Source organism: Roseivivax sediminis (assembly GCF_900112685.1).
Classification (GTDB): Bacteria; Pseudomonadota; Alphaproteobacteria; order Rhodobacterales; family Rhodobacteraceae; genus Roseivivax; species Roseivivax sediminis.
Genome location: NZ_FOMS01000006.1, coordinates 169,755 through 225,119, shown reverse-complemented (window position 1 = coordinate 225,119; position 55,365 = coordinate 169,755). Strand labels below are relative to the sequence as shown.

The following is a 55,365-nucleotide window of genomic DNA, read 5'->3' as shown; positions in this document are numbered from 1 at the left end:
TCCAGGAGACCCTGGAAGGTGCGATGGCCGGGCGCTACGCGCTCTGGCTGACCTATCCGTCGGGCGCGCTGGCCTACGTGATCCTGCTCGACCAGTTTTCGCGCAACATGTTCCGCGACAGCCGCCGCGCCTTCGCGTCGGACCGTATCGCGCTCGCGGCGGCGAAGCAGGCGGTGCATCGCGGCTGGGACCTGAAGATCGACCCGCCGGCGCGGCAGTTCTTCTACCTGCCGCTGATGCATTCGGAGAACCTGTGCGATCAGGACCGTTGCGTGCGCCTGATGAAGGAGCGGATGCCCCGGGAGGCGGCGGACAACATGCTGCACGCCAAGGCGCATCGCGAGGTCGTGCGCCGCTATGGCCGGTTCCCGCACCGCAACGCCGCGCTCGGCCGGTCGACGACCGGGGAAGAGGCGCGTTTTCTCGACGAGGGCGGCTATGGCCGCGTGGTGCGGGAGATGAAGCAGCCGGCCTGACGCCGGCCGGGACCGCAGGGCGGGCGCCGGTCCGGCGCCGCGCCCGCTTTCAGGCCGTCCTGTCGTCCCCGGCGGGCGGCGGATCGGCCTTGCGCACCCGGTCGACGAGATAGTCACGGGCGCGGCGTTCGGCGAGGCGGACACGGCAGGCGGTCAGGAACGCCTCTTCCAGGGTCGTCGAGGCCGCCGCGATGACCCCGCCGATCTCGATGTAGAGCCGATCTTCCCCGAGCTTGTCCTGTGCGTCCAGCACGTCCTGCGCCAGCTTGTCGGCGAGATCGTCGAGATAGCTCATGCCTTGCCTCAGCGCGTGCTTTCGGTCAGGCGGCGCTTCACGTAATCGGAGACGGTCCCGATCATCGTGTCCATGTGCGGCCCTTCGAAGAAGTGACCGGAGCCCTCGATTTCCTCGTGGGTGATGGTGATGCCCTTCTGCTCCTTCAGCTTGCCGACGAGCGCGCCGGTATCGGCCGGTGGCGCCACGCGGTCGGCGGTGCCGTTGATGATCAGGCCCGAGGACGGGCAGGGCGCGAGGAAGGAGAAATCGTACATGTTGGCCGGCGGCGAGGCCGAGATGAAGCCGGTGATCTCGGGCCGGCGCATCAGGAGCTGCATGCCGATCCAGGCCCCGAAGGAGAACCCGGCGACCCAGCAATGCTTGGAATTGGCGTTCATCGACTGCAGGTAGTCGAGCGCCGAGGCGGCGTCGCTGAGCTCGCCCACGCCCTGGTCGTATTCGCCCTGGGACCGGCCGACTCCGCGGAAATTGAACCGCATCACCGTGAAGCCCATGTTGTAGAAGGCGTAATGCAGGTTGTAGACCACCTTGTTGTTCATCGTGCCGCCGAATTGCGGATGCGGGTGCAGCACGATGGCGATGGGCGCGTCGCGGTCCTTCTGCGGGTGATAACGGCCTTCGAGGCGGCCTTCGGGGCCGGGAAAAATCACCTCGGGCATGGGGCGGCGGCTCCTTCGCGTGGGCTTCGCGGGTCAGCGGATTGTTGACGCAATCCGTCAAACATTTTAGAACTCTTCTAAACGCAGGCGCGGGGGTTCGGCCAGCGTCCGTGGCAGATACGCATTTGCCTATCGAACGTCAATTGCCGCGCGCTGCGCGGTCTGTGGAACGGTGCACGCGCAGGGCGGCGGCAAGGGAGACGGCGGAATGAAGCTCAGCACCAAGGGGCGCTACGCGATGGTCGCGCTGGTGGATATCGCGTTGCAGCCGGCGGATGCGTTGGTGACGCTGGGCGACATCTCGCGACGGCAGGACGTGTCCTTGCCCTATCTCGAACAGCTTTTCGTGAAGCTGCGACGCGCGGACCTGGTCAAATCGGTGCGCGGGCCGGGGGGCGGCTACCGCCTGGCGCGGCCGGCGACGGAGATCCGGGTGGCCGACGTGCTGGCCGCGGTCGACGAGACGGTGGACGCGATGCACAAGGGCGCGGGCGCCTCGGGCGGTCTGTCCGGGTCGAAGGCGCAATCGCTGTCGAACCGGCTGTGGCAGGGGCTCTCGGCGCATGTCTACGTCTTCCTGCACCAGACGCGGCTGTCGGACGTGGCGGGCAACGCGCTGGTGCCGTGCCCGGCGGTGCCGTCGCTGTTCGACGTGGTGGACGAGCCGTGAGGGCGCGCTCCTCCAGCCCTTGCGGGCTGTCCTCGCCTGGGCCGCGCGTTGCCCGGCCGGTGGCGCGGGTGGGCGGCGGCGGACTGGGGCTCCGCCCCAGACCCCGGAGTATTTATCGGCCCAAAGAAGCAGGGTACGCGGTGTGAAGCGGGTCTATCTCGACTGGAATGCGACGGCGCCGCTGCGGCCGGAGGCGCGGGCGGCGATGATCTCGGCGATGGACGGGATCGGCAATCCGTCCTCGGTGCACGAGGAGGGGCGCGCGGCCAAGCGGATCGTGGAGACGGCTCGCGGCGAGGTGGCGCGGGCCTTCGGCGCCGAGGGGGCGGACGTGGTGTTCGTCTCGGGCGCGACGGAGGCGGCGGCGCTGGCCTGCGCCGAGCGCGGGCTTGTCGGCGCGGATATCGAGCATGACGCGGTGGCGGCCTGGATCGACCTGGCGCTCGGCGTGGACGAAGATGGGCGCGTGGCCGTGGACGAGCCGGGGCGCACCGCGCTGCAGGCGGCCAATTCCGAGACCGGCGTGGTGCAGGAGTTGCCCGAGGGGCTGGCCGTGGTCGACGCCACGCAGGCCTTCGGCAAGCTGCCGGTGGCGTTCAACTGGATGGGCTGCGGCATGGCGCTGATCTCGGCCCACAAGATCGGCGGGCCGAAGGGTGTCGGCGCGCTGGTGATGAAGCGCGGCACCGACCTTGCCGCGCGCATCCGCGGCGGCGGGCAGGAGATGGGCCGCCGCTCGGGCACCGAGAACGTGATCGGCATTGCCGGCTTCGGCGCCGCGGCGGCGGCGGCGGCGCGCGATCTGGACGACGGGGTGTGGACCCGTGTCGAAAAACTTAGAAGGATTCTAGAATCCTCCATTGCAGAGCTCGGCAATGAGATTATTTTTGTCGGGAATGGTGCCCGGCGGTTGCCGAACACCAGCTGTTTCGCGGTGCCCGGATGGAAGGGCGAGACGCAGGTCATGCAGATGGACCTTGCCGGTTTCGCCATCAGCGCCGGCAGCGCCTGTTCCAGCGGCAAGGTCCGCGAGAGCCGGGTGCTGCGGGCGATGGGGTTCGATGCGGCGACGGCGTCGGGGGCGATCCGGGTGAGCCTCGGGCCCGAGACCGAAGAAGAGGACGTGCAGCGCTTCGTCGAGGCTTGGGCACGACAATACCGGAAGTTTCGCGCAAAGGCCGCCTGAGGCGGCGCATGCGGTCAGGAGAGGACGACATGGCAGCTTTGGACCAGACCGAGGTGAAGGAAGGCGTCGACCAGGAGACGGTGGACAAGGTCCGCAACCTGGGCGGCAAGTACAAGTACGGCTGGGAAACCGACGTGGAGATGGACTACGCGCCGAAGGGCCTGACGCCCGACATCGTGCGCCTCATTTCCGAGAAGAACGGCGAGCCGGAGTGGATGACCGAATGGCGCATGGGCGCCTACGAGCGCTGGCTCAAGATGACCGAGCCGGACTGGGCGATGGTCGAGTATCCCCAGATCGACTTCCAGGAACAATATTACTACGCCCGGCCGAAGAGCATGGCCGAGAAGCCGAAATCGCTCGACGAGGTCGATCCCAAGCTTCTGGAGACCTACGAGAAGCTCGGCATTCCGCTCAAGGAGCAGATGATCCTCGCCGGGGTCGAGGGCGCCGATGAAGTGCCGGCCGAGGGCCGCGAGAGCGAGCGCAAGGTTGCCGTCGATGCGGTGTTCGATTCCGTCTCCGTCGGCACGACCTTCCAGAAGGAGCTGGCCGAGGCCGGCGTGATCTTCTGCTCGATCTCCGAGGCGATCGAGAAGCATCCCGAGCTGGTGAAGAAGTACCTCGGATCGGTTGTGCCGGTGCAGGACAACTTCTACGCCACGCTGAACTCCGCGGTGTTCTCCGACGGGTCCTTCGTCTACGTGCCTCCGGGCGTGCGCTGCCCGATGGAGCTGTCGACGTATTTCCGCATCAACGCCGAGAACACCGGCCAGTTCGAGCGCACGCTGATCATCGCCGACAAGGGCTCTTTCGTGTCCTACCTCGAGGGATGCACCGCGCCGCAGCGCGACCAGGCGCAGCTTCACGCCGCGGTGGTGGAGATCATCGCCGAGGAAGACGCCGAGGTAAAATATTCCACGGTGCAGAACTGGTTCCCCGGCGACGAGGAAGGCCGCGGCGGCATCTACAACTTCGTCACCAAGCGCGCCGATTGCCGCGGAGACCGCTCGAAGGTGATGTGGACGCAGGTCGAGACCGGCTCGGCCGTGACCTGGAAGTATCCGTCCTGCATCCTGCGCGGCAACGAGAGCCAGGGCGAGTTCTACTCCATCGCCATCACCAACAACCACCAGCAGGCCGATACCGGCACGAAGATGATCCACCTGGGCAAGAACACGCGCTCGCGCATCGTGTCCAAGGGCATCTCGGCGGGGCAGGCGCAGAACACCTATCGCGGCCTCGTGTCGATGCACCCCAAGGCGAAGAACTCGCGGAATTACACCCAGTGCGACAGCTTGCTGATCGGCGACAGGTGCGGGGCGCACACGGTCCCGTATATCGAGGTGAAGAACAACTCGAGCCGGGTGGAGCACGAGGCGACGACCTCCAAGGTCGACGACGACCAGATGTTCTACTGCCGCCAGCGCGGGCTCGACGAAGAGGAGGCCGTGGCGCTGATCGTGAACGGTTTCGCCAAGGAGGTGCTGCAGGCGCTGCCGATGGAATTCGCGATGGAAGCGCAGCAGCTCGTGGCGATCTCTCTCGAGGGGTCGGTCGGCTGAGGCAGGGGCGCGCTGTGCGATCCGCCGGGTCGCGCCGCCGGGCACGTGCCGCCGGTCTCGCCTTTCAGAGGCGGGATCGCGGCGACGCCGACAATGTCTGTGGCGCAAGGAGAGACGGACATGATCGTGACCACCACGCCCAGTGTCGAGGGCTACCAGATCGCCGACTACAAGGACATCGTCGTCGGCGAGGCGATCATGGGGACCAATGTCTTCCGCGATTTCTTCTCGCAGGTGCGGGACGTGATCGGCGGGCGCTCGGGCGCCTATGAATCGGCGCTGCGCGAAGCGCGCACCGAGGCGTTCAAGGATCTGCGCGAGCAGGCCGCGCAGCTCGGGGCCAATGCGGTGGTCGGCGTCGACATCGACTACGAGGTTGTCGGAGATTCGATGCTCATGGTGTCGGTCTCGGGCACGGCGGTGGTGCTGGGCTGATGCATGGTGCGGTGCTCACGCGGCCGGAGCTGACGCTGCCGGAGCCCGAGGCGGCGCTCCTGCGCAGCGAGTACGCGCAGGCGGAGGTGATCCTCGAATACGGCTCGGGCGGCTCCACGGTGATGGCGGGCGAGATGGCGGGCAAGCACGTCACCGCGATCGAGTCCGATCCCGAGTGGGCGGCGATGATGCGCGGCTGGTTCGCGGAGAACCCGCCGGCCGCCGGCACCGACGTGGAAATCGTCTGGTCCGACATCGGCCCGACGAAGGATTGGGGGCACCCGAAGGGTGACGAGGCGTGGCGGAACTTTGCCCGCTATCCCCTTGCCATCTGGTCGGAAAAGCGGTTCCGGCACCCCGACGTGGTGCTGGTGGACGGCCGCTTCCGGCTCGGCTGTGCGCTGGCCGCCGCCTACCTTGCGGAGCGATCCCTGACGCTTCTCTTCGACGACTATGCGCACCGGACGCATTACCACCGGATCGAGACATTCATCGGCGCGCCGTCGCTTACCGGGCGGATGGCGCGCTTCGACATCACCCCGCAGCCGATCCCGCCCACGCGGCTGCTGCGGATCATCCAGATGATGCAGCGGCCGTAAGCGCCGCGCAGGATGGGAAGAAAGAGGAAAACATGCTCGAGATCAAGAACCTGCACGTCAAGCTTGAAGACGAGGACAAGGCGATCCTGAAAGGCGTCGACCTGACGGTCGAGGCCGGCAAGGTGCACGCGATCATGGGGCCGAACGGGTCTGGCAAGTCGACGCTGAGCTACGTTCTGTCGGGCCGCGACGGCTACGAGGTCACCGATGGCTCCGCGACTCTGCTGGGCGAGGACATCCTCGACATGGAGCCCGAGGAGCGCGCCGCCGCCGGCATGTTCCTGGCGTTCCAGTACCCGGTTGAGATCCCCGGCGTCGGCAACATGACCTTTCTACGCTCGGCGGTGAACGCGCAGCGCAAGGCGCGTGGTGAAGAGGAAATGTCCTCGACCGAATTCCTGAAGGTTATCAGGGAGAAGGCGAAAGATCTTCAGATCGATCAGGACATGCTCAAGCGGCCCGTGAACGTCGGTTTCTCGGGCGGCGAGAAGAAACGCAACGAGATCCTGCAGATGGCGATGCTGGAGCCCAAGCTCTGTATCCTCGACGAGACCGATTCCGGCCTCGACGTGGATGCGATGAAACTGGTCTCCGAAGGCGTGAACGCGCTGCGCTCGCCCGACCGCGGGTTCCTCGTGATCACGCACTACCAGCGGCTTCTGGACCACATCAAACCGGACGTCGTGCACATCATGTCGGACGGCAAGATCGTGAAGACCGGCGGGCCGGAACTGGCTATGGAAGTCGAAACGCACGGCTACCAGGACCTCAAGGAGGGCGCGTAAATGGCGATGCTGAAACCGAAAGCGCCCGAGCCTCGGGCGCTCGATCTCGCCGAGACGCGCATCGCGGCGCTGACGCTGCCCGAGGGCGGCTGGGCGGAGCCCGCGCGCCGCGACGCGCTGAGCCGTGTGCGCGACATGGGGCTGCCCATCGCGCGCGACGAGTACTGGAAATACACCAAGCCCGACACGCTGACCGCGGTGGAGCCGACGCCCGCCGCGCTCTTCGAGGATGACGACGCGCCGGTCTTCGGCGCCTTCGACCGTCTGAAGATCGTCTTCGTGGACGGCGTGTTCGACGCCGATGCCTCGGACGATCTGGCGCTCGAGGGGATCGAGATCGAGCGCCTCGCCGAGAGCCGCGCGGACATCCACTGGGCCAAGGACATCTACGGCACGCTCGAGGCGCGGGGCCAGACGCCCGTGAAACGCCCGCTCGCGGCGCTCAATACCGCGTTCGCAACCGACGGCGTGCTGATCCGCGTCACGGGCAAGCCGTCCAAGCCCGTCAGCCTGATTTATCACCACAAGTCAGAGGCTTCGGACGCGATCCTGCACCATGTCGTGAAGGTCGAGGAAGGCGCGGAACTGACCTTGCTGGAGAACGGCCCGGCCGCTGCGCGGGTCAACATGGGCCTCGAGGTGGACGTTGCCGATACCGGCGTGTTCCGCCACATCCGTGCGCAGGGCCGCGACCACGAACGGCGCGCCGCCACGCACATCTTCGGTCGGCTGGGCCGCGAGTCCGCGTTCAAGTCCTTCACGCTGACCGCCAATGGCGTGCTGACGCGCAACGAGGTGGTGCTGGAGCTGACCGGCGACGACGCCATCGCGCATGTCGCGGGCGCCTGCATGGGCGACGGCGATTTCCACCACGACGACACGGTTTTCGTCACCCACGACGCGGTGAACTGCGAAAGCCGGCAGGTCTACAAGAAGGTACTGCGCAACGGTGCCGTGGGCGTCTTCCAGGGCAAGATCCTGGTGGAGGCCGGCGCGCAGAAGACCGACGGTTACCAGATCTCGCAATCGCTGCTTCTGGACGACGACTCGACCTTCCAGGCCAAGCCGGAGCTGGAGATCTACGCCGACGATGTCGCCTGTTCGCACGGGTCGACCTCGGGCGCGATCGACGAGGAGGCGTTGTTCTACCTGCGCTCGCGCGGGTTGCAGAAGGCCGAGGCGACCGATTACCTGACGCTCGCCTTCCTCGCCGAAGCGGTGCAGGAGATCGACGACGAGGACCTGCAGGCGGAGATCGTGGAGCGCATCTCGGCCTGGCTCTTCCGCCGCCGGGCCAAGTGAGGGCACCTTGGCGGTCACGACCGACATCGTTGCCACCTATCGCGGGCCGGGCGCCGTCATGCGGCACCTGCTCGCCATGGGGCGGCGGGAGGACCGCGCGCTCGCCATGGCGATGGGCGCCTGCGCGCTGACATTCCTGTCGTCGTGGCCGCGCCTCGCGCGGGAGGCGCATCTGCAGGAGCTGCCGCTCGACGCGCAGCTTGGCGGGGCGCTGATGGCATGGATTTTCATCGCGCCGCTTGGGCTTTATGCCGTCGCCGCGCTGAGCCACCTCGTCGCGAAGGTGCTGGGCGGCAAGGGCGACTGGTACGGCGCGCGGCTCGCGCTGTTCTGGAGCTTCCTTGCGTCCACCCCGCTGATCCTGTTGAACGGTCTTGTCGCGGGCCTGATCGGCCCCGGGCCGGCGCTGAGCCTCGTGGGGCTCGTCTGGTGCGCCGTCTTCGCGTGGTTCTGGCTGCGCAGCCTGATGGTCGCCGAGGAGGGCGCATGACCTTGAACGGATTTTTCGCGCTCGCCTGGCAGAGCGTCACGGCGCCGCGCGAGGTCGCGCGGCTGCTTTTGTCGCTGCGCCTCAACACCGAGGCGCTGATCCTGTCGTTCTCGCTGGTGGTCGTCCTTCAGACGGTGCTGGTGACGATGTCGGCGCAGATCAGGCCGCCCGATCCGGCGCTGGCCCCGTTGCTGGGCCAGCCGCTCGTGTTCCTGGTCGGCCTCGCCACGGTGCTGATCGTGTTGGTCCTGGCGCTGACCTGGGCCGGGCGCGGTCTGGGCGGCGCGGGGCGGGTGCAGGATGTCGCGCTGCTGGTGGCCTGGCTGCAGGGGCTCGACGTGCTGGTCCAACTGGTTCTGCTGCTGATGTTGCCCGTGGCGCCCGTCCTGGCCGGGCTCGTATCGCTGCTGGCGACCGGGGCGGGCCTCTGGATCCTCTTGAATTTTCTTGCCGAGGCGCAGGGCTTCGAGGGCGTGGGCAAGTCCGCGCTGGCATTGCTGCTGGCGGTCACCGGGCTGGCGCTCGGGCTCGCGCTCTTCGTGACGCTCTCCGGCGCAACTGTGGAGGCTGTCCCCCATGTATGACGTGGACGCGATCCGCCGCGACTTCCCGATCCTGTCGCGCGAGGTGAACGGCAAGCCCTTGGTCTACCTCGACAACGGCGCATCGGCGCAGAAGCCGCAGGTGGTCATTGATGCGGTCACGAAGGCCTATTCCGAGGAATACGCAAACGTTCACAGGGGGTTGCACTACCTTTCCAATGTCGCGACCGAGAAATACGAAGCGGTACGCGGCACAGTGGCGCGCTTTCTCGGTGCACCTTCGGAAGAAGAGGTCGTGCTCAACACCGGCACCACGGAGGGCATCAACCTCGTGGCCTATGGCTGGGCCATGCCGCGCATGGAGCCCGGCGACGAAATCGTCCTGTCGGTGATGGAGCACCACGCCAACATCGTGCCGTGGCATTTCCTGCGTGAGCGTCAAGGGGTGAAGTTGCGCTGGGTCGATACCGAGCTGGACGGCTCGCTCGATCCGCAGAAGGTCATCGACGCCATCGGGCCAAAGACCAAGCTGGTGGCGATCACGCATCTTTCCAATGTGTTGGGAACCGTCGTCGATGTGAAGGTCATCGCGGGCGCGGCGCGCGAGAAGGGTGTGCCGGTGCTTGTCGACGGCTCGCAGAGCGCGGTGCACATGCCGGTCGACGTGGCAGATCTCGATGTCGATTTCTACGCCATCACGGGCCACAAGCTTTACGGTCCGAGCGGATCGGGCGCGATCTACATCCGTCGTGAGCGGCTGGACGAGATGCGCCCCTTCATGGGCGGCGGCGACATGATCCGCGAGGTCCACAAGGACGACATCACCTGGGCCGATCCGCCGATGAAGTTCGAGGCGGGAACGCCGGGGATCGTTCAGACCATCGGGCTCGGCGTCGCGCTCGACTACATGTCGGGCCTCGGCATGCAGAACATCGCCGACCACGAGGCGCGGGTGGCCGAGTACGCGCGGCAGAAGCTGGAAGGGCTGAACTGGCTACAGGTGCAAGGCACGGCGCCGGGCAAGGCGGCGATCTTCTCGTTCACGCTCGACGGAGCGGCGCATGCGCACGACATCTCCACCATTCTGGACAAGAAGGGCGTGGCGGTCCGTGCGGGCCATCACTGTGCCGGGCCCCTGATGGATCATCTCGGGATTTCAGCGACATGCCGGGCGTCCTTCGGTCTCTACAACACCGAGGCCGAGGTCGACGTGCTGGTCGAGGCGCTGGAGCTCGCACACGAGCTCTTCGCCTGAAGCTGGCGCTTCGCCCGGCCTCCTGCTAGCTAGGCTGCACGCGCAGAAAGACAGACGGGAGACGGGCATGGCGGCGATCACTGAAGCGGATCAGATTTCGGATATCGCCTTCGGCTTCATGGGGTCCAAGGCGCTGTTCGTGGCGCTCGATCACCAGATCTTCACGCATCTGTCGAAGGGTGCCGCGGATGTCGATGAAATCTCGGAAAAAACCGGGCTGCACCCCGATCGGGCGGAAACCCTTCTGACAGCGCTCGCCGGCCTCGGCCTGCTGACCGTGTCGGACGGGCGCTTTGCCAATGCGCCGGGGGCGGAGGTGTTCCTCGTCCAGGGCGCCAAATACGATTTCGGCGATTACCTGCGGCTGCAGGTGGGCCGGCAGATGTACGGGCTGATCAGCCAGCTCGGTGCCGCGATCTCGGGCAACATGCCGCCCGACGCGACTGTCTCCTACGAGGACTGGTTCGAGGACGCCGAGGAGGCGCGGCTCTATTCGGAAAGCCAGCATGCAGGATCGCTCGGCCCGGCGCGGCAGGTCACGAAGAAGGTCGATTTGTCGGGCGCGCGCACTCTGCTGGATGTCGGCGGCGGCACCGGGGCCTTCGCGATCACGCTCTGCCAAGCCTTCCCGGAGCTGACGGCGACGGTGGTCGATTTCGCCAACGTCTCCAAGCTCGGCCGCCGCTACGTGGACGAGGCGGGGCTTTCGGATCGCATCCGCTATGTCGACGGCAACGCGCTCAGGACCGACTGGCCGGACGGGCAGGACATCGTGATGATGTCCTACCTGCTCTCCGGCGTGCCGGGGAGCGAGCATGACGGCCTCGTGGCGCGCGCCTACCACCACCTCGTGCCGGGCGGGCGTCTTCTGATCCACGATTTCGTGGTGGAGGCGGACCGCTCCGGACCCAAGCTCGCCGCGCTCTGGCAGCTGCAGCACACCGCCTTCACGCCCGAGGCCCGGTCTGTGGATGCGGCGGGTCTGTCGAACCTGTTGTCCGGCGCCGGCTTCGCCGAGACCGAGGTGATCGAGATGATCCCGGCCATGACCAAGCTGGCCGTCGGCCGCCGCCCTACCTGATCGATCCGCCGCAGCGCCGCCGCGTGTTCCGGGTTGCGTCCGCCGACGAACGCGGCTACGCAACGCGAAGTACGCACCCGTAGCTCAGCTGGATAGAGCGCTGCCCTCCGAAGGCAAGGCTAAGTCAAGTGGGTAATGGGTGTACGACGAAAAAATAAAGGAAAACCAATTAATTGGCGGAACTCGAAGGAGCGAAGAAACCGCTTCCGTGGTCACGGAAGCACCACGGAAGCACGTTGAAGGAGCTTGTAGAGTACGAACGGCGATAATCGGTAGAACTTTCTGTTCGCTCGGTTTGAGTCGTTACGAAGTTGGATTCGTGATTGACCCTGCTCGGTCTCCATTATTATCTGAACACCGAATGCACCCGTAGCTCAGCTGGATAGAGTGTCGGCCTCCGAAGCCGAAGGTCACAGGTTCGAATCCTGTCGGGTGCGCCATTTCTCACAGAATTCTGAACGCCGAACGCCGCCGTTTCTACGCTCGAAGCGGCGACCAGTGTTCGCAGCAATTCCGACTTCGATCCCATGATGCGAACCTCGTCGTCCGCGACCTCGACGCGCTGCACCAGGGCGCGCAGATGATCGCGCCGGTAACCGCCATCGTCGAGCCGTATGCGCTCACGGGCCTTACGGGCGAACGCCTTGAGCATGTCAGGGCTGACGCCCTGGTTGCCTGAACTATCGAGTGCGATCTGATCGCTCCCGTACTGCCTTGGCCAGTGCGAAGCGTCATCGCTCCCCCGCATTTGGCGCAAAAGCAAATGCCGGTAAGCAGCGTCGGGCCGCTGGAGACGCGCGCCGGCGTCACCATGGGATTGCGGGATTTGAGGCGGGCTTGCACCACATCGTAAATCTCGCGCTCGATCAAGGGCGGCACCGCCATGATGGCGACCTCGCTCTCCGGCTTTTTCTCCCGGTTCTTGTGCGAGCGGGTGTTGAACCTGTGCTCGCCGATATAGGTGGTGCAGGTCAGGATGGCGTGGATTTGCGCCAGCCCAGCGCCCACCGTCGCGAGTGAAGAAACGGCGCTCTTTGAGATAGGCGGCGATAGCCTTGACGCCCATCGCGCCGGACGTGCCGTCACCTTCAAGGAACAGGCGATAGATCAGGCGCACGGTGTCGGCGTGCAACGGATCGATCTCCAGCTTCTTCTTGATCTTTGATCCGCGCTGCTCGGCTGCGACGATGCGGTAGCCGATGGGCGGCCGTGCGCCGTTCCAAAAACCTTGCCGGGCATTCTCGTTCATGGCGCGCAGGACGTGCTTGGCGTTCTCCTTTGACTGGTATTCGTCGAACAGCGCCATGATGTCAATCGGCTCGGAATGGGGACCCTGGATCGGCGTGCAAACGGGACCCCTTCGTAGGGTGCGACGGTGAGCGCCCGACCGGGTGGAGCTGGTCTGGGTTGCGCAGCCCGGTCGGGCGCGTTGATTGGGCGCTTTGGCTTTAGCTTTGAGAGCGGTTCTTGAAGCGCCAGGATTCGTTTCCGGTCTCGATGATCTCGCAGTGATGGGTGAGCCGATCGAGCAGCGCCGTTGTCATCTTTGCATCGCCGAAGACGGCGGGCCATTCGCCGAAGGCAAGGTTGGTGGTGACGATGATCGAGGTCCGCTCGTAGAGCCGGCTGATCAGATGGAAGAGGAGTTGTCCGCCAGCCTGGGCGAAGGGCAGATAGCCGAGTTCGTCGAGCACGGCGAAGTCGAGCCGCGTCAGGTAATCGGCGATGCGTCCCTGCTTGCCGGCACGGTGCTCGGTCTCGAGCCGGTTGACCAGATCGACGACGTTGAAGAAGCGGCCGCGAGCGCCACTGCGGATGAGTGCGCGGGCAATCGCGATGGCCAGATGCGACTTGCCCGTGCCGGTGCCGCCGATGAGCACGGCGTTGCGCTGGTCGGCGACGAAGGCGCCGGTGGCGAGGTCGCGCACGAGCGTCTCGTTGACGGGCGTGCCTGCGAAGTCGAAGTCGTCGATGTCCTTGGCCAGCGGCAGCTTGGCGACGGTGAGCTGGTATTTGATGGAGCGGGCCTGCTTCTCGGCGATCTCGGCCGACAGCAGGTCACCGACGACCCTTGGCGACTCGTGCTGACGCTTGATCGCGGTGGCCATGATCTCGTCGTAGGCGCCGCGCATGCCGTAAAGCTTCAGCGTTCCCATCAGATCCAGAACCTGCGTGCGTTCCATCAGCTTGCTCTCCTGAGGCTATCGTAGCGGGCGCAGTCGGCCTGCGGTTCATGACGCAGACGCAGCGCGTCGGGTGTGAGGATGGTGACGGCCGGCGCCGGATCGCGGCGGCGGGCCAGGATGTTGAGGATGACGGCCGACGAGCAGACATTCTCGGCGAGCGCCTGCTGGCAGGCGATCTCGACGGCATCGAGTCCGTCCGACAGCACCGCCGTCAGGATCGACACCATCTGCCGATCGCCGTCATCGGCGACCTTCAGCCTGCGCCGCACACGTTCCATAGCCGGCGGCAGTTCCCATCCCTGGAACGGCGCGCCATTGCGCAGGGCACCCGGCTTGCGCGCCAGAACCGGGACGTAGTGCCACGGATCGTAGACCGTTTGGTTGCGGCCGAACGAGCGGGCATGCTCGCCCACGATCGTGCCGTCCTGCCGGATGACGAGGCGATCGGCATAGGCCTGGATCTCGACCGGGCGGCCGACCGACGTCGACAGCACCGAGTATTTGTTGTTGTCGAAGCGCACCGTGCAGGTCTTCGAGACCGAAGCAGGGACCGTATGGAATCCGTCGAAGGGACCGCGATACTCGACCAGCTTGCCGCGCTCCTCCTCGAACACCTCCCAGATGGTGCGCTCCGGCTGGTCGACGTGGCGATGAGCCTTCGCATAGGCCACGCACTTGTCGAGCAGCCAGGCATTCAGCTCCTCGTAGCTCTTGAAGCGCAGCCGCGGCGTGAAGAAGCGCTCGCGCACCAGTCCGACCTGGTTCTCGACCTGCCCCTTCTCCCAGCCCGAGGCTGGCGTGCAGGCGACCGGCTGGACCAGATAGTGACTGCACATCTGCAGGAAGCGGCGGTTGTATTGCCGCTCCTTGCCGACGAAGACCGTCGCCACCGCCGTCTTCATGTTGTCGTAGATGCCGCGAGTGCAAGCGCCGCCGAAGAAGGCGAAGGCCCGGTCATGGGCGTCGAACACCATCTCCTGCGTCTCGCGCGGATAGGCCCGCACAAACATCATGCGGCTGTGGCAGAGCCGGACATGGGCGACCTTCACCGTCACCGTGACGCCGCTGATCAGCACGATCTCGTGGCTCCAGTCGAACTGGTAGGCATCGCCCGGCGCAAAGAACAGCGGCACATAGGCTTCGGCCATCGCCGCGCCACGCACGCTGTCCCGGCTCTTCGCGTAGCGCCGGACCGCATCGTAGCTTCCGTCATAGCCCAGCCCCCGGAGCTCCTCGTAGATGCGCACCAGCGTCAGGCGCTCTCGCTTCGGTTTGGCATCATTGCCGACCAGCAAGGCGTCGAGCTGCGCCTGCCACGGACCGATCTTCGGTTTTGGCTGGTGCTGACGCTCATATCGGAATTCGGTGGCACCGGAACGAAGCACCTTGCGGACAACCTTCCGGGAAATCCGCAACTCGCGGCAGATCTCCTTGATCGACTTTCCGTGGACCAGCGAAAGCCGGCGTATCTTCGCAATCGTCTCCACAACCAACATCCAAATCAAATGCCTCCGATGAAACCGGAAGCAGTCTGAAGACCAACCGTTACAGGGGTCCTTTTTGGATGCCGATCACCCCTGAAACGGGGTCCTTATTCCACGCCGAACCACACGGACGGAAGGGAGAAGATCGATCGTTGACATCGCGACCTGGCTGGCGTGCTGCGCGCCCTGATTGACGCGGACAATCCTCGATATAGCCCTGGGGCAGTACCTTACGACGCCCGATTTGGAGCCGGAGGAAGGTCCACGACGGAAAATGGTCGCGCGGTAGCCAATCCGCGGATGAGAGTTTGATCAATCGTCGTCAGAACAGACGCGCGCAGCACACCCGCCGGGTCGTTTACTCCCCATCTTGCATCGGATTTTGTTCCGGTGTCAGAATAGTCGTGCGCTCATCCAGACGTGACCATCATGAGAGGGCTATAGCGTAGACGTAGTTCTCATCATCACCCGGCGCGCCACCTCCACGTCAATTGAGTCATTCCAAAGCGAGCTCCCGCTCGGCGGCCACATTGCGTGCCATGCCGAGAAGGCGCAGGACGGCGCGCTTGGGATTGGAGTCGAGCCAGACGGCCTTAATGACACCGATGGAATGCGGGCCTGTAACCGGCCGCCAGACTGTTCCCTCGACGCTGAGTCCCTTGGCGAAGCTCTCACCCGTGATCGTGAATCCCTTGCCGATCTGCACCTTGAGGATCACGGTCGCCTGGCAGGCCCGGCATTGCTCGATGATCGGCGTTTGTTCGCAGGCTGTGATCTGGCGAGCCAGGCAAGGATCGAGAAGCGGGCCGTCCGCGCCCTGAGGTACGAGCAGGCGTTCGCCGGCAAGGTCACGCCAGATCAGACTGGATTTTTTTGCAAGGTGGTGATCCGCGGAAAGCAGGGCGGCGATACGCTCCTGCCAGATCGTTTCGCTCTGGCAGGCCCGCATATCACAACTACCGCACATGAAGGCCAAGTCGAGGCTGCGGCGCCGGATGGCGTTCGCCTGCTTGCGGCAGGAACCATCCTGAATGGTGACTTCGATGTCCGGGCAAGCCTTCTCGAAGCGGTCGACAAGACGGATCAAGAACTCGCGGCCGAAAGGCGCGCTGAGACCGATATGGAGCCGGTTGCTCTCGGCGTTTCGGCGAGCGGTATTGCTCAGAGCCTCTTCGAGACCGAGATAGTGACCGCGAACACTTTCGACCCAATCGCGCCCCTGATCGGTTAGTTGGACACCACTGTGTCCACGCTGGAAAATCTGCATATCCAGTTGTCGCTCAATGGCGCCGATACTCCGGCTGATCGTCGATTCGCGCACCCCAAAGGTCTGCGCTACACGACGCATGCTGCCGATTTCGGCGGCAGCCAGAACGTACTTCAGGCAGCGCAACGCCTCGACGCTCATCGGCTACGACGCTTGTTGTGCAATCGGAACATCAGGGAACGCGATGCGCTCTCAGGCCAAACCATTGGCTATCTTCGTACCCGAAGTATACTGATGCGAATGATGTAGAATGGCGACACACGGGTTGCTTTGGCACGAGCCAAGACGGAACGGCGGTTCCCTCTCCGACGGTCCGTTTTCTCCTGCCCCTCACAACAAAAGCGGACAAACCCTGCCGCACTCATCAACACCCCTCACCGAAGGATACCTATTCAGCCTAAAATAACAGTGCTCACCGACAACGGCATCCAACTCCGCTATCCGCCGGCCTTCTGTTGACGGCGTCAAAGAGAGCAAGCAAGTATCGTGCCAGTTACAGAGAAAGCAATTATTTCTTTGGAGTATCAGTGACTTATAATACTCCCAGTATTATTTTGGCGCAATAATCATAGTTTATCCGATGTATACTTTATTAGCAGGTGCAAAGAAGCTTTTTGGTGGAAGAAGACTGGTGCTGAAAGATCTGGTTTTAGAGTCAGACTCAAAATTAATACTCATTGATTTCAAGCTCTTGCGATGAGCCTTGTCGTGCGGCGGATGGAGGCGATGAGAAGCCATGCGTCGGCGGACGCGATGGTTGTCTCCCAGTCCTTTGCGAGACGGCGGCAGCGGCCAAACCATGCGAAGCTGCGTTCGACGACCCAGCGCCGCGCGATGACGACGAAGCCTTTTACGCCATCGGGCCGTTTGACGATCTCAATGGTCGGCCCGTCCATATTCTGCATGGCGGTTTCCAGCTTTTCCCCGGCATAGCCGCCATCGGCGAACAGATGGGCAAGTGTCGGGAAACTCTCTTTCGTGTCGGCAATGACATTTGGCGCGCCGTCCCTGTCCTGAACGTCGGCGGTGTGAGTGACCGCGCCCAGCATGTTGCCCTCGGTGTCGGTAAGGATATGACGCTTGCGCCCCTTGGTCTTCTTGCCGGCGTCGAAACCACGCGGCCCGCCGCTTTCCGTGGTCTTGACGCTCTGGCTATCAATTACCCCCGCCGTCGGCTCCGCTGCCCGGCCAGCCAAAAGCCGAGCCCACATGACCAGCGTTTCGTTGATAAGGTCGAGCATGCCGCTGTCGCGCAGCCGGTAAAAATAGTGCTGGACCGTCGTGAAGGGTGGAAAGTCCTTCGGCAGCATCGCCCACTGGCAGCCCGCCGCCGCGATATACTGGATCGCGTCCCATATCTCTCGCATCCGCCACTTGCGCGGCCGCCCAACCTTATTGGGCGCAGGCATGAACGGTTCGATCAACGCCCATTCATCATCAGTGCTATCGCTTGCGTAGCGCAGGTGCCGTCGGTCATATTGCTCCCGGGTGATTTCGGTCCAGGCCATTCGATCCTCCGTAGTTTCGCAAACCACTGAGAATCATAACCTGCTGAAATCACCCAACATAATTTTCGGTTGGGCTCTTAAGTGCGGCGGTTGCCGCAGGTTGGGCGCGCGACCTCCAGCCGATAACCGCGCCATATGCCCTGGCAGCGGCGGCATCAATGACCGGTAGCCTGGCTTCGGGGGGACTCCCCACCGTTTAACAAGAGGTTTTCTGGGTAGCCAGGGAAGGGTTGAAGGTGGCTCGGGCTTTCAGCATGGCACAAGCGACGTTGAGGAGGCGGTCGGCGACGGATCGCAGTGCACGACCGTGGCTGTGACCTCGGCTTCGAAGGGCGGCGTACTTCAAACGGCTGCTAAGGTCGTGCTGAATGGCGACGCGCGCCCAATGGTACATGGCGTTGGCGAGCCGGTCGTGGCAGGCCTGTCTTCTGACGACGATGCAACTCTTGCCCGACCGCTTGGTGACCGGCGCGACTCCTGTCAAACTGCGCAAGGCGGCGTAGTCACGTCGCTGCAGGGCATCGAAAGCTTCTGCAAGCAGCCTGGCGAGGACGATCCTTCCCACTCCCGGCAAGGATGCGAGAATCTCCACGTCATGCTGCTTTGTCTGTCCCGGCTCGGCCTCCTCGGTGGGGATGAGGCGGGCGGTCAAGGCATCGAGCTGATGGTGGGCTTGCTTGAGCTGCCGGTTCACCAGGCGGATGCGCGCAATGAGCATGTCGATGTGGGCGCTGGCGACTCGGTCGTCCCAGCGGCGACCTCAACGGGCGGTTTGCGCAGCACGGCGAGCACATGGGCGGCATCGAAGCGGCGGATTCGATGGCGCTTGAGCAGCTTGGCGATTGTAGCCTCGCGGATACGCGCGGCTTTGGCCGGCGTCGGCACGGTCTCCCACAGATCGAGCAGCTATTCGGCCCCGAGATCATTTTCGAGCTCGAGCAGCGCCGGAAAGTAGCGCCAGAGCTGCTCGCGCATGCGGTTCGTCAACCGGTTGCGCTCGGCCCCGAGACCCTCGGCAATGCGTGACCACTCGCGCAATTCGATGACGACGGGATCGGCGGCCGCGAGCGGCCGGAAGCACCGCGGATCGGTGCGCATGGCCGAGGCCATCACTCCGGCGTCGCGGCTGTCGTCCTTGGCGCCGGCAAGGGTGAAGCGGTCGCGGAAGCGATCCATTTGTTTCGGATTGATGGCGTGCACCGTGAAGCCACGCTCGATCAGCGTTTCGACCACGGGGGCCATGCGGCACCTCGATCGCGACCTGGATCTGGCCCGCCTCGAGCGCACCGCTGGTCGCCGTCACAGGCCGCCATCTCGGCGAGGCCCTCGCCGCCGTGCCTGAAGACCCTTTCGCCGATTTTTCGGCCATCACCGTCCGTGAGGAACACATGATGGCTCTGCGACGCCCAGTCGACGCCGGCATACCATTGTTTCTGATAGGTCATTCCCTCTCTCGTTCGAGCATGCGAGCCACCGCGATCTTCGCCGATCCCTGTACTGGCGCTCGGATAATGCTCTACAGATCCGGCGCGGACTCACCACGAGGCATCGATCACGGCCAATCCGACGGGGCACGCGTCCCCCCAGGTGGTCGGGCCACAGGGGGCGATTGGTCGCTCCCGACGAATCGGCTCGGTTCGGGAAAGCTACGCCGTTTCGGGCCGTCGCCCGTGGGTCACGCTACGTTCCGCTACGCTTCACTTCGCGCGACCCACGGCGTGCATCCAGAAGCCGCCGGAAAAAGGTACACGGGGCGTAATGAGGGTGGTGCACCATTCTGTAGAAAACGCGAACATCTATGTGATTGAAATGCCAAAGTAACGCTCAGCGATGTTTGAACAGAAAGTGGGTCGCCTTATGGACGATCTAAGATGAAGTTACATCGATGGGGTCTTCGACGAAGTCCACGGAGAAGGACGCTCTTGAGGATATTCACGAGGAGCGGGTGGTTACGGAACTGGCGGCGAAACACCCTTACCGGATCACGCGGTGGAAACGGCAGGCTATCGAGACTCTGGCCTAGGCCGATCGCTGAGCTTTGATCAGACGAGGATGATGATGCCGTAACTGCTTCTGACACCGTTTCTGGTGTCCAAAAACGCTATCTGACGCGAAGGTGGGAGTGCCGCCGTTCAGCGCCACCATGATGGCTATGGCTTTGCGTCTCGACCTCGACCGGTATGATTATCAGCCGGCCGTGTCGCACGCCACGCTCGGCGATCACGTGCTCGGCCATGTGCTGCACTTCGCCAGCGTTCCCCTTCAGCACGGTCACTTCCATGCAGTTGCTGTGGTCGAGGTGGATATGCATCGTGGCAAGCGACAGATCGTGGTGATCATGGAACGAGTGGGTGAGGCGCTCGGAAAGCTCACGAGCAGAATGATCGTAGACATAAACGAGCGCGGCGATGCATTCGCTGTCACCCGGTGCGTCAACTATCAGTTCCTTCGCGCCGGCGCGCACAAGGTCGCGGATCGCCTCTGACCGGTTCTGATAGCCCCTCGAGGCGATGGTGCGATCGAGCCCCGCCATCAGATCATCAAGGGTCACGGTGACACGTTGCATTTCTTAGATCTCCTAGATCTCGATCTAAAGGTTGGCCGCTGTCGCCCGATCAGCATCGCGATCCGCGAGCCTGTCAGGCCGCAGGGTACAGCTTACCCAGAACCGGCAAGAAGGTCGCCCCTTTGCTCTCGAGAAAGCCGCGGAACGCGCCGAGGGTAGGGGTCACGGCGCGATCGGCGCGGCTGATCGCGAACCATTGCCGACGTATTGGAAGACCGACGACGTCGAGCACGGCGAGCCGACCGGCCTCCACCTCCCAGGCGACAGTATGGGCGGAAATGAAGGCAATGCCGAGCCCTGCCATCACTGCCTGCTTGATCGTCTCATTTGAATCCATTTCCGTGCCGGGCTCATCCAGCTTGCCCGGAACTTCTCCCAGGAAACGCTCGAATGAGATGCGCGTGCCGGAACCCCGCTCGCGTATGATGAAGTGCTCGCGCGCGATCTCTTCCTTTAGGATGTCACGCCTGCCGGCAAGCGGATGGCAGGGAGCCGCGATAACGACCAGTGGATGATCACCGAACACGGTGGCGTGCACATCCAAATCGCGGGGTGGACGGCCCATTAGCGCGACGTCGATTTGATGTTCTCTCAGGCTGATAATCGTCTCTTCCCTATTGCCGACGACGAGCTTCATGTCGATGCCGGGAAAGTCGTGCATGAAGCCTGCGAATAGCCTCGGTGCGAAATATTTCGCTGTCGAGACCGCCCCGACGATAAGGCTGCCCAGGCGCGCACCGCGAATCGCGTCGATCTCGTCGGTCAGCATGCGCAGCCGTTCCTCGATTGCGCGGGCGGCGTCGATGAAAGCCCGGCCTGCGGCGGTCGGCCGCATGCCGTCCGAAGTGCGATCGAACAGTGTGAGGCCGGCCTCTGCTTCAGCTTGTTTGAGCTGTAGGGTTACTGCCGGGGCCGTAAGCCCTAACGATTTGGCAGCGTTGACGATTCTTCCGTAGGCCTGGATTTCCGAAAGAGCGCGAAGCTGTCGAAGGGTCAGGTTTCTCATGGCCAAGAGTAACGAATTCTTATTCTGCATGTAAAGAGATTAAACTTTCCCTTACGAGGGCGTTTCGGTCTCATTGGCGGCGTCGCTGCTGAGAGCGGCGATCGGAGGAGAGGTTCCCAATGAACGCGTCGACCCTGGACGCATTTCTTGCTTCTTACGAGCACGCCGGAGACAGTCCACGCGCGGCGGTCGCCGAGACAGTTTGCATGCTTGCCGCAGCAGCCCTGAGAATCCGCAACGAGGTTGGCTTCGGGACCACCAGCTCTGCCTTCGCGACCACAGGCTTCGGGAAAAATGCCGATGGCGGTGTGCAGCGCAGCCTCGACATCTACGCTGACGAAACCTTTCTCGACGCGGCCCGTTGCGCGCCTGTCGCGCTTTATGCATCAGAGGAACTGGCCGCGCCTGTTCGCCTCGACGCAGGTGCGCCGCTGGCGCTCGCAATCGATCCGCTGGACGGCTCCCGACGTGAGGTTTCCGGCTTCGACGATCGCTGTCAGCGCCCGCAGCTACTCCAGCGTGATCGCCTAGTCGTGAAACCTGGCAGTAGTTTTGTTTCATGCTGCAAAGGTATTTTCAAAGTTCCCTTTAGCTCGCGTCAAAGTACCGTGTGCGGGAGCTGGCTCCTGGGAGCACGGTCATGACGGCACTGGAAGGCACTCTCGAAAGCTTCCTTGAGGGCGAAGGCTCCGTTTCGGAACCGCTTGCGATCACCGTTACGGCGCTCGCCTTTGTCGCGGAGACCCTAGCCGGGGTGATATCGAGCGGTCCGCTCAATGGGCGCCTCGGCGAGGAGGTGGGTGCGAACAGCGATGGCGACCGCCAGAAGAAACTCGACGTCGTGGCGGATGAACTCTTCGCCAAGGCGCTCGCTCCCACACCTGTTCGCTGGTATGCCTCGGAGGAGCGCCCAACTGCGGAAATCCTCAACCCCGAAGGCACTCTAGCGCTTGCAATTGATCCGCTGGACGGGTCGTCCAACATCGATGTGAACATCTCGATCGGGACGATCTTCTCGGTCTTCGAAGCCAAAGAATCCGGCCTGGAGAGTTTCCATCGTCCGGGGCGCGAGCAAATCGCTGCAGGTTATGTGGTCTATGGCCCACAAACGGTGTTCATCCTCGCGACTCGGACCAGACTTGCCCAGTTTGTGCTCGACCGTGGTCACTTCTTCCTCGTTTCCGACAGCTTGCGCATCCCTGATCGGACAACCGAGTTCGCCATCAACGCATCCAATTACCGGCATTGGCCGCGGCCGATACGGGCTTTCGTCGACGACTGCATCGCCGGTGATGAAGGGCCGTGGGGAGAGAACTTCAATATGCGTTGGGTCGCATCGCTGGTCGCCGAGACCCACCGAATTCTCACGCGGGGCGGGATTTTCCTTTATCCCGCTGACGCCAGGCGAGGCTATGGCCAGGGGCGACTGCGCCTGGTCTATGAGTGCGCACCGATCGCCTTCATCGTTGAGCGCGCAGGCGGCAAGGCGACCGACGGGATCGACCGCATCCTCGACCTGACTCCGAGTGAGCTCCATCAGCGCACGCCACTCGTCTTCGGCACTGCCGAGAAAGTCAGCCGAGTTCGCGCGTATCACGACCTTCCCGAAAGCGAAATCTCGCCACTGTTCGGCAAGCGTGGCTTGTTCAGGGTGTGACGATCAAACCCGGAAAGGGGCGAAGGTGAGCAGCAAGCATCCAATCATCTCGGTTGTCGGATCCTCTGGCGCGGGCACAAGCACTGTTAAGCACACGTTCGATCAGATCTTCAGGAGGGAGGGCATCAAAGCGGTCTCGATCGAGGGCGACGCGTTCCACAGGTTCGATCGCGCGGAGATGAAGGCTGAGCTCCAGCGCCGCTATGACGAGGGCGATCGCACCTTCAGCCACTTCAGCTTCGAGGCAAATGAGCTTGCCGCGCTTGAGAAAGTCTTCGCTTCGTACGGTGCGACAGGCACTGGGCGTACGCGTCACTACGTCCACGACGGCGAGGAAGCCGAACGCTACGGAGTGCCGCCTGGTCGCTTTACCGAATGGGAAGATTTCGAGAAGGGGTCGGACGTTCTCCTCTATGAAGGGTTGCACGGAGCTGTGCGTACCCAGGACATTCGCATCGCCGACCATGCCGATCTGAAGATCGGCGTTGTTCCGGTGATCAACCTCGAATGGATCCAGAAAATCCATAGGGACAAGGCTTCACGCGGCTACACCACCGAAGCCGTGACCGATGTCATCCTGCGGCGGATGCACGCCTATGTGCACTGCATCTGTCCGCAATTCTCTGAGACCGACATCAATTTCCAGCGCGTGCCGGTTGTCGATACATCCAATCCGTTCATCGCCCGCTGGATTCCGACGGCCGGGGAAAGCCTGGTTGTCGTTCGCTTCAAGAGCCCGCGCGGCATCGATTTCCCCTATCTCACGCAGATGATCTGCGGCAGCTGGATGAGCCGAGCCAACTCGATTGTGGTACCCGGAGACAAGCTCGATCTCGCGATGCAACTCATCCTCACACCGATGATCCTTCGGCTCGTCGATCAATCCAAACGTTTGAAAGGGTCGTCCTCATGAACCTCGTTGCCGAGCACAATGAAATCATCGATGAGGCGCAGATGGCGAACGCGATCCGCGCGCTCGCGATGGATGCGGTAGAGGCTGCGAAGTCAGGCCATCCCGGAATGCCCATGGGCATGGCGGATGCCGCTACCGTGCTCTTCAACCGCTTCGTGAAGATCGACCCGACGCAGCCCAATTGGCCCGATCGCGACCGTTTTGTGCTGAGCGCTGGGCATGGATCGATGTTGCTGTACGCACTTCACCACCTCCTCGGCTTCCAAGACATGTCCATGGACCAGCTGCGCCGATTTCGCCAACTCGGCAGCCGGACAGCTGGGCATCCGGAATTCGGCCATGCTGCGGGAATCGAAACGACTACCGGTCCGCTCGGCCAGGGAATCGCAACCGCCGTGGGTATGGCTCTCAGCGAACGTATGCTGAATGCGCGTTTTGGCGACGAGCTCGTCGATCACCATACATATGTGATCGCCGGCGACGGCTGCCTGATGGAGGGGATCAGTCATGAGGCGATTGACCTTGCCGGCCATCTCGGCCTTGGCCGGCTCATCGTGCTGTGGGACGACAACCAGATCACAATCGACGGGCCCACAAGTCTGTCGACCTCGCTGGATCAGAAGGCGCGGTTCGCTGCCGCCGGCTGGCATGTCGTGGCCGTTGACGGCCACGACCGGGAAGCGGTCGCCAAGACGATCGCCGAAGCACAGGCCGATCCCCGCCCCTCTCTGGTCGCCTGCCGCACCATCATTGGCTTCGGCGCGCCCAATAAGCAGGGGACATCGGCCACGCATGGTGCGCCGCTGGGCAAGGAGGAGGTAGCCGCGGCACGCGAAAGCCTTGGCTGGATCTATCCGCCCTTCGAGGTTCCGGAGGAGATCGTTCATGCCTGGCGCGTAATCGGCGCTCGCGGAACGCGCATCCGAGCCGAGTGGCAAGAGCGGCTCGCTCGCAGTCCCCAGCAGGAGGAGTTTGTGGCCCATCTCGCGCCCCCCGATGCCGCGAGGTTGCATGCAGCGCTGGCCGATCATCGCCGACGCCTGTGCGGCGAGCGGCCGAAGGTTGCCACTCGCAAGGGTTCCGAACTGGCGTTGGAGGTCGTGAATTCGACCATCCCCAACATGGTAGGAGGCTCAGCCGATCTCACCGGCTCCAACAACACGCGCACCAAGGGCATGCATCCCGTGACGCGGGCCGACTTCACGGGCAACTACATCCACTACGGGGTGCGCGAGCATGGGATGGCCGCGGCGATGAACGGCATCTCGCTGCATGGAGGATTGCGGCCCTATGGCGGCACGTTCCTCGCCTTCGCCGACTATTGTCGCCCCGCAATTCGTCTGTCGGCTCTCATGGGTCGGCCGGTCATCTACGTGATGACGCACGACAGCATCGGCCTGGGGGAGGACGGTCCGACGCACCAACCGGTCGAGCACCTCGCATCGCTGAGAGCGATGCCGAACGTCTACGTGTTCCGGCCCGCCGACGCGGTGGAGACCGCGGAAGCTTGGGAGGTCGCGCTCGTCGCAGCCAAGACGCCGTCGGTGCTTTGCCTCTCACGGCAGGATCTGCCGACGCTGCGCACGGAGCATGGCGACGAGAACATGACGGCACGCGGCGCCTATCTCCTGCGCGACCCGGGCGCGAGCCGCGATTTGACGTTGATCGCCACGGGATCTGAGGTCGTCGTTGCCGTCGAGGCGGCCGACAGGCTGGCGGCAGACGGGCTGGCGGTCGCCGTAGTTTCTGCGCCCTGCTGGGAGCTGTTTGCCGCCCAGGAAGCCGACTATCGCGCATCCGTGCTGGGCGAGGCGCCGCGCGTCGGTGTGGAGGCGGGCGTCGCTCTCGGCTGGGCAGAATGGCTCGGGTCCAATTCCAGCTTCGTCGGAATGACGGGTTTCGGCGCCTCTGGTCCTGCCGCCGATCTTTACAACCACTTTGGCATCACAGCCGAAAGAGTCGCGGCCGAGGGGTGGCGGCTCGCCCGTAAGCCCGGGGAGGAGCACAAATGACGGTCAAGGTTGCCATTAATGGATTCGGGCGCATCGGGCGCAACGTGCTGCGCGCGATCTACGAATCGGGGCGGGGCGATATCGAAGTCGTCGCGATTAACGATCTCGGCTCAGTCGATATTAACGCCCATCTGCTGCGATATGACAGCGTGCACGGAACTTTCCCGGGCGCCGTCAAGGTGAACGGCGCCAGCATTGATATTGGTCGCGGCTCGCCGATCCGTGTGACCGCCGAGCGCGACCCAAAAACACTGCCATGGAAAGACGTGGACATCGCGCTTGAATGCACCGGCATCTTCGTCGCGCGCGAGAAGGCCTCGCTACACCTCGAGAACGGCTCGAAGCGCGTCCTGGTCTCCGCTCCCGCCTCAGGCGCCGACAAAACAATCGTCTTCGGCGTCAACCACAATAGCCTGTCGGCGGAAGACATTGTCGTTTCCTGCGCCTCCTGCACCACCAATTGTCTCGCCCCGGTCGCGGCGGTGCTTCACCGGGCCATCGGCATCGACAAGGGATTCATGACGACGATCCATAGCTATACCGGCGACCAGCCGACGCTCGATACTCTGCACAAGGATCCGTACAGAGCCCGCGCCGCGGCGATGTCGATGATCCCGACCTCGACGGGAGCGGCCAAGGCGGTGGGCCTGGTGCTGCCGGAGCTGAATGGCAAACTCGACGGTGTCGCGATCAGGGTGCCGACTCCGAACGTTTCGGTCGTCGATTTTAAGTTCATCGCGAGCCGCGAGACGACCGCCGAGGAGATCAACAGCGTCGTCCGGACAGCTGCCGGCGCGGACCTTGAGGGTATCCTGGGCTTCACGGACGAACCGCTGGTCTCTGTGGATTTCACGCATGATCCGCGCTCTTCGATCGTCCATACGGATCAGACCAAGGTGATCGACGGGCGCCTCTGTCGCGTCATGTCGTGGTACGACAATGAATGGGGCTTCTCGAACCGGATGGCCGATACGGCCGTCGCGATGGGGAGGCTCATCGGATGACGCTGAAGTCCGTCCACGACGTCGAGATATCCAGCCGTCGCCTCCTCATTCGCGCCGACTTGAATGTGCCGATGAACAACGGCGGCGTTGCGGACGCGACGCGCATCGAGCGCTTCGTGGCTGGTCTGAAACCGCTTCTGGCGAGAGGTGCCCGAGCCGTCGTTCTCTCTCACCTCGGGCGCCCCGACGGGCAGCGGCGGCCGGAACTCTCACTTGAACCAGTGGCCGCGGCCCTGGGCCGAGTGCTTGGCAAGGACGTGGCCTTCAGCGAAGCGATAAGTGGACCCGTCGCCGCGAGGTCGGCCGCCGCACTCGGCCCTGGCGATGTTCTCGTCTGCGAGAATCTACGGTTCGACCAGCGCGAGGAAGCCAATGACGCGAGCCTGGCGGAAGAACTGGCGGAGCTAGGCGATCTCTACGTCAACGATGCATTCTCCTGTGCGCATCGGGCACACGCATCGACGGTAGCCATCGCGGAGCGACTGCCGGCCGTGGCCGGTCCGCTGATGATGGCGGAGATCTCGGCACTCACGCAGGCGCTGGAAGCACCGCAGCGGCCTGCCGTCGCGCTCGTGGGCGGTGCCAAGGTATCGAGCAAGATTGACGTGCTCTTCAATCTGATTGGCAAGCTCGATACCGTGATCGTCGGCGGCGGCATGGCCAATACGTTCCTGGCCGCAAACGGCTTGCCTATTGGCAAATCATTGCACGAACCCGCTCAGTTCGAGACCGTGCGCAAGATCCTGTCGCGGGCCCAAAGCTGCGGCTGCCAGATCGTCTTGCCGGTCGACATTGTTTGGGCTGACCGCTTCGAGCGCGGCGCGCAGGCGCACATAGTCAAGCTCGACGGTTGTCCTGAGCACGGCATGATACTGGACGCAGGCCCGCGCTCAATCGAGCGCATTTGGGATGTCCTTGCAGAGGCGAAGACCATCCTCTGGAACGGCCCTCTTGGCGCTTTCGAGATCGAGCCTTTCGATCACGCCACGGAGGCTGTCGCCGCCGAAGCGGCGCGCCTGACACGTGTCGGGCAGGTTAGATCGATTGCCGGGGGCGGCGATACGGTCGCGGCGTTGAACGCTGCCGGAGTGACCGACGACTTCACCTATGTGTCCGCGGCAGGTGGCGCTTTCCTCGAATGGTTAGAGGGCAAGGAACTGCCGGGCGTGTCGGTTCTCAGAACCCCCCAGTTGGCATGATCGGAAAGGAAACGACGATGGCGCTCATAACGCTCAGACAATTGCTCGACCACGCGGCGGAACAGGGTTACGGCGTCCCGGCCTTCAATATCAACAATATGGAACAGGGCCTCGCAATACTGGAGGCAGCCCGCGAAATGGACGCGCCCGTCATCATTCAGGCCAGTCGAGGCGCGCGCTCCTACGCCGGGGACGTCATGCTGCGAAAGGTGATTGAGGCGCTCGTCGAGATGTTTCCCGACATACCTGTGTGTTTGCATCAAGATCACGGAAACGACGTCAGTACCTGCCTTTCCGCGATCCAGAACGGCTTTTCGTCTGTCATGATGGACGGCTCGCTGAAGGAGGATGCAAAGACGCCAGCCGACTACGACTACAACGTCAAGGTGACGCGGCAAGTCACCGAACTCGCCCATATGGTCGGGGTATCGGTGGAGGGTGAGCTCGGCTGTCTCGGCTCGTTGGAGACCGGCCTTGGCGAGGCGGAGGACGGGCACGGATTCGAAGGCAAGCTCGACAAGTCGATGCTCCTGACGGATCCCGACGAAGCCATGCGCTTCGTTGCCGAGACGAAAGTCGATGCGCTGGCCGTCGCCATCGGCACAAGCCACGGCGCATACAAATTCACGAGGAAGCCGACGGGCGAAGTGCTGGCCATGTCTGTGATCGAAGCGATCCATCAGAAGCTGCCAAACACGCACATCGTCATGCATGGGTCCTCGTCGGTTCCGGAGGAATGGCAGGAGGTTTTCAACGCACATGGCGGGCAAATGCGCGAAACCTATGGTGTGCCTGTCGAAGAGATTGTGCGCGGCATCAAACACGGGGTGCGGAAAATCAACATCGACACCGATCTCCGACTCGCCGCAACTGCTGAATTCCGTCGCATCGCCAATACGAAGAAAGATGAGTTCGATCCTCGCAAGTTCCTGAAGCCGGCGATGGACGCGATGCGGAAGGTCTGCGCGGAGCGTTTCGAAGCGTTCGGCGCTGCGGGCAACGCCTCGAAGATCAAGCCGATTCCGCTGAGCGAAATGGCGAAGCGCTACACCAATGGCGCGCTATAGCCGCAAATCTCCGCTGCCAGTGCCGCATGAACCAGGAACCTGTCATGAACGAAGCATTGAAGTCCCCGACCGTAACCGCAAGGAGCGCGCCCGGCGATGGCGCGCTGCGGCGCGCGCAACCGCATTTTGCCAACGCGCGCTCGATCCTCAACGCCATTGATCGTATGCGGCTGCGTCAAGCCAATCGCCTCTTCGAGAGCGTAGGCGGCCGGGTAGGGATCGAGGCGGTATCCACGATCGAGGAAAGCGACGTGCGTGCGAGCCGCGTGTTTCGCGGCGGGCTGGACAGCGATGTGGCGCCTGAGGACGGCGGGAAGGAGGACGACAGATGACGTTCGATCGCTCCATCAAGATCGCACCTTCCATCCTCAGCGCCGACTTCGCCGCTTTCGGCGCCGAATGCCGCGCTATCGAAGCACAAGGCTGCGATTGGGTGCATGTCGACGTGATGGACGGCCATTTCGTGCCGAACATCACCTTTGGCCCGCAACTCTGCAGGGCCATCCGGCCCCACGTGAAGACCGTCATGGATGTACATCTGATGATCGCTCCAGTGGACCCCTACATTCACGCATTCGCCGAGGCCGGCGCCGACATCATCACCGCACATGCCGAGGCTGGCCCGCATCTTGACCGGACCTTGCAGGCCATCCGCGCCGCCGGGGCTAAAGCGGGCGTCTCGCTTAACCCGTCCACGCCGGCGGAAGCGATCGAATTCGTCCTCGACCGCGTCGACCTGATCCTCGTGATGACAGTCAACCCCGGCTTCGGCGGGCAAAGCTTCATCGAGGCCATGGTCCCCAAGATTCGCCGTTTGCGCCAGATGGTTGGAGACCGGCCTATTCATATCGAGGTTGATGGCGGTGTAACGCCCGAGACGGCGCCGCTGGTCGCCGCCGCTGGCGCTGACGTACTAGTTGCGGGATCGGCTGTCTTCAAGGGCGGATCGGTTGCCGACCCTGCACCCTACGCTCGGAACATCCGCGCCATCCGCGAGGCTGCGACTGCGGCGCAGAGAAAGGCAGCGTAAACCGATGGCGCTCGTGGACATGAGCGACCTGCTTCGGCACGCCCATTGCGAGCGATACGCCGTCGGCGCCTATGATGTCGTGGACACAGCTTTTCTAGAGGCTGTGCTGGACGGCGCCGAGGGCTGCGACGCCCCGGTGATCGTGAGCTTGGCCGAGTCCCATTTCGATCATTTCGATTTCGAGTGCTTCATGCCGGCGGTCGTGGATGCCGCGCGCCGCGCCCGGGTGCCGGTTACCATCCATCTGGACCACGGGCACTCCCTCACGACGGTCGAACGGGCGATCCGGTTCGGCTGCAACAGTGTCATGGTCGACGCGTCGCTATCGTCGCTCGAGGACAACATCACGGCCACGCGCGAGGTCGTCCGCCTTGCCCGCGGCTGCGGCGTGACGGTGGAGGGCGAGCTCGGCTATGTGCCCGGCGTCGAGGGGGAGGACGCAGAAAAACATCCCGGCGCGATGCAGATGACTTCGCTCGCGGACGCCGAGCGGTACATCGCGGAAACGCATGTGGATTGCCTTGCGGTCTCCATCGGCACCGTCCACGGCCGTCTGCGCGGCGCGCCGCGACTCGACTTCGAACGTCTGTCCGCGCTCAGCGATGCCCTGCACATTCCGCTCGTCATCCATGGCGGGACCGGCTTGAGCGACGATCAGTACGCGATGCTCGCCGCAAACGGTGTCGCCAAGATTAACTACTTTACCGGCCTCGCCGACGCCGCGGCGCGTTCGATAGTGGCGGAAGCGGAAAGCAAGGACTCGCCGGCTTACACCGCACTCATCCACGGCGTTCGGGGGGCTGTTCGCGCCGAGGTCGAGCGGACCTGCCGGCTGTTCGGAGCGGCGGGACGCGCCGGCGCCGCGTCGGCCGCTTGCCGTCGTTGGCGCGAAGTCGAGCATGTCGTCGTCTACAACCTGCGCGACGGCGGGCAGAACGTAGACTGGAGCGCTTTTGCGGCGCAGGGCGTTGAGGCGATTGGCGCAATCCCCGGTGTGCGCAATGTGCTGGCCGGGCGCGCGCTGCGAACGGATGCACCATATCTCTACTGCTGGCTCATCCGCTTCGCGTCCCCCGAGGTCGTCGCCAGCTACCGCGATCACCCTGATCACGTCGGCTATGCCGACAAGGTGTTCCGGCCGACAGCTCCAGATCGCGTCACAATCGATTTCGAGCTTGTCGATGTTTCGGGCGAGGAGAAGGAGTCGAGTTTGAGCACCCAGCCGCCGACTTCGTCGGGAACCAAAAGATGAAAGCGATCGTTTTCGACCTTGACGGCACGCTGATCGACAGTGCGCCGGATCTCCACGCTGCGGCGAACCGGATGCTCGGCGACCTTGGGCGGCCGCCCTTAACGCTCGAGCGTGTCGCCGGTTTCGTGGGCAACGGCGTGCCGACATTGGTCGCGCGGTGCCTCGAGGCGACCGGCGGCCCTGCGGACGATTTCGATAGCGCGCTCGCCCGCTTCCGGGAGCACTATGCGCGTGCCCCGGCGCAGCTGACACGGCCTTACGCTGGCGTCGAGCCGACGCTCGAGCGGCTCGCCGCATCCGGGGTTGCGCTCGGCATCTGCACGAACAAGCCGCCTGAGTTCGCCGTCACCATTCTCAAAGAGCTCGGGCTTGCGCGTTTCGTCGGCGCCCTTGTGGGGGGAGGCACGGTGCCGCAGCTCAAACCCGACCCCGCTCCCCTGCTTCATTGCTTGGACCGGCTCGGCGCGGACGAAACTTCCGCGCTCTATGTCGGCGACAGCGAGATCGACGGCGAAACCGCATTCCGCGCGAAGGTTCCGTTCGCGCTGTTCTCCGGGGGGTATCTCCGGGAGTCCGTCGACGCCTTCGAACCGGTGTACGTGTTCGATCACTTCGACGATCTTTCGGATTACGTGCTGCAGGGGGTCGGCAGACCATGAAGACCGCTGCCTTCATTTTCGACGTTGACGGCACACTTGCCGAGACGGAGGAGGCCCATCGGCAGGCCTTCAATTCGACATTCGCTGCCGCCGGTCTTGATTGGCACTGGGACGCGCCGCTCTATGGGGAACTCCTCAAGGTCACCGGCGGCAAAGAGCGGATCCGTGCCTTTCTTGAGCGCGCATACCCCGGAGTTGTCATGTCGGATGAGAGCATCGCCAGCCTGCATCGCCAAAAGACCAAGGCTTACGGCGATATCATTGTCGGCGGCGGCGTTCCCTTGCGTCCCGGCGTCCGGGAGCTCATCCAGTTCGCCAAGCTCCAAGGGATCAAAACCGCCGTGGCGACGACGACGAATCTGCCGAATGTCGATGCGCTTTGCATCGCGTGCTGGGGCGAACCGGCCGGCGCTGTGTTCGATGTGATAGCCGCCGGCGACGAGGCGCCGCGCAAGAAGCCGGCCCCCGACATCTATACGATTGCGCTGGACCGGCTTGGACTTGGCCCGGATTGCTGCGTCGCTTTCGAGGACTCGCGCAACGGCCTGCTGGCCGCCAAGGCGGCTGGGCTGCGCGTAGTCATCACACCAAGTCAATACTCAAAGGGCGAAGACTTTGCCGAGGCCGACGCACTGCTGACCGATCTAAGCGAGTTCAACGCCGATGGTCGCCTGTTGCCATCAAACGCGGCGAAACGTCGGATGACCGCCAGCAAGGATGGCGCGCTCCCAACGGGGACGTGAAGCCCCAATTTGCAGACGTCACCATCCCGAGGTTGCCCGGTTCACGATCGATCAACGCGTGATGAAAGCGATCGGCGATGGTGCGCAGGCCGGGATTGCATTGGCGGTGGCAGTCATGGCGGTCCGCCCTGTAGCGCCAGGAGCGCCGCGCCGTAGCTTGCTTCGGTTTGCTCTGCGACCGTAACATCAACACCGAGAACGCGGCGCCTGATCTCGGTCCACGCATCGTTCCTTGCGCCTCTGCCAATGCTGATGACACGCCGCAGCGCGGGTGCGCCGAGCAGCGCAAGGCTCCGGTAAGCGAGCGCCTCGACCGACGCGATGCCTTCGAGCAGGCCTTGGAAGAAGCGATGATCTTCGGCGGGACGTGGAGTGATCCTGGCCGCCAGGGTCGGGTCAGCAATCGGAAAACGTTCGCCGGCTTTCGGGAGGGGGTAAAAATCGAGCCCGGTCGGTTGCGCCGGCCTGAGCTGTGGTGTCAGGCGTTCCATTTCGGCGGCCGTGAAATGCATCGAGAGGGCCGCGCCACCGGAATTCGAGGCGCCGCCGACAAGCCAGCGATCACCAAGGCGGTGTGAATAGACGCCCTGATGGGGCGCGAAGATCGGCTGCGTCGCTAGCAACTTGACGACGAGCGTGGTGCCCAGCGATGTGACGGCGTCGCCGGGGGTGTCCGCGCGCGTGGCGATGAAGGCAGCCACGCCATCGGTCGTGCCGGCTGCAATGCGCGCCCGCGGCGACAGACCAAGCATGCGTGCGACGCTGGGGCCGACGTCGGCAAAGGGCGTCCCCGGCACCATAACCTCAGGCAGAAGGTCCCGGGGTACGCCGAGACGATCGAGCCAGGCCGGCCACGCGCGCGCCACCGGATCGTAACCGAGCTTCAAGGCGTTGTTTTCGTCGCTGACGCCGTGTCGTTCCGCGAGGCGGCCGGCAATCCAATCGGCCTGAGCAACTGCGTGGCGCGCAGCCCCGACCTCCCCGCGGCCGAGAAGGTGCAGCAGCTTCGCCAGTGCGCTGCTGGCGCTATGTGCGCCGCATTCCGCCGGTGCGATCGCAGCCATACGGGCGGCCTCCTTGGTCGCGCGGGCATCGTTGTACATCAGTCCCCGCGTGCATGGCCGCCCCGCCGCGTCAATCAGTATCAGCGTTCCGGATGTGCCATCAACAACGACGCGCTCGATGCCGCCGAGATCGACCCGCTCGCCGAGCCTGCGTATAGCGACGAGCGAGGCCTGCCACCACAGGTCGGGCTGCTGATCGATGGCGTCGCCGTTGACGCGCGGTGGGGGCAACATGGCGGATGCCACGCACCGGATTCGTGCATGCTCGTCGATGGCACAAGCGCGGACCCCGCTGGTTCCGATGTCAATTCCGAGGAACAAGGCTGCCATCCGATCTCACCGGCGTTGAGGACCTTCAGACCTTAATCACTGAAGTGCCTGATCTTTGGAGCACGAGCACGCTCGGCCAACGCGCCGATCCGCACCTTTCTCGATTGGGCCGAGTGGGCCTTCGTCATGGCAGGCGACTACGGCCGGAGCCAGACAATTGCATCGGTTCTCGAGGATCTGCGCAACAGCCTCCGCAAAAGCGGAAGGGCTTCGCGTCACATGACGGCCGGCATCGACGCCGCCCCGTCAACGAGAATGTAAAGGCCAATCGCAAGCGTCGCAATACCGATGACGGTATGAATTTCGATCGGGGATGAGCGCGGTTCGCTGTTCTGGAACGCGGTCGCAGGTCGTTCTGCGGCGCTGTCCGGCACAAAGTTAGCCATGATAAGGCAGAACCGCCGACCATGCGAAGCGTGACAGTGTGATCGTTTGATCTGCCCCCGAGGCCAAGAGTTCGAACTTGCCCGCCCGGTGCTGCGCGCCCGCGCCTCAGCCCGACCGATCGGCATCGTTCGCCCTTCCGTTGGCCGCTGCGCCGGCAGCGCTTCTGGGGTTCGCCGATGGAACCCGATCCGCGGGCTGACCGTGACCGTCGTCCGCCGCGGTTGCGGCCTGCGACCGCCGCCCAGCCTGGCGCAGCAGGTTGCGGAAGGCCAGCGCGCTCGGCGGCAGTCTTCGGTAGTTCCGATAGACGATGTACCATTGCCGCAGGATTGGGAACCCGTCCACGTCGAGCACGCAGAGTCGGCCGGTTTCCTGCTCGGTTTCGGTGGTCTGGGCCGATATTACCGCTAGGCCGAGCCCCGCCTGCACAGCCTGCTTGACCGCCTCGTTCGAGGCCAGCACGCAGGTCAGGCGCACCTCGAGCCCACGCGCGGCCAGCACGCGCTCGAAAGCCGCGCGAGTGCCCGAGCGCGGCTCGCGTGCCACGAAGGGTTCCTGCGTCACACGTTCGATCGCGATCGAACGGTGCCCGGATAGGGGGTGACCCGGCTGTGCGATGGCGACGAGCGGGTTGTCCATAAAGGGAAGCGCCACCAGGTCGGCGGTTTCAGGCGGCTGGCCGGCGATGGCCAGGTCGGCCTCGTTCGCGGCGAGGCTCTCGATCACGCTGGTGTGGTTGGCGACATGCAGCACCACCTCGATCCCCGGGTGCTGGCGCCGAAACTCGGCGAGGAACCTTGGGATAAAGTAGTTGGCGGTGGAGACCACTGCCAGCCGCAGCCGGCCGCGGTCGAGCCCACGCAGTGCGTCGAGGCTGTCCTGCAGGTCGGCCATGCTGCGCAAGAGCCCGCGCGCCTGGCGCAGCACCTCCTCGCCCGCGTCGGTCAGGGTCAGCCGTCGGCCCGATCGTTCGACCAAGGCGAGGCCGACGCGGGCCTCGAACTGGCGCAGCTGCATCGACACAGCTGGCTGGGTGACATTCAGCTCCGCCGCGGCGCGGGTCACGGACCCATGCCGCGCCACGGCTTCGAAGATCTGGATCTGGCGATAGTCCAGCGGCATGGGCGGAGCATAAGTGTGAGTTATGTGAACCGCAAGCGCATCTGATTGGCCCTTATTTGTTCGGGCTGATAGGGAATCTCGCGAGACACCGGAAATGCCGGTGCGAACCAATAAAGGCGCAAGCACGCGGAGGGTTCACGTGGCTGAAGCGACATATCAGGCCGGCGTCAAGGACTACGCCCACATCAACATCCACTCGTGGCCAAACCGCCAATCGTCCGAGCCTTCCGCCGCTCGGCTGGGAGCGGTTCGGCCGTCTCGCTCGCGCAGCGGGCCCGTCGGTCTGGGGGGTCTCGTAGCCGTCCGACTAGGCAGCGGCGCGGCGGGAATCGCCCTGGACCCCGACGACCGCCCAACCACGGCGGACCGTGCTGCGCGTTCCGTTTCAACCGCCGCGAGGACCTGATGCTCGACACCATCGCGCAGAACCTGCTAGATCCGGCCATTCTCTTCTTCGCTCTGGGCACCGTTGTCGGTTTGCTGCGTTCGAACCTCGAAGTGCCGGCCGCAATCGCCAAGTTTCTCGCGCTCTACCTGCTAATGGCGCTTGGGCTGAAGGGAGGGGCTTCGTTGGCCAAGGACGGCCTGCCAATCGAGGGGGCGCTAGCGCTTGCAGCCTCGCTCTTCATGGCAGCGGCCGTGCCGGCCTATAGCTTTGTGCTGCTGAAGCGGCGCCTGGACCCTTTCGACGCTGCCGCGGTCGCGGCCACTTACGGGTCGATCAGCGCCGTCACCTTCATCGCGACGCAGCAGTTCCTGATCAGCAACCAGATTGAGTTCGGTGGCTACATGACGGTGGCCATGGTGCTAATGGAATCACCCGCGATCGTCATGGCGGTCTTGCTCGCCAGCCTCGTGCGCGCCCGCAAGACTGCCGCAACAACGCCTTCGGACGCCGGCACCGCTGGGAGGCCACTGCCTGCGCTGTCGTTCCGCAAGGTTCTGCGCGAGGCGCTGACCGACGGGCACCACATGCTCCTGATCGGCAGCCTGATCATCGGCTTCATCGTCGGCGACGCAGGCACCATGGCGATGGCTCCGTTCACCGTTGACATCTTCAAGGGGCTGCTCGCCTTCTTCCTGCTGGAGATGGGGCTGCTTGTTGGCCGCCAGATCAGCGAGGGGCAGGCGCGCGTTGAGCGGCCTTTGCTGCTTTTCGCCCTAGTCGCGCCGCCGGTGAATGCCGGCATCGCCATCGCGGTCGCATGGACCCTGGGGCTACAGCGTGGCGACGCGATGTTGCTTGCCGTCCTGTCGGCGAGTGCGTCATACATCGTGGTCCCGGCGATCGTGCGCTACGCCATCCCCGAGGCACGGCCGGGAGTCTACTTCTCGATGGCGCTGGGGTTGACGTTCCCCTTCAACATCATAATCGGGATTCCGCTATACTTTGCCGCAACCGGGATGCTGTGGCCGTGATCGCCAATTGCGCAAAGGGATGTAGCTCGAAAACAAGAAACTCTTGACCATCATCGCGCCAGTTGAATTGCAAAGGACGATCATCGAGACACTAAAGGGCCCGGGCATCGGCGGTTATACTGTGGTCTCAGCCACCGGAGCGGGCACCAATGGGCTGCGAACGGGAATGCTGGTCAGCGTTCCAATATCGTGATCTACGTCATCAATTCCGAGCCGCGCCTGCTCGGCGTGCTCCAGGACGTCGATGCGATGATGCAGGCCGGCTACCGGACAACGGCGTTGGTGCAGGACATCATACCGCCGCGCAAGGCCTCCGGGCGCAGAAGCCACGTAGCATTTTCTTCTTGGATGACTTATCTCCTTGCGGTCGGGAACATAGATATGGACAATGCCGAGTGGATGGCGCCGCGCTCCGGGGCCGATCATCGCGGGCATAGGCCAGAGCGGGCCCGTTATCGTCAGGCCCCGGCCAGGATCGTCCACGGGCGCGGTTCAGCCTCTGATTCGAGGATATGCTTGTGTCTAGGCTTGACCCTACGTTTGAGCCTACGGCGACGAGGGTGCGACGGCTTAAGGTGATCACCGGTGTTGGAGGCCGTCGTTACTTGTCCGACGCCGACAAGAGACGAATCATTGAAGAGGCGCTCGCTCCCGGCGCGGTGGTGTCGGAGATTGCACCTCAATATGGACTGCGACCGCAGCAGTTATTTACGTGGCGACGCGAGGCACGCCGACGGCTGGCGGTGGGTCAAAGCGCCGAGCGTGCGGCGCCGCTGTTTGTTCCTGCGGTTTGTCGAGGTGGCGTCGGCTGTTGAGACGCCAGCGCAGAAGCGCTCTTCGCGGCGCGAGCGGCGCCGAGCTTCCGCTGGCGCGGCGACGATTGAGCTGGAGACCGACGGCGTGACGGTGCGGGTCGGGCGTGACGCAGCGACGATCGCGGCGGTGATCCGCGCCTTGTCTTGGTCTTTGCAGCTGTATAGCAAACGGAGGTTGCTTCCGCAGGGCCGAGACCAGCCTCAGCACAGGAAGGACGGCCCCCCCCCCTCAGACCATGGCCATAACCTCTAAAAGCCCGTGGCCTTGCGAAGGCGCAGGTTAGACTCTTCGATGCTGGCACGGACGGTATGTCGGTAATGTTTGCGGCGCGCGGCTGCACGTCGCTAATTGTGATCGACGCAGCCCCGGACCGGTGCCGAACCGGGAGCGGTGTACGAGGTACCGGGCTCTGAGCTTGAGCGACCTTACGCGCCCGGGCTCAACCTGCACGACTTCCGCTGGGACGCTGCCCTTCATGCCGGTCGGCAGATCTTCCGCGATGTTTTCCGACGGATGTGACGGTGTTCCTGATCGAGGCCGGGGCCCTTGGCTTTGGGGTCGGTTTATCGGAGGCCGCTTCGGCCGCGGCCGGGAAGGCGGCGGCGCGTGTCGAGGAAATGATACAGCGCCGATCAACGGAGCCAAGGACATGAGCGCCGACCGCGTCACCATACGCATTCGTGGTGGTGGGCTCTACATGTCGGCAGTCGTCTGCGATCACTGCTTCGCTGGGGTCGAAGCGGTCGTTCTGCTGCGACTTGACGAGAATGTCGTCGTGCTCCCCGTTCGCCACGCCGCAGCCGGCGGCTATCTGCTCAAGCGTCGCGACGCCACCGGAGATCGCGTCCGACTTCCGCGAGATGCGCACGTCGTGTTCGCCCGGAGTTCCTTCAGAGTCACGGCTTTGGCGATGACATCAACGGCGAGTTCGCCGCGCATTGGAGGCTAGTCGGGCTGCCGTTATCGAGCCGATCGACTGAAAACGAAGTTTGCAATTGGGAAACGTGCTTGACGAGAACGTAGGTTCTCCCTAGGGTGTCATTGACTTGTCGCAAGAGGCGGCCTGCTAGAAGCGCCTCAAGAAGAACGGCCAAGGGAGGAATAGGATGCGCCAAGAAGGTGGCCGCAGAGGCGATGCGTGCCGCAATTGCGGCTGCCGAAGAAGAGGCCACGGAGCCTGCCGAACGCGCCGAAATGCTGATAACGCGCCGAAATGCTGATGGAGATCGCGGCCGGTCTCCAGCATCGTCCTAAGAACGCTGACCAGATTGAAGCTGCGATCGACCTTTATAATCGCGCTCTCACGATATGTCCAAAGGATCAGCGATTGCTGCCAACCAGCAATCGGGCGGCTGTCCGGTCGCTGCATTTCAGGAGCGCAAGATGCACGAACTCGGCATAATGCGAAACATTGTCAGCATCGTCGCCGAGCATGCGAAGGGATATACGGTCCAGCGTGTGACCGTCGCCCTTGGAAAGCTGGCCGGCGTCGATGGCCAAGCCTTGCACTTCTGCTTCGACGTGGTCTCGCGGGGAACTGTGCTTGAGGGCGCGCGGCTAGAGCTGCGGGAGATCGAAGCCCGCGGCCGATGCCGGCGCTGCCACGCGGAATTTGCGACACCAACACTATACACACCGTGCGCCTGCGGCAGTCGCGACATCGAGCGGCTGGCGGGCGAAGAATTGATGGTCCGGGAGATCGAATTGGATGCTGACTCGATCCCCGACTTGCCTCTTTCCGCACGCGCTTGACCAGTCAGAAGGAGCAAAAACCGATGTGCATCGATTGCGGTTGTTCGGATGGAGCTACGGCGACAATGACCAATGTCAAGAGCGGCGAGATCAGCGACATCCGCCACGACGCTGGGGGAAGGCTTCACGATTCTGCTCACCAGCACTCCCATGGTCACGATCACGACCACCACCATGGGCACCATCATCACGGACATACGCACTCCCATGGGCATGCCGGCGTCATCGACTTGCAGCAGTCGCTCCTGGAAAAGAACGATGCACTTGCGGCTCGCAATCGCGCCTGGCTCGCCGGTCGCGAAGTCTTGATGCTCAATCTCGTGAGCTCGCCGGGCTCCGGCAAGACGTCGCTGCTTGAGCGAACCATCCGCGACCTTCACGGGAGAATGGCGATTTCGGTCATCGAGGGTGACCAGGCGACCGTGAATGACGGCGCCCGCATCGATGCCGCCGGCGCGCCTGCAATCCAGGTGAATACCGGCACAGGTTGTCATCTCGAAGCCGATATGATCGAGCAAGCCCTTGGCGTGTTGAAGCCGCGACCGGGTTCTATCGTGTTCGTCGAGAACGTTGGCAACTTGGTTTGCCCGTCGCTCTTTGATCTCGGCGAGAAGGCCAAGGTCGCAATACTTTCAGTGACGGAGGGGGAGGACAAGCCACTCAAATATCCCCACATGTTCCGCGCTGCGAAACTTGTTCTGCTGAATAAGATCGACTTGCTCCCGCACCTTGACTTCGATGTTGAGCGGGTTGTTGCCGCTGCGCGTGACGTCAATCCCGACGTCGACGTCATCAAGATTTCAGCCAGGACCGGAGATGGCTTGCAGGATTGGTACAATTGGCTTGAAAGCCAGACGTCAAATGTTTGAGGCTGATGTTTGTAGTTGATGGTGGCTAGTTCAAAGCCTACCTCAAGTACCAAGAACAAGGCCGCGGAGGATTTATGAACATAGAGTCCAATAAAGCAGCATTCTCCAAGGAACCGCGAGAAGAAAATCTCGTCACGATGCTGTGGGATATCCAGCGCCGCAACGGATGGATCTCCAAAGCGGACGTCAGATCTCTAGCCGCAATCTTGAACGTGTCGCCCCTGGACATTGACGAGACACTTTCATTTTACCATTTCTTCCGGTCAAAGCCGTCCGGAAGGCATCAGATATACCTATGCGACTCAGTCATCGCCCGCATGAACGGGTATGACCAAGTACGTGCCGCGCTGGAACGAGAAACCAACTGCTGCTTCGGGGGGCTCAGCGCCGATGGCCTCTTCGGGCTCGAGGACACGCCCTGCATTGGTTTGAGCGATCAAGAGCCCGCGATGATGATTGGCGACGTGGTGTTTACCGGCCTCACGCCCGAAGCGGTCAGCAACATCGTCGCCCAACTCCGGGCCGGGAAGTTGCCGGCAGATATCGCCAATCCCAACGGATATGACAGCGGCACGCTTGACTATGTCGACGCGATGGTCGTTTCCAGGATCCGCAACCAGGGCCCGGTCTTCTTCAAGCCGATGCGCGATCATCACGCCGTGCTTCAGGGTGTCCTGGCCCGTCACCCGATCGAAATCATAGACGAGATCGCTGCTTCAAAGTTGCGCGGACGCGGCGGCGCAGGGTTTCCCACCGGGCTGAAGTGGCGGCTCGCTCATGAGGCCGAGGGGGGGCAGAAGTTTATCATCTGCAATGCCGATGAAGGCGAACCCGGCACCTTCAAGGACAGATGCTTGCTGACACGCTCGCCCCGCGATGTCCTGATTGGCATGGTCGTCGCCGGCTTTGCTGTGGGCGCGCGCTCGGGCATCCTTTATCTGCGTGCGGAGTATTGGTATCTAAAGGATTACTTAGAACGCCACATTGGAGAGTGCCGGGAGGCCGGTCTTCTGGGTGATGACATCCTGGGCAGTGGCTTCGCGTTCGACATCCGCATCCAAATGGGCGCCGGCGCCTATATTTGCGGTGACGAAACGGCGCTGATCGAATCCTGCGAGGGCAAGCGCGGCACGCCCCGGGTCAAGCCTCCCTATCCGATCCAATCCGGATATCTCGGCATGCCGACCGTCGTCAACAATGTCGAGACCTTCGCGATCGTCAGTCGCATCGTTGAGGAAGGCGGGCGTTGGTATGCATCGATGGGCACCGAGAAATCCTCCGGCACGCGCTTATTGAGCGTCTCGGGCGATTGTGCGCGTCCGGGCATCTACGAGATCGAATGGGGGATGCGGCTTGACGAAGTACTTGGAATGGTTGGCGCCTCCCGGCCGATGGCAGTTCAGGTTAGCGGTCCGTCGGGCGAATGTGTCTCGGCGGCCAAGGATGGGGGACGCGTGTTCTGCTATAGCGACCTGTCCTGCAACGGCTCGCTCATGATCTTCGACGAAAGCCGCGACCTTCTGGGGATCATTCGCCATTTTATGAGTTTCTTCGTCCAGGAATCTTGCGGGATCTGCACCCCCTGCCGGTCGGGCTGCGTTGACATGCTGACGAAAGTCGACCGGGTGATCGGCGGCAAGGCCACGAAGCAGGATCTAGAGGACTGCAACGCTTGGGGCCATTTGATGCGCTCCACTAGCCGCTGTGGCCTCGGGACCACCGCCGCGAAGCCTATTCTGACCACAATGAAGAGCTTTCCGGAGTTGTATCGCGACCGGCTTGCGGTGGTTGATGGCCCTATCTTGGCAAGTTTCGACCTGGAGAAGGCGTTGAAGGGGCATGAAGACGCCTTCAGAAACTTGGTGAAGGATAATTATTGATGACCGCGAAGCTTTACATTGATGGCAGGGAAATCTGCGCCTCGGAGGGCGATGTCCTGATCGATGTCGCCGCTGACTACGGAATTCATATTCCGTCTCTTTGTTACATGCGCGGCCGGCCCTGTCTAGGAACCTGCCGCGTGTGTTCGGTCGTGGTCAACGGCAGTATCATGCCGGCCTGCACGGCCAGGATCGCCGACGGCATGGTGGTCGAGGTCGCCCAGCCAGAGGTCGCGGACATGCGCCGCGCGCTGGTCGAGGCGAACTTCTCGGAAGGCAACCACAATTGCCCGAGTTGTGAAAAGAGCGGCCGCTGCGAGTTGCAAGCGGTGGCCTACGAGGTCGAGATGGTGGTGTCGCGCTTTCCCTACCGCTTCGCCGAGCGCGAGCGCGACCAGACGGCCCGTCACATCTTTCTGGAGCGCGACCGCTGCATCTTCTGCCAGCGCTGCGTGGAATTCATCCGCGACATTGACACCGGCCACAAGATCTTTGCCATCCATGGCCGCGGCACGCATGCCCGCATCGACATCGACGTGGTGTTGGCCGATCGGATGCCTCCTGAACAGGTGCGCGAAGCCGCAGATATCTGCCCGGTCGGCTGTATCATTGAGAAGGGGCGCGGCTACAACGACCCGATAGGAAAGCGCAAGTTCGAGACGCGATCGATCCGCGATCGCGTTCTGGAGGGAGATAAAAAATGAACCATCACGCCAAGGATTACATCCTATCGCATGACTTGCCTAGATCCGCGATGGACCCTGCTGTCATGGCGAAGCGGGACGAGAAGCTTCACGTCGCCATGATCGGATTGTGCGGCTGCTGGGGCTGCACCCTTTCGTTTCTTGATATGGACGAGAATCTACTGAGACTCCTGGATCGGATCACGATCACCCGCTCCTCTTTTACCGACGTCAAGCGCATCCCACGGCGTGCCGCGATCGGGTTCATAGAAGGTGGCGTCGCCAACGAGGAGAATATTGAGACGCTCGTGCATTACCGCGAGAACTGCGATGTGCTGATCTCGGTCGGCGCCTGCGCGGTGTGGGGGGGCGTGCCCGCCATGCGCAATCTCGTACCGCTGGAGGACTGCCTGCGCGAAGCATATGTTGATTCGCCTACACGCCCGCTTCAGCAGCCACCGACTATACCGTATCACGAGGATATCCCAAAGCTTACCACCAAGGTTTATCCGCTGCACGAGGTGGTGAAGATCGACTATTTCATTCCCGGGTGCCCGCCCGACGGCCAGACGATCTTCAAGGTGCTTGACGATTTGGTTCATGGCCGGGATTTCAGCATTCCCGCACACATCAATCGCTTTGACTGAGGATACTATGATGGAAGATGCAATCGTGAGCAGCTCAGTCAAAGGCCGCAAGCTCGTTATTGACCCCGTCACGCGGGTCGAGGGACACGGCAAGGTCACCGTGCATCTCGATGCGGTCAATAAGGTTGTGGGCGCCCGCCTGCATGTGGTGGAGTTCCGCGGGTTTGAGAAGTTCGTCCAAGGGCACCCCTATTGGGAAGCGCCGATGTTCCTGCAACGCATTTGCGGGATCTGCTTCGTCAGCCACCACCTGTGCGGGGCTAAGGCGTTGGATGACATGATCGGAGTTGGCTACGCCGGTGGCAAGCAAATCACCGAGACCGCCGAGAAGTTACGCCGCTTGGGTCACTATGGCCAGCAGTTGCAATCGCATGTCACCGCCTATTTCTACCTGATCGCACCAGAGATGCTGTTCGGCATCGACGGACCGCCCGAGCAGCGCAATGTGCTTGGCCTGATAGAGGCCAACGCGGAAATGGTGCGCCGTGTCGTTGCGCTGCGCAAATGGGGGCAGGAGGTGATCGTGGCGGTATTGGGCAAGCGAATGCACGGCATCAGCTCGGTTCCAGGTGGGGTGAACAGCAACCTGGACACCGCCGCCCGCGACCGGCTGCTGAATGGCACAGACGATCTGATCGGCGTCGACACGGTGATCGACTATGCTCAGGACGCGCTCAGGCTCTTCTACAGTTACCACGAGAAGAACCGGGACATGATCGACAATTTCGCCGTTGTCCCCGCGCTGAACATGTCGCTCGTCGACGAGTCTGGCAATGTCGATTACTATCATGGCCGGCTGCGCATTGTCGACCGCGACAAGAACATCGTCGACGAAATGGACTACCACGACTACCTTGATGTTTTCAGTGAAGCGACCGAGGAATGGAGCTACATGAAGTTCCCCTATCTCAAATCCCTCGGCCGCGAGAAGGGATCGGTGCGGGTCGGCCCGCTGGCTCGTGTGAACGTCACCAAATCCTACGGGGACGACACGCCACTGGCGAAGGCCGCGCTCGAGCGGTTCCATGACTATTCCGGGGGCAAGGCCAGTGATGCCACGCTGCACACCAACTGGGCGCGCGCGATCGAGATCCTGCATTCGGCCGAACAGATCCGCAACCTCTTGAGGGATCCCGCGCTGCAGGGCAGCGATCTGGTCCTCAGCCCGCCTGAAGCCGACTGGACCGGAGAAGGCATCGGCGTCGTCGAAGCGCCTCGCGGCACCTTGTTGCACCACTACCGAGCAGACCGTGAAGGTAAGATCACCTTCGCCAACATGGTGGTTGCAACGACGCAGAACAACCAGGTCATGAACCGCACCATCGCCTCGGTGGCAGATGCCTACTTGTCCGGCAAGGAGACGATCACCGAAGGCATGATGAACGCGATAGAGGTCGGGATTCGCGCCTATGATCCCTGCCTGAGCTGCGCCACCCACGCCATGGGGCAGATGCCGCTGATCGTATCGGTTCTTGATGCCGACGGAAAGGTTGTCGATGAACGTGTGCGCTGAACCGGTTTGCAACACGATCTTCGACTATGCGACCGGCAGCTGTCTGGTCTACGGCATTGGCAATGCCGGTCGACAAGACGATGGCCTTGGCTGGGCCTTTGTGGACTGGCTCGAGTCTTCGGGTCTGTGCCCTGGGACTGAATTTGTCCGCCACTACCAGCTGATGCCCGAAGACGCCGACCTGATCTCTCGCAAGGAACGGGTCCTGTTCGTGGATGCGACTAAGGCAACGGATGTCGACAGCGTCCGTGTTGAAACAGTCGTGCCCCGATTTGATCTTAGCTTCACGTCTCACGCGCTTTCCGTTCCAACAGTTGTGGATACCTGCCGAATATGTTTCGGCCGGGCCCCCCGCGCTCAGCTACTGACAATCCGGGGATATGAATGGGCGCTGAAAGTGGGGCTGACCGAAGCGGCGACGCGCAACCTGAAAGCCGCGAAACAACTTTTCGTTTCGAGAGGGATTGGACATGACTGACACTACGCAGGGCGAGCCTGCAAGCTCTGAAGCCGTCGCTCGTCGTTGCTTTCTGATCCAGCAGGCCCCCATTGGTAGCTACATCGGTGCCGAGGGGGCGCGAATTCTGGCTGAGCACGCCTCGTCGGAGGTCTGCCTGAAGGTCAATGAGTATCTGTTGAGAAAGGGCGAGCCGAACACCAGCTTCTTCCTCATCGCAAGTGGTAAACTGGCGCGGGTCCGAGAAAATGGAAGGGGTGATGGGAAGCCTCAAATCGTGCATGTGCTGCAGGAGGGCGATCTCGTTGGCGAACTGAGTTTCATCGATGGAACGCCCCCGACGCTGTCCGTCATGGCCCTTGGCGAGTCAACGCTTGTACAATTCGACTCAGAAGATTTTCAGCCGCTGATTTCCGAACATCCGCAGCTCATGTTCGACTTTATGCGCGCGGTCGTCAAACGGGTACATCACACCCTTACCGATATCGCCACGCAACAAACTGCTCTAGCCGACTATATCAGTTCGGGTGGCAAGGGACGCCAGTGACGCCGGTATGCGCGAGGCTTTATGAGCCCTTCGAGATGAGCTTAGGGAATGCCGCGAAGCTCCGAGACGCAATTCACGCGCGGGGATGTGCAGGCGCCTGGAACGTCATATGCTGGCAGTACCGGCCGAGAGTGAGGCCTCTGACAACGCCCTGCAAATGATCGACTCCATGATTGTCTGGGCACATCAGCACGGAGCGGCGGAAGGGGCATCGCAATGCTGTCGGCCGTTGGCGCGGCGGCTTACGGCGCTCTGTGGGTAGCCGTTGAGGACGGCATCGACGGTTTCGGCGAGATAGGCGACGGGATGACGGGATATAGGCGTCGTTGAGCCTGCATGTGGCGACGAGGGATGAGAGCAGCGCCCAGTTTTCGGCACTGTCCTCATGGCCCACGAACGGGGTTTTAATCGAGTCAAGCGTACGCATCCGAGGAAGGTCGCGTGATTGTCGCCTGCGCACGTGACGGCGTGCGCCTCCGACCGCGCGCAGGCTCACATTGGCATACATCCTCAATCGATTTTCCGCCAGAGTGTTGAGACTATGCTTCGGTCAGCAACTGATTTCTGAACTCCAGCGCAGATGGAGGCAGGCGGCGAAAATTGCGGTAGACTAGGAACCATTGCCGCGTCAGAGACAGCTCCTTGCATGGCAAAATTATCAGACGATCCGTCTCCAGTTCGAGTTGAGTCGTCTGTTGCGATATGACGGCAATGCCTAATCCTGCCTGCACGGCCTGCTTAACCGCTTCGTTGGAAGAGAGTACGCAGGACGGCCGACATTCCAGACCATGTTCGCGAAAGGCGCGCTCCATTGCCGCACGCGTTCCTGAGCCCGGTTCGCGAAACACGAAGGGAAAGGCTACCAGTTCCCGGGGGGAGACCTCGAATTGTCCGGCAAGAGGATGATCCGGAGGCGCAATCACCACAAGTGGGTTTGGTTTGAACCTCCGTGCAACGAGTTCGGAGTCATCCGGTGGCTGGCCGGTGATTGCAAGATCGGATTCGTTCGCCTCGATCAGTTCAAGTATTCCATCGCGGTTCGCGACTTTCAGGTTGACTTCAATCGCGGGGTGCAGCTTGCGGAATCTGGCGATGTCGGCCGGGATGAAGTAATTTGCCGTCGACACAACCGCTATCCGCAACTGCCCGCGGACCAGCCCTCGATACTGCCGCATGTTCTCGCGCATGTCTTCAAGCGCCTGCCCGATTCGCTGGGCATGCTGCACAGCCTCGTGCCCTGCCTCAGTCAGCCGGATGCCGCGTCCCGCCCGTTCCGTCAGTGCGATGCCAAGCTCGGCCTCGAGCTTTCGCAACTGGATCGAGATGGCCGGCTGCGTGACGTGCAGCTCCTCCGCCGCAAGGGTGAGCGAGCGATGGCGGGCAACCGCTTCGAGCATTTCGAGTTGGCGCAAGTCGATCTTCATCTCGAAACATTAGCAGAAGTTATCGATATCTGACAGGTGCTAATTTGTGGAAATGTCAGCAGTCTGCTAACGCATTGGGTAACTGCATAGCCCGAATTCGATCCAGGAGGAGCTGCGTTGGCCGAGAAAACCTACACTGCGGGCGTCAAAGACTATGCTAAGACCTATTGGACGCCCGATTACATTCCGCTGGATTCGGACCTGCTCGCCGTCTTCAAAGTGGTCCCGCAAGCGGGTGTTCCGCGCGAAGAGGCCGCAGCGGCCGTCGCCGCCGAAAGTTCCACCGGCACATGGACGACGGTCTGGACCGACCTTCTGACCGACCTGGAATACTACAAAGGGCGCGCATACGGGATCGAGGCGGTTCCGGGCAACCCGGACGCCTTCTTTGCCTTCATCGCCTACCCGATCGACCTGTTCGAGGAAGGTTCCGTCGTTAACGTTCTGACCTCGCTCGTCGGCAACGTCTTTGGCTTCAAGGCGGTGCGCAGCCTGCGGCTCGAGGACATCCGCTTCCCGATAGCCTACGTCAAGACCTGCGGTGGTCCCCCGAACGGCATCCAGGTGGAACGCGACCGGCTGAACAAGTATGGCCGCGCGCTTCTGGGCTGCACGATCAAGCCCAAGCTGGGCCTCAGTGCTAAGAACTACGGCCGCGCGGTCTATGAATGCCTTCGCGGCGGTCTGGACTTCACCAAGGACGACGAGAACATCAACTCGCAGCCATTCATGCGCTGGCAGCACCGCTTCGAGTTCGTCATGGAAGCAGTCAAGAAGGCCGAGGCCGAGACCGGTGAGCGCAAGGGCCACTACCTGAACGTGACTGCGGCCACGCCGGAAGAGATGTACAAGCGTGCGGAATTCGCCAAGGAGCTTGGCGCGCCGATCATCATGCACGACTTCTTCACCGCCGGCTTCACCGCCAATACGGGCCTGGCCAACTGGTGCCGCGAGAACGGGATGCTTCTGCATATCCACCGCGCAATGCACGCCGTGGTCGACCGGAACCCGATGCACGGCATCCACTTTCGCGTGCTGACCAAATGTCTGCGCCTGTCGGGCGGCGACCACCTCCATTCGGGCACCGTCGTCGGCAAGCTGGAGGGTGACCGCGAGGCGACGCTAGGCTGGATCGACCAGATGCGCGAGCCCTTCGTGCCGGAGAACCGTAAGCGCGGTTTGTTCTTCGATCAGGACTGGGGCGCCATGCCTGGGGTCATGCCTGTCGCGTCCGGTGGGATCCATGTCTGGCACATGCCGGCGCTGGTCGCGATCTTCGGCGACGACTCCTGCCTGCAATTCGGCGGCGGCACGCTGGGCCACCCGTGGGGCAACGCAGCCGGAGCTCACGCGAACCGGGTCGCATTGGAAGCCTGTACCGAGGCCCGCAACCAGGGTCGCCAGGTCGAGAAGGAGGGCCGCGAGATCCTGACCGAAGCGGCCAAGCATTGCCCCGAATTGGCCATCGCCATGGAAACCTGGAAAGAGATCAAGTTTGACTTCGACACCGTCGACAAGCTCGATCTCTGACCCTGCTGCCCCCAACGCCCAGACTAGATCGGAGTGACCCATGGCAGAGACGCTTGCTTACAAACCGACGCAACCCAGAACTGAGACGTTCTCCTACCTGCCGCCGATGACGCCCGAGCGGATCGCACAGCAGATCGCCTACTGCATCGCGCAGGGTTGGAACCCAGCGATCGAGTACACCGAGCCTGAGAAGTCCTTCTCGAGCTTTTGGTACCTGTGGAAGCTGCCCTTCTTCGGAACCCAGTCGGTGGATCTCGTGCTGAGCGAGCTTGAGGCCTGCCGCCGCGCGAACCCGGGAATGCATGTGCGGTTCATCGCCTATGACAACTACGCGCAATCCCAGGGCATGGCCTTCGTGGTCTTTCGCGCCTGAGCTGGATCGTCTCGTGCCTTCGGCGCGGACGCGACCTTGAACACGGACCGGAGCGGATATCGACATGAGCACCGAGACGAAACTCGAAGGGCTGTCCGGACGCGAGGCTTCGCGCAAGCGGCGGCGAATGCTGTCGAAAGGCAAGGCCGCGTTGCCGCAGGCATCCGAGCGGGTTCGTACGGGCTTCCGCGACGCCGCTCTGCCGGTCGATCAGACGAGTGCGCCAGCACCGGCACCCGCATCGCAGCCCCAAGTCGCCGAAACGCCTCTGTCGCAAATCGTCCCGGTGTGGTCAGGTCGCCAGGCGTCGATGGAGCGGCACGAGGCGCTGCCGCAGGGAAAGATCGGCGTGAAGGCGGCGCGCGAACGCATTCGCTGCCAAAGCCGCGATGCGGAGCGCAGCGGACAGGCCGCGCCCCCGGCGTCAGACACGCGCACCGCAGCAACGACGGCTCCGGCACGCGAGATGCCGGAAGGAGGGCGTGCGGCTTCGGTGGCACGTAGGCGCGCCCTGGCGCAGGGCAAGGCCGCGCTGCCGCGGGCAACTGAGCGGGTGCGCATCGGCTTCCGAGACGCGGCGTTGCCGCGGGATGTGTCGGCGGGTTCGGCCCCGGTGCAGCCCGCTAGATCCGCTGCGGCACCGGAGATGTCGTCCGGTCGCCGGCCCCGCCAAGGGAGCCTGCAATATCCCGCCAAGGTGCTGTCCGTCACCACCGCGGTTTCCCAATCCACGGTGACCGGGCTCAGCCATGCCGCGGGCCGCGCCGTCACCGGCACCGAGGCCGGGCGCGACAAGCCGCTGACCGGCACCCAGTACGTTGCCGGCGAAGAGGGCGGATATCGACCGTCGCTGGGCAAGGTCGGCCATGCGCGGACACCAGGCGGTCTGACGGTTTCCGGCACTATGGTGCGGTCGGCGGTCAAGATCACAGGCGACGAGGACAGCGCCGGCGCGCGGATCACCGGCAATGCAGACCAGACTCTTGCCGACGATCTTGACGGGCGCGGCGACTCTGTCTTGCCGGTCAACGCGCAGTTCGCCCGGAAGACCCAACCGCATGGACACAGCGTGCTCGGTACTAAGCTGGGCCACTCCGCACATATCGTCGGATCGCGCAGCCGCGAGACAGAACGCCCGGTCGAGCAGACCCTCAGCGGGCACGCGGTCTCCGGAACCGCCATCAGCCGCTCTGTCCGCGTGACAGGCGACGAAAGCGGTGCGTATCGCGGCCTGACGGGAACGCAGTATCTGGCGCCCTTTGGCCATCAGGCGACGCAGGCGCCCGAAAGCGGCCGCGCCAATCATGCCACCGGCACCAAGGTCACGGCATCGCAGACCTGGGGTGGGCAGACCGTCACCGGACCCCAGATGGAGCACAACGCCCATGTCACCGGGTCCGAACACGGCACCTGCCAGACCCTGACCGGCACACCCTATTACGGAGCCTCCGGGGCCGAAAACTGGTGCGACCCGGAGGCCGCCGAAACCGAATCCGTGCTGCGCGGCCGCTGCACGCCGCCTGCCGTCACTGGGGACGTGCCGATGCACGATCCTGCGGTCTCGGGCATGCACCGCGGTGCGGATCGTGCAATCACCGGATCGGTCTATTTCGTCGCCGCGGAGGCCGTCCGCGAGACCGACACCGACCCGGTCGCCCAGTCGATCACCGGCTTTTCCGTGGGATCGCCGCAGCGCATGGCGCATCTGGCGGCCCGTGCGGCGGAACCGCAGACACCACGGCGGGACCAGCCGGCTATCACCGGAACGTTCGCCCAGGGCGAAGGCAAGATCACCGGCAATGTCGAGTTCGACGCCCGCCTGCGCAAGTCAGCGCGCGGCACGGCTCCGGCGCGCCGGGCGGTGACCGGCGAAGGCGCCGTCTCCGGTGCGCAGATCACCGGCTCGGCTTGGGATGACAATCCGCGCGTGACCGGAACGGAGGACTACATCGCTGCCGGACGCAACCCGTCCTCAAGTGGCGAGCACGCGCGGGGCTTCGCCGGTGCGCGGCGGTTTAAGTCGGATGCGCCCGCGCGCGAACAGACCAGCCGCGTGACCGGCGCGGTCGGCGGCGCAGGCTCGCGCGCAGCGGTCACCCTGTCGGGCGGGGCTACCGGATGATGGCCGCGATCCGCACATCCTCGGGGCCAAACAAGGCCTGGCGCACTGCCTGGATGACGAACGCCGTCAGCGCGGATCGCGTCCCCTCGCAGCGGACGGCGCCTGCCCTCGTCGCCTTGGCCACGTCCCATCCCTTTGCAGAACCCGGCATCGCCGCCGATCTGGACCTGCGCGAAACCGAGATCGAAACCGGCTTCGCCCGTCTCGCCGAGACGCTGGAGGCAGTCGCGCCGCAGCAATTCGATCCCGGCTTCCCTGAGCGCGTCGTGGCAAAGCTGGCAGGGCTTGACATCGCGGCCGATCCCGCGTGGTTCGAGGCCGACTGGCGGCACCCGCTGGACATGTCCGCCGTTCACGCCCGGTGCGTGACCCGGCTCTTCGCCCAGCTCGTGGAAACGGGGTCGGAGCGTCAACGCTATGCCTGCGAGGATGGTGAGCCGGTCGAGATGTTGATCCAGCGCTGGGGCTTTCACGCGGTTGACATCACGCCCTGCGCCGACGGACGCCTGGCCGGTCTTCTGGGTGCGGTGCTGCGTATCCCGCTGTCGATCGTCACCACCCGTCGGTCCTATGCCGGCTCAACGTTCAGCGTGGCGCGGTCGCTGCGCGACTGGGAGACGGTGGAGCTTGGCCGCTGGCGCACGGGGCACCCGAACGCGGCCGACGCGCCGACGCGCTACCTCAAGATCGGAGTCTATCACTTTTCGAGCTTGGATCCTTTCCACGAGGGCTGCGCCGCCCATGGCAGTGACACGGATGCCGCGCGCGACGCGCTGCACGACCGGCTGCGCCAGTTCCGGGCAGCGGTCGAGGCGCGGCACGGCGCGGGCGATGCGGTCGCCCTCTTGCTTGTCGGGCTGGATACCGATACCGACGCGATCCGGGTCCACGTGCCCGGTGCCGCGGGCGAGATGCAGGCCTACCGGTTCGTCGATGCCGCCGAATTGCACGGACAGACGCGAGAGATGGGCCGCGAGGCCGCGAAGGAGGCGGTGCGCCGCGTCGTCGCCGACTGCGCCGGCGTGGATGCCGAGGACGAAGCCACCGAAGGGATGCGCTGGTTCTGCGGCTACCTGCTGAAAAACAACATTGCGCAGGTCGAGGCGGTGCTGCGGCGCCATAATGGCCCGTACCCTGTCAAGGGACATGACGAAAAACTGATCGTGATCGGCGATCCGGTCGACGACGTGCAGTTGCGCAATTTGGCCTTTCAGGCCCAGATGCAGTCGGTAGAGGAGGGCGCATCGGACCTGGCCGTGGGCGTACGCATCCTGTCAGGCACCTCGGAGGGAACCGTGCCGGTGTTGGCACTCAAGGTCTACGACCCGGAGATCCCGGGCGATCGGGAGGCGTGCGAGGTGGCCGCACGGCGCATGGCCTACGCGGTGCGATCGCGTCTCGCGGAGGCCCCCGTCGTGGCGGAGCCCGCGCTGCGCTCGAAATCAGGCGGCCGGATCGAATTCCTGGACGCTACCAGCGGAGGGGTATCGGTATGAAGATCTTCCAGGTCGAGGGAACGCTCGTCGCCACCGCGCGGATTGACAAGCTCGAGAGCCGCCGGCTTCTGGTCGTGCGCGAAAGAGGCGGGAGCCGCTCGGTCGCCGTCGACCCGGTCGGTTGCAAGGTGGGCGACTGGGTGATCGCGGTGGGCAGTTCGGCGGCCAAGGATGCGGCCGGGCACAAGGACTACCCGTCCGATCTGACCATCGTCGGGATCATCGACTACTGGAACACCGAAGAGGCCGGGCCCGGAGGTGCGACATGAACATCATGCGTGTCATCCAGGATCTCGTCACCACCAAGCGCGTCCTCGGCCTGCAGGAGAGAAAGCTGCGCGTGCTGGAGGACGCCAGCGGCAATGTCGAGGTCGCGGTCGACCCGATCGGCTGCCGCGTCGGCGATTACGTCCTCACCATCGCCTACTCGGCCGCGCGCATCGCGGCGGGCGACCCGAAGGTGACCACCGATCTAACCATCGGCGGGATCATCGACGACTGGAATGAAGACAAATGGCACGGCCGGGACCCGGTCGCGACATAGTGTTTCGCGCCGCCCGGCAGTCGGGTACCGCGGGAGTATCGAAGAAGCTTAGCCAAAGAGGAGAAAGCAATGGCGAGTGAAAAGTTGGGCATCGCCCTCGGAATGATCGAAACGCGCGGCCTGGTGCCCGCGATCGAGGCAGCGGACGCTATGACCAAGGCATCCGAAGTCCGGCTGATCGCACGCCAGTTCGTCGGCGGAGGTTACGTGACCGTGATGGTCCGTGGCGAAACCGGCGCGGTAAACGCGGCGGTGCGCGCAGGCGCGGATGCCTGCGAGCGTGTCGGCGACGGCCTTGCGGCGGCGCACATCATCGCGCGTCCGCATTCTGAAGTCGAAAACGTCCTGCCGACAGAAGCCACGGTCTGAGCGGACCTGAAGGCAACTTCTGGCTTCGCTTCAATCCCCGCTGTCGCGCCGGGCGCGCGGCAGCGGGGCAAGGGGCTGATCAGCATGAATGGCATGCGCATAGAACCTAGCAAGGTACCGGAACACTGGACGGCGGTCGGCAAGACCGGCGCTGTGACCAGGCGGTTCGAATTCGAGAACTACGCCGCGACAAGCGTGTTTCTCGACCGATTGGCCACGATTTCGGAGGAGACCGGGCTCTTTCCGGATCTCGGCTTCGCGACCAGATACGTGAACGTGACGATCCCGGCCGATCCCGAAACGGGCGACACTTCGTTACGCAACTCATTCGCGGAAAGAGTGAACGACATGTTTGAAGGTCAGATGACATGAACACTCCATCTCAACCAACGGGCAAAACTCCAGGCCCGACGACGAGACGCGGGGCTGCGAAATCCGACAACGGCAAAACCGCAGAGACTGCTTCCGAAAAAGAAGCGGACTCCTCGAGCGACAAGGTCGCGAGCGACGCGACTCATTCCCAATTCGCCGTCTGGCCAGACTGATGCACGGCCTCGCGTTTCACCGCGCACAAAGGCCCGATACCGCCGACAGAAATGATGCGCAGGTAATCGGGGTCGCGGCGTGTATCGTGCGTGACAAACAAGGCCGCGTCCTGCTGTCCCGGCGACGACCGGATCAGATGTCCGGTGGCTATTGGGAGATCCCCGGCGGCAAGATCGAACCCGGCGAAACCGCGGAAGAGGCCGCCGGGCGGGAACTGTCCGAAGAGACCGGACTGTCAGCCGACGGATTGCGCCCCGTCTCGCGGTATCGTCATCGCTTCGCCTCCCGAAGCATCGATCTGAAGCTCTTCGAGGCGCAGACATGGTCCGGAACGCCCGTCAGTCAGGAGTGCCAGAGACTGGAATGGGTATATCCCGGCGCCCCTCAGGTGGCGCCGATCCTCGACTCGAACCGCAAGGCGCTGCGCCTGCTCAGTTTGCCCCGCGTCGTGCTTTGCACCGAGGCCCCGGTCGACGGCCCTGCCGCATGGGCGCTGAGCTGTGCCCGGCGCGCGCGCGAAGTGTCTGCCGGTGCGGTGCTGTTCGCATGCCGGACGCTGCCTGCCGCGCAACAGATCGT

General features: G+C 63.4%; 59 protein-coding genes, 1 tRNA gene and 3 pseudogenes (2 of these 63 running past the window's edge). 48 read left to right on the top strand and 15 right to left on the bottom strand.

The window, feature by feature from the left end:
- Positions 1 to 476, top strand: partial view of a DUF924 family protein gene (locus F3H57_RS11480; RefSeq protein ID WP_149756048.1) — the 3' portion only. It extends 103 nt beyond the left edge of the window; only the last 476 of its 579 coding nucleotides appear in the window; the start codon falls outside the window, past its left edge; its stop codon occupies positions 474 to 476.
- A 49-nt stretch (positions 477 to 525) separates the two neighbouring features.
- Here F3H57_RS11480 and F3H57_RS11475 read toward each other — a convergent pair whose 3' ends face one another.
- Complete coding sequence (locus F3H57_RS11475) at positions 526 to 771, bottom strand: hypothetical protein (RefSeq protein ID WP_149756047.1); 246 nt, start codon at positions 769 to 771, stop codon at positions 526 to 528.
- Between the two features lie 8 nt (positions 772 to 779).
- On the bottom strand, positions 780 to 1,433 hold the full coding sequence (locus F3H57_RS11470) for an alpha/beta hydrolase (RefSeq protein ID WP_149756046.1): 654 nt from the start codon (positions 1,431 to 1,433) through the stop codon (positions 780 to 782).
- Positions 1,434 to 1,641: 208 nt separating this feature from the next.
- Here F3H57_RS11470 and F3H57_RS11465 point away from each other — a divergent pair, with 208 nt between their 5' ends.
- The 12 genes from F3H57_RS11465 to F3H57_RS11410 all read left to right on the top strand — a co-directional run bounded on the left by F3H57_RS11465 (position 1,642) and on the right by F3H57_RS11410 (position 11,783).
- Positions 1,642 to 2,103: a Fe-S cluster assembly transcriptional regulator IscR gene (locus tag F3H57_RS11465; protein WP_149756045.1), complete on the top strand. Its 462-nt coding sequence runs from the start codon at positions 1,642 to 1,644 to the stop codon at positions 2,101 to 2,103.
- A 142-nt stretch (positions 2,104 to 2,245) separates the two neighbouring features.
- A complete protein-coding gene (locus tag F3H57_RS11460) occupies positions 2,246 to 3,289 on the top strand; it encodes a cysteine desulfurase family protein (protein WP_149756044.1) in 1,044 nt (347 codons plus the stop codon).
- A 29-nt stretch (positions 3,290 to 3,318) separates the two neighbouring features.
- Complete coding sequence (gene sufB, locus F3H57_RS11455; protein WP_149756043.1) at positions 3,319 to 4,854, top strand: Fe-S cluster assembly protein SufB; 1,536 nt, start codon at positions 3,319 to 3,321, stop codon at positions 4,852 to 4,854.
- Positions 4,855 to 4,974: 120 nt separating this feature from the next.
- A complete protein-coding gene (locus F3H57_RS11450) occupies positions 4,975 to 5,289 on the top strand; it encodes a heavy metal-binding domain-containing protein (RefSeq protein WP_149756042.1) in 315 nt (104 codons plus the stop codon).
- Positions 5,289 to 5,888: a hypothetical protein gene (locus tag F3H57_RS11445; RefSeq protein WP_149756041.1), complete on the top strand. Its 600-nt coding sequence runs from the start codon at positions 5,289 to 5,291 to the stop codon at positions 5,886 to 5,888. Before F3H57_RS11450 ends, F3H57_RS11445 begins: the two co-directional genes overlap by 1 nt.
- A 32-nt stretch (positions 5,889 to 5,920) precedes the next feature.
- A complete protein-coding gene (gene sufC / locus F3H57_RS11440; RefSeq protein WP_149756040.1) occupies positions 5,921 to 6,673 on the top strand; it encodes a Fe-S cluster assembly ATPase SufC in 753 nt (250 codons plus the stop codon).
- The gene (locus F3H57_RS11435) at positions 6,674 to 7,975 is read left to right on the top strand and encodes a SufB/SufD family protein (protein ID WP_149756039.1); all 1,302 of its coding nucleotides are present in this window, start codon (positions 6,674 to 6,676) and stop codon (positions 7,973 to 7,975) included.
- A gap of 7 nt (positions 7,976 to 7,982) precedes the next feature.
- Positions 7,983 to 8,465, top strand: a complete 483-nt coding sequence (locus F3H57_RS11430) for a YIP1 family protein (RefSeq protein WP_149756038.1) — start codon at positions 7,983 to 7,985, stop codon at positions 8,463 to 8,465.
- A complete protein-coding gene (locus tag F3H57_RS11425) occupies positions 8,462 to 9,049 on the top strand; it encodes a YIP1 family protein (RefSeq protein ID WP_149756037.1) in 588 nt (195 codons plus the stop codon). The genes F3H57_RS11430 and F3H57_RS11425 overlap by 4 nt, the downstream gene beginning before the upstream one ends.
- Positions 9,042 to 10,262, top strand: a complete 1,221-nt coding sequence (locus tag F3H57_RS11420; RefSeq protein WP_149756036.1) for a cysteine desulfurase — start codon at positions 9,042 to 9,044, stop codon at positions 10,260 to 10,262. Before F3H57_RS11425 ends, F3H57_RS11420 begins: the two co-directional genes overlap by 8 nt.
- Positions 10,263 to 10,329: 67 nt before the next feature.
- Positions 10,330 to 11,343 carry a methyltransferase gene (locus tag F3H57_RS11415; protein ID WP_149756035.1) on the top strand — a complete coding sequence of 338 codons (1,014 nt, stop codon included), beginning with the start codon at positions 10,330 to 10,332 and terminating at the stop codon, positions 11,341 to 11,343.
- 363 nt (positions 11,344 to 11,706) lie between these two features.
- A tRNA-Arg gene (locus F3H57_RS11410) sits at positions 11,707 to 11,783 on the top strand.
- A 37-nt stretch (positions 11,784 to 11,820) separates the two neighbouring features.
- Here F3H57_RS11410 and F3H57_RS22550 read toward each other — a convergent pair.
- Positions 11,821 to 12,351, bottom strand: coding sequence for a recombinase family protein (locus tag F3H57_RS22550; RefSeq protein ID WP_223163061.1), 531 nt, complete (start codon positions 12,349 to 12,351; stop codon positions 11,821 to 11,823).
- Between F3H57_RS22550 and F3H57_RS22545 the strand changes: the two genes are divergently transcribed.
- Positions 12,308 to 12,508: a hypothetical protein gene (locus F3H57_RS22545; RefSeq protein ID WP_223163062.1), complete on the top strand. Its 201-nt coding sequence runs from the start codon at positions 12,308 to 12,310 to the stop codon at positions 12,506 to 12,508. The two genes, F3H57_RS22550 and F3H57_RS22545, sit on opposite strands and share 44 nt — an antisense overlap.
- Positions 12,509 to 12,791: 283 nt before the next feature.
- On the opposite strand, the gene istB is transcribed toward F3H57_RS22545, so the two are convergent.
- From istB to F3H57_RS11370, 8 genes and pseudogenes are all read right to left on the bottom strand, one after another.
- Positions 12,792 to 13,499 (bottom strand): IS21-like element helper ATPase IstB, encoded by a 708-nt coding sequence (gene istB / locus F3H57_RS11400; protein ID WP_316633154.1) that lies wholly within the window; start codon positions 13,497 to 13,499, stop codon positions 12,792 to 12,794.
- A pseudogene (gene istA / locus F3H57_RS11395) lies at positions 13,402 to 15,025 on the bottom strand (IS21 family transposase). The gene istB and the pseudogene istA overlap by 98 nt, the downstream one beginning before the upstream one ends.
- Before the next feature lie 484 nt (positions 15,026 to 15,509).
- A complete protein-coding gene (locus tag F3H57_RS11390; protein WP_149756033.1) occupies positions 15,510 to 16,421 on the bottom strand; it encodes a LysR family transcriptional regulator in 912 nt (303 codons plus the stop codon).
- Between the two features lie 542 nt (positions 16,422 to 16,963).
- Positions 16,964 to 17,788 carry an IS5 family transposase gene (locus tag F3H57_RS11385; protein ID WP_149756032.1) on the bottom strand — a complete coding sequence of 275 codons (825 nt, stop codon included), beginning with the start codon at positions 17,786 to 17,788 and terminating at the stop codon, positions 16,964 to 16,966.
- A 196-nt stretch (positions 17,789 to 17,984) separates the two neighbouring features.
- Positions 17,985 to 18,506, bottom strand: a complete 522-nt coding sequence (locus F3H57_RS22540) for an IS110 family transposase (protein WP_223163056.1) — start codon at positions 18,504 to 18,506, stop codon at positions 17,985 to 17,987.
- Positions 18,507 to 18,694: 188 nt separating this feature from the next.
- Positions 18,695 to 19,030, bottom strand: a complete 336-nt coding sequence (locus F3H57_RS22535; RefSeq protein ID WP_223163055.1) for an IS110 family transposase — start codon at positions 19,028 to 19,030, stop codon at positions 18,695 to 18,697.
- Positions 19,031 to 19,889: 859 nt separating this feature from the next.
- A complete protein-coding gene (nikR, locus tag F3H57_RS11375) occupies positions 19,890 to 20,354 on the bottom strand; it encodes a nickel-responsive transcriptional regulator NikR (protein ID WP_149756031.1) in 465 nt (154 codons plus the stop codon).
- Positions 20,355 to 20,427: 73 nt separating this feature from the next.
- Positions 20,428 to 21,360 carry a LysR family transcriptional regulator gene (locus tag F3H57_RS11370; protein ID WP_149756121.1) on the bottom strand — a complete coding sequence of 311 codons (933 nt, stop codon included), beginning with the start codon at positions 21,358 to 21,360 and terminating at the stop codon, positions 20,428 to 20,430.
- Positions 21,361 to 21,479: 119 nt separating this feature from the next.
- On the opposite strand from F3H57_RS11370, the gene F3H57_RS11365 reads away from it, so the two are divergent.
- The 12 genes and pseudogenes from F3H57_RS11365 to F3H57_RS11305 all read left to right on the top strand — a co-directional run bounded on the left by F3H57_RS11365 (position 21,480) and on the right by F3H57_RS11305 (position 32,896).
- Positions 21,480 to 22,004 (top strand): FIG domain-containing protein, encoded by a 525-nt coding sequence (locus F3H57_RS11365; RefSeq protein WP_149756030.1) that lies wholly within the window; start codon positions 21,480 to 21,482, stop codon positions 22,002 to 22,004.
- Positions 22,001 to 23,017 (top strand): class 1 fructose-bisphosphatase, encoded by a 1,017-nt coding sequence (locus tag F3H57_RS11360; protein WP_149756029.1) that lies wholly within the window; start codon positions 22,001 to 22,003, stop codon positions 23,015 to 23,017. The genes F3H57_RS11365 and F3H57_RS11360 overlap by 4 nt, the downstream gene beginning before the upstream one ends.
- Before the next feature lie 25 nt (positions 23,018 to 23,042).
- A complete protein-coding gene (locus F3H57_RS11355) occupies positions 23,043 to 23,930 on the top strand; it encodes a phosphoribulokinase (RefSeq protein WP_149756028.1) in 888 nt (295 codons plus the stop codon).
- A complete protein-coding gene (tkt, locus tag F3H57_RS11350; RefSeq protein ID WP_149756027.1) occupies positions 23,927 to 25,942 on the top strand; it encodes a transketolase in 2,016 nt (671 codons plus the stop codon). Before F3H57_RS11355 ends, tkt begins: the two co-directional genes overlap by 4 nt.
- Positions 25,939 to 26,946, top strand: a complete 1,008-nt coding sequence (gap, locus tag F3H57_RS11345) for a type I glyceraldehyde-3-phosphate dehydrogenase (protein WP_149756026.1) — start codon at positions 25,939 to 25,941, stop codon at positions 26,944 to 26,946. Before tkt ends, gap begins: the two co-directional genes overlap by 4 nt.
- Positions 26,943 to 28,145: a phosphoglycerate kinase gene (locus F3H57_RS11340; protein WP_149756025.1), complete on the top strand. Its 1,203-nt coding sequence runs from the start codon at positions 26,943 to 26,945 to the stop codon at positions 28,143 to 28,145. Before gap ends, F3H57_RS11340 begins: the two co-directional genes overlap by 4 nt.
- A gap of 17 nt (positions 28,146 to 28,162) precedes the next feature.
- Entirely contained in the window at positions 28,163 to 29,212 is a 1,050-nt protein-coding gene (gene fba, locus F3H57_RS11335; RefSeq protein WP_149756024.1) for a class II fructose-bisphosphate aldolase, read from the top strand.
- 104 nt (positions 29,213 to 29,316) lie between these two features.
- A pseudogene (locus F3H57_RS11325) lies at positions 29,317 to 29,544 on the top strand (CbbX protein); the annotation flags it as partial.
- Entirely contained in the window at positions 29,541 to 30,242 is a 702-nt protein-coding gene (gene rpe / locus F3H57_RS11320) for a ribulose-phosphate 3-epimerase (RefSeq protein ID WP_149756022.1), read from the top strand. The pseudogene F3H57_RS11325 and the gene rpe, both read left to right, overlap by 4 nt.
- A 19-nt stretch (positions 30,243 to 30,261) precedes the next feature.
- The gene (locus F3H57_RS11315; RefSeq protein WP_262504510.1) at positions 30,262 to 31,494 is read left to right on the top strand and encodes a class II fructose-bisphosphate aldolase; all 1,233 of its coding nucleotides are present in this window, start codon (positions 30,262 to 30,264) and stop codon (positions 31,492 to 31,494) included.
- The gene (gene gph, locus F3H57_RS11310; RefSeq protein ID WP_149756021.1) at positions 31,491 to 32,153 is read left to right on the top strand and encodes a phosphoglycolate phosphatase; all 663 of its coding nucleotides are present in this window, start codon (positions 31,491 to 31,493) and stop codon (positions 32,151 to 32,153) included. The genes F3H57_RS11315 and gph overlap by 4 nt, the downstream gene beginning before the upstream one ends.
- The gene (locus F3H57_RS11305; RefSeq protein WP_223163053.1) at positions 32,150 to 32,896 is read left to right on the top strand and encodes an HAD family hydrolase; all 747 of its coding nucleotides are present in this window, start codon (positions 32,150 to 32,152) and stop codon (positions 32,894 to 32,896) included. The genes gph and F3H57_RS11305 overlap by 4 nt, the downstream gene beginning before the upstream one ends.
- A gap of 113 nt (positions 32,897 to 33,009) precedes the next feature.
- Here F3H57_RS11305 and F3H57_RS11300 read toward each other — a convergent pair whose 3' ends face one another.
- The 3 genes from F3H57_RS11300 to F3H57_RS11295 all read right to left on the bottom strand — a co-directional run bounded on the left by F3H57_RS11300 (position 33,010) and on the right by F3H57_RS11295 (position 35,799).
- On the bottom strand, positions 33,010 to 34,290 hold the full coding sequence (locus F3H57_RS11300; protein WP_149756020.1) for an FGGY-family carbohydrate kinase: 1,281 nt from the start codon (positions 34,288 to 34,290) through the stop codon (positions 33,010 to 33,012).
- Positions 34,291 to 34,505: 215 nt separating this feature from the next.
- Complete coding sequence (locus tag F3H57_RS22225; protein ID WP_188129664.1) at positions 34,506 to 34,676, bottom strand: hypothetical protein; 171 nt, start codon at positions 34,674 to 34,676, stop codon at positions 34,506 to 34,508.
- A 106-nt stretch (positions 34,677 to 34,782) separates the two neighbouring features.
- Positions 34,783 to 35,799 carry a LysR family transcriptional regulator gene (locus F3H57_RS11295; protein ID WP_149756019.1) on the bottom strand — a complete coding sequence of 339 codons (1,017 nt, stop codon included), beginning with the start codon at positions 35,797 to 35,799 and terminating at the stop codon, positions 34,783 to 34,785.
- Positions 35,800 to 36,204: 405 nt separating this feature from the next.
- Here F3H57_RS11295 and F3H57_RS11290 point away from each other — a divergent pair, with 405 nt between their 5' ends.
- The 13 genes and pseudogenes from F3H57_RS11290 to F3H57_RS11235 all read left to right on the top strand — a co-directional run bounded on the left by F3H57_RS11290 (position 36,205) and on the right by F3H57_RS11235 (position 46,382).
- Positions 36,205 to 37,218: a sodium-dependent bicarbonate transport family permease gene (locus tag F3H57_RS11290; RefSeq protein ID WP_149756018.1), complete on the top strand. Its 1,014-nt coding sequence runs from the start codon at positions 36,205 to 36,207 to the stop codon at positions 37,216 to 37,218.
- 43 nt (positions 37,219 to 37,261) lie between these two features.
- Positions 37,262 to 37,411, top strand: a complete 150-nt coding sequence (locus F3H57_RS22970) for a hypothetical protein (RefSeq protein ID WP_394349828.1) — start codon at positions 37,262 to 37,264, stop codon at positions 37,409 to 37,411.
- A 319-nt stretch (positions 37,412 to 37,730) separates the two neighbouring features.
- Complete coding sequence (locus tag F3H57_RS22965; protein WP_149756017.1) at positions 37,731 to 38,033, top strand: transposase; 303 nt, start codon at positions 37,731 to 37,733, stop codon at positions 38,031 to 38,033.
- A gap of 261 nt (positions 38,034 to 38,294) precedes the next feature.
- A pseudogene (locus F3H57_RS22960) lies at positions 38,295 to 38,447 on the top strand (hypothetical protein); the annotation flags it as partial.
- Between the two features lie 236 nt (positions 38,448 to 38,683).
- A complete protein-coding gene (locus F3H57_RS11275) occupies positions 38,684 to 38,983 on the top strand; it encodes a hypothetical protein (RefSeq protein ID WP_149756016.1) in 300 nt (99 codons plus the stop codon).
- Between the two features lie 434 nt (positions 38,984 to 39,417).
- On the top strand, positions 39,418 to 39,786 hold the full coding sequence (locus tag F3H57_RS11270; protein ID WP_149756015.1) for a hydrogenase maturation nickel metallochaperone HypA/HybF: 369 nt from the start codon (positions 39,418 to 39,420) through the stop codon (positions 39,784 to 39,786).
- Between the two features lie 65 nt (positions 39,787 to 39,851).
- Complete coding sequence (gene hypB, locus F3H57_RS11265; RefSeq protein WP_223163052.1) at positions 39,852 to 40,655, top strand: hydrogenase nickel incorporation protein HypB; 804 nt, start codon at positions 39,852 to 39,854, stop codon at positions 40,653 to 40,655.
- Between the two features lie 74 nt (positions 40,656 to 40,729).
- On the top strand, positions 40,730 to 42,535 hold the full coding sequence (locus F3H57_RS11260; protein WP_149756013.1) for an NAD(P)H-dependent oxidoreductase subunit E: 1,806 nt from the start codon (positions 40,730 to 40,732) through the stop codon (positions 42,533 to 42,535).
- Positions 42,535 to 43,239 (top strand): 2Fe-2S iron-sulfur cluster-binding protein, encoded by a 705-nt coding sequence (locus F3H57_RS11255; RefSeq protein ID WP_149756012.1) that lies wholly within the window; start codon positions 42,535 to 42,537, stop codon positions 43,237 to 43,239. Before F3H57_RS11260 ends, F3H57_RS11255 begins: the two co-directional genes overlap by 1 nt.
- Positions 43,236 to 43,865, top strand: coding sequence for an NADH-quinone oxidoreductase subunit B family protein (locus F3H57_RS11250; RefSeq protein ID WP_149756011.1), 630 nt, complete (start codon positions 43,236 to 43,238; stop codon positions 43,863 to 43,865). The genes F3H57_RS11255 and F3H57_RS11250 overlap by 4 nt, the downstream gene beginning before the upstream one ends.
- A gap of 10 nt (positions 43,866 to 43,875) precedes the next feature.
- Positions 43,876 to 45,378 (top strand): Ni/Fe hydrogenase subunit alpha, encoded by a 1,503-nt coding sequence (locus F3H57_RS11245; protein WP_149756010.1) that lies wholly within the window; start codon positions 43,876 to 43,878, stop codon positions 45,376 to 45,378.
- Positions 45,362 to 45,856, top strand: coding sequence for a hydrogenase maturation protease (locus tag F3H57_RS11240; RefSeq protein WP_149756009.1), 495 nt, complete (start codon positions 45,362 to 45,364; stop codon positions 45,854 to 45,856). Before F3H57_RS11245 ends, F3H57_RS11240 begins: the two co-directional genes overlap by 17 nt.
- Positions 45,849 to 46,382, top strand: a complete 534-nt coding sequence (locus F3H57_RS11235; RefSeq protein WP_149756008.1) for a Crp/Fnr family transcriptional regulator — start codon at positions 45,849 to 45,851, stop codon at positions 46,380 to 46,382. Before F3H57_RS11240 ends, F3H57_RS11235 begins: the two co-directional genes overlap by 8 nt.
- A gap of 539 nt (positions 46,383 to 46,921) precedes the next feature.
- On the opposite strand, the gene F3H57_RS11230 is transcribed toward F3H57_RS11235, so the two are convergent.
- On the bottom strand, positions 46,922 to 47,806 hold the full coding sequence (locus tag F3H57_RS11230; protein WP_149756007.1) for a LysR family transcriptional regulator: 885 nt from the start codon (positions 47,804 to 47,806) through the stop codon (positions 46,922 to 46,924).
- Positions 47,807 to 47,923: 117 nt separating this feature from the next.
- Between F3H57_RS11230 and F3H57_RS11225 the strand changes: the two genes are divergently transcribed.
- The 9 genes from F3H57_RS11225 to F3H57_RS11185 all read left to right on the top strand — a co-directional run.
- Positions 47,924 to 49,336 carry a form I ribulose bisphosphate carboxylase large subunit gene (locus tag F3H57_RS11225; RefSeq protein ID WP_149756006.1) on the top strand — a complete coding sequence of 471 codons (1,413 nt, stop codon included), beginning with the start codon at positions 47,924 to 47,926 and terminating at the stop codon, positions 49,334 to 49,336.
- A gap of 40 nt (positions 49,337 to 49,376) precedes the next feature.
- The gene (locus tag F3H57_RS11220; RefSeq protein ID WP_149756005.1) at positions 49,377 to 49,709 is read left to right on the top strand and encodes a ribulose bisphosphate carboxylase small subunit; all 333 of its coding nucleotides are present in this window, start codon (positions 49,377 to 49,379) and stop codon (positions 49,707 to 49,709) included.
- A gap of 64 nt (positions 49,710 to 49,773) precedes the next feature.
- Positions 49,774 to 51,831 (top strand): CsoS2 family carboxysome shell protein, encoded by a 2,058-nt coding sequence (locus F3H57_RS11215; protein ID WP_149756004.1) that lies wholly within the window; start codon positions 49,774 to 49,776, stop codon positions 51,829 to 51,831.
- Positions 51,828 to 53,327 (top strand): carboxysome shell carbonic anhydrase, encoded by a 1,500-nt coding sequence (locus F3H57_RS11210; protein WP_149756003.1) that lies wholly within the window; start codon positions 51,828 to 51,830, stop codon positions 53,325 to 53,327. Before F3H57_RS11215 ends, F3H57_RS11210 begins: the two co-directional genes overlap by 4 nt.
- Positions 53,324 to 53,596: a carboxysome peptide A gene (locus F3H57_RS11205; RefSeq protein ID WP_149756002.1), complete on the top strand. Its 273-nt coding sequence runs from the start codon at positions 53,324 to 53,326 to the stop codon at positions 53,594 to 53,596. The genes F3H57_RS11210 and F3H57_RS11205 overlap by 4 nt, the downstream gene beginning before the upstream one ends.
- A complete protein-coding gene (locus tag F3H57_RS11200) occupies positions 53,593 to 53,871 on the top strand; it encodes a carboxysome peptide B (protein ID WP_149756001.1) in 279 nt (92 codons plus the stop codon). The genes F3H57_RS11205 and F3H57_RS11200 overlap by 4 nt, the downstream gene beginning before the upstream one ends.
- A 69-nt stretch (positions 53,872 to 53,940) precedes the next feature.
- Positions 53,941 to 54,240, top strand: coding sequence for a BMC domain-containing protein (locus tag F3H57_RS11195; RefSeq protein ID WP_149756000.1), 300 nt, complete (start codon positions 53,941 to 53,943; stop codon positions 54,238 to 54,240).
- A gap of 84 nt (positions 54,241 to 54,324) precedes the next feature.
- Positions 54,325 to 54,612 carry a 4a-hydroxytetrahydrobiopterin dehydratase gene (locus F3H57_RS11190; RefSeq protein WP_149755999.1) on the top strand — a complete coding sequence of 96 codons (288 nt, stop codon included), beginning with the start codon at positions 54,325 to 54,327 and terminating at the stop codon, positions 54,610 to 54,612.
- Positions 54,613 to 54,784: 172 nt separating this feature from the next.
- Positions 54,785 to 55,365, top strand: partial view of an NUDIX domain-containing protein gene (locus F3H57_RS11185; protein WP_149755998.1) — the 5' portion only. Its footprint extends 331 nt past the window's final position; only the first 581 of its 912 coding nucleotides appear in the window; the start codon lies at positions 54,785 to 54,787; the stop codon falls past the right edge of the window.

Coding starts and splice junctions, on each gene's coding strand:
- F3H57_RS11300 (WP_149756020.1), bottom strand. CDS start 34,290: ATGGCAGCCTTGTTCCTCGGAATTGACATCGGAACCAGCGGGGTCCGC.
- F3H57_RS11250 (WP_149756011.1), top strand. CDS start 43,236: ATGAACCATCACGCCAAGGATTACATCCTATCGCATGACTTGCCTAGA.
- F3H57_RS11200 (WP_149756001.1), top strand. CDS start 53,593: ATGAACATCATGCGTGTCATCCAGGATCTCGTCACCACCAAGCGCGTC.
- F3H57_RS11260 (WP_149756013.1), top strand. CDS start 40,730: ATGAACATAGAGTCCAATAAAGCAGCATTCTCCAAGGAACCGCGAGAA.
- F3H57_RS11370 (WP_149756121.1), bottom strand. CDS start 21,360: ATGAGAAACCTGACCCTTCGACAGCTTCGCGCTCTTTCGGAAATCCAG.
- F3H57_RS11255 (WP_149756012.1), top strand. CDS start 42,535: ATGACCGCGAAGCTTTACATTGATGGCAGGGAAATCTGCGCCTCGGAG.
- F3H57_RS11435 (WP_149756039.1), top strand. CDS start 6,674: ATGGCGATGCTGAAACCGAAAGCGCCCGAGCCTCGGGCGCTCGATCTC.
- F3H57_RS22535 (WP_223163055.1), bottom strand. CDS start 19,030: ATGGCCCCCGTGGTCGAAACGCTGATCGAGCGTGGCTTCACGGTGCAC.
- F3H57_RS11205 (WP_149756002.1), top strand. CDS start 53,324: ATGAAGATCTTCCAGGTCGAGGGAACGCTCGTCGCCACCGCGCGGATT.
- F3H57_RS11210 (WP_149756003.1), top strand. CDS start 51,828: ATGATGGCCGCGATCCGCACATCCTCGGGGCCAAACAAGGCCTGGCGC.
- F3H57_RS11390 (WP_149756033.1), bottom strand. CDS start 16,421: ATGAGCGTCGAGGCGTTGCGCTGCCTGAAGTACGTTCTGGCTGCCGCC.
- F3H57_RS11195 (WP_149756000.1), top strand. CDS start 53,941: ATGGCGAGTGAAAAGTTGGGCATCGCCCTCGGAATGATCGAAACGCGC.
- sufB (WP_149756043.1), top strand. CDS start 3,319: ATGGCAGCTTTGGACCAGACCGAGGTGAAGGAAGGCGTCGACCAGGAG.
- F3H57_RS11220 (WP_149756005.1), top strand. CDS start 49,377: ATGGCAGAGACGCTTGCTTACAAACCGACGCAACCCAGAACTGAGACG.
- F3H57_RS11415 (WP_149756035.1), top strand. CDS start 10,330: ATGGCGGCGATCACTGAAGCGGATCAGATTTCGGATATCGCCTTCGGC.
- fba (WP_149756024.1), top strand. CDS start 28,163: ATGGCGCTCATAACGCTCAGACAATTGCTCGACCACGCGGCGGAACAG.
- hypB (WP_223163052.1), top strand. CDS start 39,852: ATGACCAATGTCAAGAGCGGCGAGATCAGCGACATCCGCCACGACGCT.
- F3H57_RS11475 (WP_149756047.1), bottom strand. CDS start 771: ATGAGCTATCTCGACGATCTCGCCGACAAGCTGGCGCAGGACGTGCTG.
- F3H57_RS11190 (WP_149755999.1), top strand. CDS start 54,325: ATGAATGGCATGCGCATAGAACCTAGCAAGGTACCGGAACACTGGACG.
- F3H57_RS11340 (WP_149756025.1), top strand. CDS start 26,943: ATGACGCTGAAGTCCGTCCACGACGTCGAGATATCCAGCCGTCGCCTC.
- F3H57_RS11305 (WP_223163053.1), top strand. CDS start 32,150: ATGAAGACCGCTGCCTTCATTTTCGACGTTGACGGCACACTTGCCGAG.
- F3H57_RS11295 (WP_149756019.1), bottom strand. CDS start 35,799: ATGCCGCTGGACTATCGCCAGATCCAGATCTTCGAAGCCGTGGCGCGG.
- F3H57_RS11315 (WP_262504510.1), top strand. CDS start 30,262: ATGAGCGACCTGCTTCGGCACGCCCATTGCGAGCGATACGCCGTCGGC.
- sufC (WP_149756040.1), top strand. CDS start 5,921: ATGCTCGAGATCAAGAACCTGCACGTCAAGCTTGAAGACGAGGACAAG.
- F3H57_RS11450 (WP_149756042.1), top strand. CDS start 4,975: ATGATCGTGACCACCACGCCCAGTGTCGAGGGCTACCAGATCGCCGAC.
- F3H57_RS11215 (WP_149756004.1), top strand. CDS start 49,774: ATGAGCACCGAGACGAAACTCGAAGGGCTGTCCGGACGCGAGGCTTCG.
- F3H57_RS11420 (WP_149756036.1), top strand. CDS start 9,042: ATGTATGACGTGGACGCGATCCGCCGCGACTTCCCGATCCTGTCGCGC.
- rpe (WP_149756022.1), top strand. CDS start 29,541: ATGACGTTCGATCGCTCCATCAAGATCGCACCTTCCATCCTCAGCGCC.
- gph (WP_149756021.1), top strand. CDS start 31,491: ATGAAAGCGATCGTTTTCGACCTTGACGGCACGCTGATCGACAGTGCG.
- F3H57_RS22540 (WP_223163056.1), bottom strand. CDS start 18,506: ATGCTCATTGCGCGCATCCGCCTGGTGAACCGGCAGCTCAAGCAAGCC.
- F3H57_RS11270 (WP_149756015.1), top strand. CDS start 39,418: ATGCACGAACTCGGCATAATGCGAAACATTGTCAGCATCGTCGCCGAG.
- F3H57_RS11245 (WP_149756010.1), top strand. CDS start 43,876: ATGGAAGATGCAATCGTGAGCAGCTCAGTCAAAGGCCGCAAGCTCGTT.
- F3H57_RS22965 (WP_149756017.1), top strand. CDS start 37,731: ATGCTTGTGTCTAGGCTTGACCCTACGTTTGAGCCTACGGCGACGAGG.
- F3H57_RS11290 (WP_149756018.1), top strand. CDS start 36,205: ATGCTCGACACCATCGCGCAGAACCTGCTAGATCCGGCCATTCTCTTC.
- tkt (WP_149756027.1), top strand. CDS start 23,927: ATGAACCTCGTTGCCGAGCACAATGAAATCATCGATGAGGCGCAGATG.
- F3H57_RS11365 (WP_149756030.1), top strand. CDS start 21,480: ATGAACGCGTCGACCCTGGACGCATTTCTTGCTTCTTACGAGCACGCC.
- F3H57_RS22225 (WP_188129664.1), bottom strand. CDS start 34,676: ATGGCTAACTTTGTGCCGGACAGCGCCGCAGAACGACCTGCGACCGCG.
- istB (WP_316633154.1), bottom strand. CDS start 13,499: ATGGGAACGCTGAAGCTTTACGGCATGCGCGGCGCCTACGACGAGATC.
- F3H57_RS11445 (WP_149756041.1), top strand. CDS start 5,289: ATGCATGGTGCGGTGCTCACGCGGCCGGAGCTGACGCTGCCGGAGCCC.
- F3H57_RS11230 (WP_149756007.1), bottom strand. CDS start 47,806: ATGAAGATCGACTTGCGCCAACTCGAAATGCTCGAAGCGGTTGCCCGC.
- F3H57_RS11470 (WP_149756046.1), bottom strand. CDS start 1,433: ATGCCCGAGGTGATTTTTCCCGGCCCCGAAGGCCGCCTCGAAGGCCGT.
- gap (WP_149756026.1), top strand. CDS start 25,939: ATGACGGTCAAGGTTGCCATTAATGGATTCGGGCGCATCGGGCGCAAC.
- nikR (WP_149756031.1), bottom strand. CDS start 20,354: ATGCAACGTGTCACCGTGACCCTTGATGATCTGATGGCGGGGCTCGAT.
- F3H57_RS11425 (WP_149756037.1), top strand. CDS start 8,462: ATGACCTTGAACGGATTTTTCGCGCTCGCCTGGCAGAGCGTCACGGCG.
- F3H57_RS11275 (WP_149756016.1), top strand. CDS start 38,684: ATGAGCGCCGACCGCGTCACCATACGCATTCGTGGTGGTGGGCTCTAC.
- F3H57_RS11360 (WP_149756029.1), top strand. CDS start 22,001: ATGACGGCACTGGAAGGCACTCTCGAAAGCTTCCTTGAGGGCGAAGGC.
- F3H57_RS11385 (WP_149756032.1), bottom strand. CDS start 17,788: ATGGCCTGGACCGAAATCACCCGGGAGCAATATGACCGACGGCACCTG.
- F3H57_RS11465 (WP_149756045.1), top strand. CDS start 1,642: ATGAAGCTCAGCACCAAGGGGCGCTACGCGATGGTCGCGCTGGTGGAT.
- F3H57_RS11235 (WP_149756008.1), top strand. CDS start 45,849: ATGACTGACACTACGCAGGGCGAGCCTGCAAGCTCTGAAGCCGTCGCT.
- F3H57_RS11240 (WP_149756009.1), top strand. CDS start 45,362: ATGAACGTGTGCGCTGAACCGGTTTGCAACACGATCTTCGACTATGCG.